This is a genomic window from Thermohalobaculum sediminis (assembly GCF_023487995.1).
Taxonomy (GTDB): domain Bacteria; phylum Pseudomonadota; class Alphaproteobacteria; order Rhodobacterales; family Rhodobacteraceae; genus Thermohalobaculum; species Thermohalobaculum sediminis.
Genome location: NZ_JAMFKN010000008.1, coordinates 169,566 through 214,819 on the forward strand (window position 1 = coordinate 169,566; position 45,254 = coordinate 214,819).

44 protein-coding genes and 2 tRNA genes (1 of these 46 only partly in view) are annotated in these 45,254 nt (G+C 70.2%); 15 read left to right on the top strand and 31 right to left on the bottom strand.

Translation table 11 applies throughout. The features are described 5' to 3' along the window. From M1105_RS16010 to M1105_RS16035, 6 genes are all read right to left on the bottom strand, one after another. A protein-coding gene (locus M1105_RS16010) for a branched-chain amino acid ABC transporter substrate-binding protein (RefSeq protein WP_249581382.1) crosses the window boundary here: on the bottom strand, positions 1–325 show its start. 776 nt of this gene lie to the left of the window's left edge; only the first 325 of its 1,101 coding nucleotides appear in the window; its start codon is at positions 323–325; its stop codon lies off the left edge, out of view. An 84-nt stretch (positions 326–409) separates the two neighbouring features. Beyond that, positions 410–751, bottom strand: coding sequence for a DUF6867 family protein (locus M1105_RS16015; protein ID WP_249581383.1), 342 nt, complete (start codon positions 749–751; stop codon positions 410–412). 1 nt (position 752) lies between these two features. Continuing rightward, positions 753–1,481, bottom strand: coding sequence for an ABC transporter ATP-binding protein (locus tag M1105_RS16020; RefSeq protein ID WP_249581384.1), 729 nt, complete (start codon positions 1,479–1,481; stop codon positions 753–755). Then, positions 1,478–2,347 carry an ABC transporter ATP-binding protein gene (locus tag M1105_RS16025; protein ID WP_249581385.1) on the bottom strand — a complete coding sequence of 290 codons (870 nt, stop codon included), beginning with the start codon at positions 2,345–2,347 and terminating at the stop codon, positions 1,478–1,480. Before M1105_RS16025 ends, M1105_RS16020 begins: the two co-directional genes overlap by 4 nt. Position 2,348: 1 nt before the next feature. After that, entirely contained in the window at positions 2,349–3,671 is a 1,323-nt protein-coding gene (livM, locus tag M1105_RS16030; RefSeq protein ID WP_249581386.1) for a high-affinity branched-chain amino acid ABC transporter permease LivM, read from the bottom strand. Next, positions 3,671–4,606 (bottom strand): ABC transporter permease subunit, encoded by a 936-nt coding sequence (locus tag M1105_RS16035; protein ID WP_249581387.1) that lies wholly within the window; start codon positions 4,604–4,606, stop codon positions 3,671–3,673. Before M1105_RS16035 ends, livM begins: the two co-directional genes overlap by 1 nt. Positions 4,607–4,797: 191 nt before the next feature. Between M1105_RS16035 and M1105_RS16040 the strand changes: the two genes are divergently transcribed. The 8 genes from M1105_RS16040 to M1105_RS16075 all read left to right on the top strand — a co-directional run bounded on the left by M1105_RS16040 (position 4,798) and on the right by M1105_RS16075 (position 12,951). Continuing rightward, positions 4,798–6,735: an acyl CoA:acetate/3-ketoacid CoA transferase gene (locus M1105_RS16040; RefSeq protein WP_249581388.1), complete on the top strand. Its 1,938-nt coding sequence runs from the start codon at positions 4,798–4,800 to the stop codon at positions 6,733–6,735. Positions 6,736–6,794: 59 nt separating this feature from the next. Then, on the top strand, positions 6,795–7,376 hold the full coding sequence (locus M1105_RS16045) for a peptidylprolyl isomerase (protein ID WP_249581389.1): 582 nt from the start codon (positions 6,795–6,797) through the stop codon (positions 7,374–7,376). A gap of 219 nt (positions 7,377–7,595) precedes the next feature. Further along, positions 7,596–8,657 carry a tRNA preQ1(34) S-adenosylmethionine ribosyltransferase-isomerase QueA gene (gene queA, locus M1105_RS16050; RefSeq protein ID WP_249581390.1) on the top strand — a complete coding sequence of 354 codons (1,062 nt, stop codon included), beginning with the start codon at positions 7,596–7,598 and terminating at the stop codon, positions 8,655–8,657. A gap of 103 nt (positions 8,658–8,760) precedes the next feature. After that, positions 8,761–10,047, top strand: a complete 1,287-nt coding sequence (locus M1105_RS16055) for an MFS transporter (RefSeq protein WP_249581391.1) — start codon at positions 8,761–8,763, stop codon at positions 10,045–10,047. Further along, the gene (locus M1105_RS16060; RefSeq protein ID WP_249581392.1) at positions 10,044–10,610 is read left to right on the top strand and encodes a DUF924 family protein; all 567 of its coding nucleotides are present in this window, start codon (positions 10,044–10,046) and stop codon (positions 10,608–10,610) included. The genes M1105_RS16055 and M1105_RS16060 overlap by 4 nt, the downstream gene beginning before the upstream one ends. 254 nt (positions 10,611–10,864) lie before the next feature. Further along, a complete protein-coding gene (gene lpdA / locus M1105_RS16065) occupies positions 10,865–12,256 on the top strand; it encodes a dihydrolipoyl dehydrogenase (RefSeq protein WP_249581393.1) in 1,392 nt (463 codons plus the stop codon). 174 nt (positions 12,257–12,430) lie between these two features. After that, positions 12,431–12,589, top strand: a complete 159-nt coding sequence (locus M1105_RS16070; protein WP_249581394.1) for a hypothetical protein — start codon at positions 12,431–12,433, stop codon at positions 12,587–12,589. Between the two features lie 173 nt (positions 12,590–12,762). Next, entirely contained in the window at positions 12,763–12,951 is a 189-nt protein-coding gene (locus M1105_RS16075; protein ID WP_249581395.1) for a hypothetical protein, read from the top strand. A gap of 283 nt (positions 12,952–13,234) precedes the next feature. On the opposite strand, the gene ftsH is transcribed toward M1105_RS16075, so the two are convergent. The 13 genes from ftsH to ruvC form a co-directional block, all read right to left on the bottom strand. Then, complete coding sequence (gene ftsH / locus M1105_RS16080) at positions 13,235–15,157, bottom strand: ATP-dependent zinc metalloprotease FtsH (RefSeq protein WP_249581396.1); 1,923 nt, start codon at positions 15,155–15,157, stop codon at positions 13,235–13,237. A 115-nt stretch (positions 15,158–15,272) separates the two neighbouring features. After that, positions 15,273–16,598, bottom strand: coding sequence for a tRNA lysidine(34) synthetase TilS (gene tilS, locus M1105_RS16085; RefSeq protein WP_249581397.1), 1,326 nt, complete (start codon positions 16,596–16,598; stop codon positions 15,273–15,275). A 46-nt stretch (positions 16,599–16,644) separates the two neighbouring features. Beyond that, entirely contained in the window at positions 16,645–17,526 is an 882-nt protein-coding gene (gene ybgF, locus M1105_RS16090) for a tol-pal system protein YbgF (protein ID WP_249581398.1), read from the bottom strand. A gap of 65 nt (positions 17,527–17,591) precedes the next feature. Further along, a complete protein-coding gene (gene pal, locus M1105_RS16095) occupies positions 17,592–18,086 on the bottom strand; it encodes a peptidoglycan-associated lipoprotein Pal (protein WP_249581399.1) in 495 nt (164 codons plus the stop codon). A gap of 118 nt (positions 18,087–18,204) precedes the next feature. Then, on the bottom strand, positions 18,205–19,500 hold the full coding sequence (tolB, locus tag M1105_RS16100; RefSeq protein WP_249581432.1) for a Tol-Pal system beta propeller repeat protein TolB: 1,296 nt from the start codon (positions 19,498–19,500) through the stop codon (positions 18,205–18,207). A gap of 77 nt (positions 19,501–19,577) precedes the next feature. After that, positions 19,578–20,729: a hypothetical protein gene (locus tag M1105_RS16105; RefSeq protein ID WP_249581435.1), complete on the bottom strand. Its 1,152-nt coding sequence runs from the start codon at positions 20,727–20,729 to the stop codon at positions 19,578–19,580. Between the two features lie 39 nt (positions 20,730–20,768). Then, positions 20,769–21,221: a protein TolR gene (gene tolR / locus M1105_RS16110; RefSeq protein ID WP_249581400.1), complete on the bottom strand. Its 453-nt coding sequence runs from the start codon at positions 21,219–21,221 to the stop codon at positions 20,769–20,771. Between the two features lies 1 nt (position 21,222). Beyond that, positions 21,223–21,906 carry a protein TolQ gene (gene tolQ / locus M1105_RS16115; protein ID WP_249581433.1) on the bottom strand — a complete coding sequence of 228 codons (684 nt, stop codon included), beginning with the start codon at positions 21,904–21,906 and terminating at the stop codon, positions 21,223–21,225. 307 nt (positions 21,907–22,213) lie between these two features. Next, positions 22,214–22,609 carry a tol-pal system-associated acyl-CoA thioesterase gene (gene ybgC / locus M1105_RS16120; protein ID WP_249581401.1) on the bottom strand — a complete coding sequence of 132 codons (396 nt, stop codon included), beginning with the start codon at positions 22,607–22,609 and terminating at the stop codon, positions 22,214–22,216. Then, complete coding sequence (locus M1105_RS16125) at positions 22,602–23,267, bottom strand: hypothetical protein (RefSeq protein ID WP_249581402.1); 666 nt, start codon at positions 23,265–23,267, stop codon at positions 22,602–22,604. Before M1105_RS16125 ends, ybgC begins: the two co-directional genes overlap by 8 nt. Then, on the bottom strand, positions 23,260–24,306 hold the full coding sequence (gene ruvB, locus M1105_RS16130; protein ID WP_249581403.1) for a Holliday junction branch migration DNA helicase RuvB: 1,047 nt from the start codon (positions 24,304–24,306) through the stop codon (positions 23,260–23,262). The genes M1105_RS16125 and ruvB overlap by 8 nt, the downstream gene beginning before the upstream one ends. A gap of 10 nt (positions 24,307–24,316) precedes the next feature. Beyond that, the gene (gene ruvA / locus M1105_RS16135) at positions 24,317–25,000 is read right to left on the bottom strand and encodes a Holliday junction branch migration protein RuvA (RefSeq protein ID WP_249581404.1); all 684 of its coding nucleotides are present in this window, start codon (positions 24,998–25,000) and stop codon (positions 24,317–24,319) included. Next, on the bottom strand, positions 24,997–25,500 hold the full coding sequence (gene ruvC / locus M1105_RS16140; RefSeq protein WP_249581405.1) for a crossover junction endodeoxyribonuclease RuvC: 504 nt from the start codon (positions 25,498–25,500) through the stop codon (positions 24,997–24,999). Before ruvC ends, ruvA begins: the two co-directional genes overlap by 4 nt. A gap of 245 nt (positions 25,501–25,745) precedes the next feature. Between ruvC and M1105_RS16145 the strand changes: the two genes are divergently transcribed. Beyond that, positions 25,746–25,964 carry a DUF1127 domain-containing protein gene (locus M1105_RS16145; RefSeq protein WP_249581406.1) on the top strand — a complete coding sequence of 73 codons (219 nt, stop codon included), beginning with the start codon at positions 25,746–25,748 and terminating at the stop codon, positions 25,962–25,964. A 100-nt stretch (positions 25,965–26,064) separates the two neighbouring features. On the opposite strand, the gene M1105_RS16150 is transcribed toward M1105_RS16145, so the two are convergent. Together M1105_RS16150 and msrA are read right to left on the bottom strand one after the other, a co-directional pair. After that, positions 26,065–26,937 carry a 50S ribosomal protein L11 methyltransferase gene (locus M1105_RS16150; protein WP_249581407.1) on the bottom strand — a complete coding sequence of 291 codons (873 nt, stop codon included), beginning with the start codon at positions 26,935–26,937 and terminating at the stop codon, positions 26,065–26,067. 109 nt (positions 26,938–27,046) lie between these two features. Next, positions 27,047–27,667, bottom strand: a complete 621-nt coding sequence (gene msrA, locus M1105_RS16155) for a peptide-methionine (S)-S-oxide reductase MsrA (RefSeq protein ID WP_406600631.1) — start codon at positions 27,665–27,667, stop codon at positions 27,047–27,049. 260 nt (positions 27,668–27,927) lie between these two features. Between msrA and M1105_RS16160 the strand changes: the two genes are divergently transcribed. From M1105_RS16160 to M1105_RS16170, 3 genes are all read left to right on the top strand, one after another. Then, positions 27,928–30,330 carry an ATP-dependent helicase gene (locus M1105_RS16160; RefSeq protein ID WP_406600632.1) on the top strand — a complete coding sequence of 801 codons (2,403 nt, stop codon included), beginning with the start codon at positions 27,928–27,930 and terminating at the stop codon, positions 30,328–30,330. A 51-nt stretch (positions 30,331–30,381) separates the two neighbouring features. Continuing rightward, entirely contained in the window at positions 30,382–31,830 is a 1,449-nt protein-coding gene (locus tag M1105_RS16165) for a TrkH family potassium uptake protein (RefSeq protein WP_249581409.1), read from the top strand. 80 nt (positions 31,831–31,910) lie between these two features. Beyond that, positions 31,911–32,675 carry a sterol desaturase family protein gene (locus M1105_RS16170; RefSeq protein WP_249581410.1) on the top strand — a complete coding sequence of 255 codons (765 nt, stop codon included), beginning with the start codon at positions 31,911–31,913 and terminating at the stop codon, positions 32,673–32,675. A gap of 66 nt (positions 32,676–32,741) precedes the next feature. Here M1105_RS16170 and M1105_RS16175 read toward each other — a convergent pair. The 7 genes from M1105_RS16175 to M1105_RS16205 all read right to left on the bottom strand — a co-directional run bounded on the left by M1105_RS16175 (position 32,742) and on the right by M1105_RS16205 (position 38,883). Further along, positions 32,742–32,817, bottom strand: a tRNA-Glu gene (locus M1105_RS16175). 52 nt (positions 32,818–32,869) lie between these two features. Next, positions 32,870–32,945 (bottom strand) — tRNA-Glu (locus M1105_RS16180). Between the two features lie 65 nt (positions 32,946–33,010). After that, positions 33,011–34,780, bottom strand: coding sequence for a single-stranded-DNA-specific exonuclease RecJ (recJ, locus tag M1105_RS16185; protein ID WP_249581411.1), 1,770 nt, complete (start codon positions 34,778–34,780; stop codon positions 33,011–33,013). A 47-nt stretch (positions 34,781–34,827) separates the two neighbouring features. After that, positions 34,828–35,799: a class II fructose-bisphosphatase gene (gene glpX, locus M1105_RS16190; RefSeq protein ID WP_249581412.1), complete on the bottom strand. Its 972-nt coding sequence runs from the start codon at positions 35,797–35,799 to the stop codon at positions 34,828–34,830. 116 nt (positions 35,800–35,915) lie between these two features. Continuing rightward, positions 35,916–37,202, bottom strand: coding sequence for a homoserine dehydrogenase (locus M1105_RS16195; RefSeq protein ID WP_249581413.1), 1,287 nt, complete (start codon positions 37,200–37,202; stop codon positions 35,916–35,918). After that, positions 37,199–38,437 (bottom strand): LL-diaminopimelate aminotransferase, encoded by a 1,239-nt coding sequence (locus tag M1105_RS16200; protein WP_249581414.1) that lies wholly within the window; start codon positions 38,435–38,437, stop codon positions 37,199–37,201. The genes M1105_RS16195 and M1105_RS16200 overlap by 4 nt, the downstream gene beginning before the upstream one ends. Before the next feature lie 92 nt (positions 38,438–38,529). Continuing rightward, positions 38,530–38,883 (bottom strand): hypothetical protein, encoded by a 354-nt coding sequence (locus tag M1105_RS16205; RefSeq protein ID WP_249581415.1) that lies wholly within the window; start codon positions 38,881–38,883, stop codon positions 38,530–38,532. Positions 38,884–39,039: 156 nt separating this feature from the next. On the opposite strand from M1105_RS16205, the gene M1105_RS16210 reads away from it, so the two are divergent. The 3 genes from M1105_RS16210 (at position 39,040) to M1105_RS16220 (ending at position 42,727) form a co-directional block, all read left to right on the top strand. Beyond that, positions 39,040–40,851 carry a PHA/PHB synthase family protein gene (locus M1105_RS16210; protein WP_249581416.1) on the top strand — a complete coding sequence of 604 codons (1,812 nt, stop codon included), beginning with the start codon at positions 39,040–39,042 and terminating at the stop codon, positions 40,849–40,851. Between the two features lie 101 nt (positions 40,852–40,952). Next, positions 40,953–41,936 carry a PHB depolymerase family esterase gene (locus M1105_RS16215; RefSeq protein ID WP_249581417.1) on the top strand — a complete coding sequence of 328 codons (984 nt, stop codon included), beginning with the start codon at positions 40,953–40,955 and terminating at the stop codon, positions 41,934–41,936. A 29-nt stretch (positions 41,937–41,965) separates the two neighbouring features. After that, positions 41,966–42,727: a glucose 1-dehydrogenase gene (locus M1105_RS16220; RefSeq protein ID WP_249581418.1), complete on the top strand. Its 762-nt coding sequence runs from the start codon at positions 41,966–41,968 to the stop codon at positions 42,725–42,727. 18 nt (positions 42,728–42,745) lie between these two features. Here M1105_RS16220 and M1105_RS16225 read toward each other — a convergent pair whose 3' ends face one another. The 3 genes from M1105_RS16225 to M1105_RS16235 form a co-directional block, all read right to left on the bottom strand. Next, positions 42,746–43,663 (bottom strand): LysR family transcriptional regulator, encoded by a 918-nt coding sequence (locus M1105_RS16225; RefSeq protein WP_249581419.1) that lies wholly within the window; start codon positions 43,661–43,663, stop codon positions 42,746–42,748. Positions 43,664–43,958: 295 nt separating this feature from the next. Continuing rightward, positions 43,959–44,594, bottom strand: coding sequence for a GTP cyclohydrolase I FolE (gene folE / locus M1105_RS16230; protein ID WP_249581420.1), 636 nt, complete (start codon positions 44,592–44,594; stop codon positions 43,959–43,961). Between the two features lie 157 nt (positions 44,595–44,751). Beyond that, positions 44,752–44,985, bottom strand: coding sequence for a helix-turn-helix domain-containing protein (locus tag M1105_RS16235; RefSeq protein ID WP_249581421.1), 234 nt, complete (start codon positions 44,983–44,985; stop codon positions 44,752–44,754). Positions 44,986–45,254 lie beyond the last annotated feature (269 nt).

The window sequence follows — 45,254 nt, forward strand, 5'->3', positions numbered from 1 at the left end:
AGGCCGGGATCGACGAGCCCGAGCAGAAATGCCCGGCCATGAAGACCACGCCCTTCGAGGCCATCTGGTTCGCGACCGCCACGGCCTGCTTGGGGTCGCAGGCATCGTCGCCGATGTTCAGCACCAGCTGCTCGCCGTTGACGCCGCCGGCGGCGTTGATGTCCTCGACGGCCTGCTCGGCGCCGGCCTTCATCTGGGCGCCGAAGCTCGCATACTGGCCGGTCATCGGGCCGGCGGTGGCGATCTGGATCTCGGCAAGCGCCGCGCCCTGGCCGAGCATCAGCCCGAGCGAGAGCGCGGTCCCCATCAGAAGAATCTTTTTCATTTCAGTTCCTCTCCCTGTGTTGCGAGATGCCGTGGCGGCGTGCTTGCCGCCGGGGCGGTCTCAAGTCGTCAACCCGTGCGTGCCTCAGCCCTTCTCGCGCCACGAGAAGGGGCCGGCGCGGTCGTAGAGCCAGGCGTACTGCGTGACCATCTGGCTCACCCGCTTGAGGCGGAAGCCGACGAGGGCGAGCAGGATCACCGCAGCCGAGTCGGCCAGATAGTATTGAAGCGACAGCAGCGTTCCACCGAAAAGCGCGAAGTGGAAGAAACGGATCGCCGCCGCCAGCAGCAGCATGTAGAACACCAGCCGCCAGACCGGCTGCCATGTCGAGGCGAGCGCGCGCCCCGACATGAAGGCGGCGCCCCCGCCGATCGCGAGCGTCACGAAGAAGAAGGTGACGAAGTCGGTCTCCCAGATCACGCCCATGTCAGTGCGCGCCCCCTTCGAGATAGGCGGCGCGGATCTCCTCGCGCGCCAGAAGCTCGGTGCCGGTGCCGCTCATGGTGATCTTGCCGTTGACCATCACATAGCCGCGATGCGCCAGCTTGAGCGCGTGATAGGCGTTCTGCTCGACCAGGAAGACCGTGAGCCCGTCGGTCTGGTTGAGCTCGCGGATCGCACCGAAGATCTGCTTGACCACCAGTGGCGCAAGCCCCAGCGAAGGCTCGTCAAGCAGCAGCAGCCGGGGGCGGGCCATCAGCGCGCGCGCGATCGCCAGCATCTGCTGCTCGCCGCCCGACAGCGTGCCGCCGCGCTGCTCGCGCCGGTCCTTCAGCCGCGGGAACAGCGTGAAGGCGCGCTCGATATCGGCGTCGAAGTGCCCGGGATCGGCGACCGAGGCGCCGATCATCAGGTTCTCCATCACCGTCATGCGCCCGAAGATCCGCCGCCCCTCGGGCGACTGGGCGATCCCCATGTGCATGATCTGGTGCGTCGGCAGGGCAGTGATGTCCTGCCCATCATAGACGATCCGTCCCGTCCGCGCCTGTGGCGAGCCGCAGATCGTCATCATCAGCGTCGACTTGCCGGCGCCGTTCGCCCCGATCAGCGTGACGATCTCGCCCTGCCGCACCTCCATCGAGACGCCGCGCAGCGCCTGGATCCGGCCATAGAAGGTCTCGACATCCGAGACCGCGAGAAGCGGCTGCGCGTTCATGCCGTCCCCTCCCCGCCGGCTGCCGCGGCGGTTTCCTCGATCTCGTGCTCGACCTCCTCGACCTCCTCGTCCTCGACGCCCAGATAGGCGGCGATGACTTTCGGATCGTTGCGGATCTGTTCGGGCGTGCCGTCGGCGATCTTGGCGCCGTAGTCCAGAACCACGATGTGGTCGGAAATTCCCATCACGACGCTCATGTCGTGCTCGATCAGCAGGATGCCCACGTCCCGTTCCTTGCGGATGAACAGCAGCAGCCGGTTCAGTTCCTCGGACTCGCGAGGGTTGAGGCCCGCCGCGGGCTCGTCGAGGCACAGGAGCTTCGGTCCCGTGCACATCGCCCGCGCGATCTCGAGCCGGCGCTGGTCGCCATAGGGCAGGTCGCCCGCTGCGTCGTCGGCGCGCGCCATCAGCCCGGCCTTGTCGAGCCAGTACTCTGCAAGCTCCACGGCCTCGCGTTCCGCCGCGCGGTAGCCGCCGATCCCCAGCACGCCCCCGAAGGTGAAGCCCGAGGCCCGCATCAGCGGGTTGTGCTGCGCGACCATCAGGTTTTCCAGCACCGTCATGCCGCCGAACAGGCGGATGTTCTGGAAGGTGCGCGCAACCTTGGCCTCGCGCGGGATCTGGAAGTCCGGCATGCGCTCGAGCAGGAAGGTGTCGCCGGTCTCGTGGTGCATCGTGATGCGCCCGACGGTCGGCTTGTAGAACCCGGTGAGGCAGTTGAACACGGTGGTCTTGCCCGCGCCGTTCGGCCCGATCAGCGCGGTGATCTCGCCGCGCCGCGCGACGAAGGAGAGGTCGTCGACCGCGGTGAGACCGCCGAAGCGCATGGTGAGGTGCTCGACCTCGAGCAGTGCATCGCCGGCCATGTCAGTGTCCCTCGCCCTGTGCGACCAGAGCGCCCGAAACCGATTTCTTCTCCCGCAGGAAGATCGAGGGCTCGCGCGTCGCGATCAGCCCGCGCGGACGCCAGATCATGATCAGCACCATGGCCACGCCGAAGATCAGCATGCGGAAGTCCTCGGCCTCGCGGAACACCTCGAAGCCGCCGATCAGCGCGACCGAGGCGATCACCACGCCGATCTGCGAGCCCATGCCGCCCAGCACGACGATGGCAAGGATCAGGGCCGATTCGATGAAGGTGAAGCTCTCGGGCGAGATGAAGCCCTGGCGCGTCGCGAAGAAGGCGCCGGCGAAGCCACCGAACATCGCCCCAGTGGCGAAGGCCGTGAGCTTGACCGAGGTCGTGTTGAGCCCCAGCGAGCGGCAGGCGATCTCGTCCTCGCGCAGCGCCTCCCAGGCGCGGCCGATCGGCAGGCGGCGAAGGCGCATGGTCACGAAGTTCGTCAGAAGCGCGAGCGCAAGGATCAGGAAGTAGAGGAAGATGATCCGGTGCATCGACGAGAAGTCGAGCCCGAACGTGTCCGCGAACCCGCCTTCGCCGCGATCGAAGGGAATGCCGAAGAAGCTGGGCCGCGGAATCCCCGAGATGCCGTCCGGCCCGCCGGTGAACCAGTACCAGTTCAGCAGCACGATGCGGATGATCTCGCCGAAGGCCAGCGTCACGATCGCGAGGTAGTCGCCCCTGAGCCGCAGGACCGGAAAGCCCAGGATGATGCCCCAGAACGCCGCGAGGATCCCCGCCAGCGGCAGGCAGAGCCAGAACGACCAGCCGAAATGCATGGCGAGAAGCGCGTAGGAATAGGCCCCCACGGCGTAGAAGGCGACGTAGCCCAGATCGAGCAGCCCGGCGAGGCCGACCACGATGTTGAGCCCCCAGCCCAGCATCACGTAGGTCAGCACGAGGATCGACAGGTCGAGGATGTAGCGGTCGGTGAAGGGCAGGAACGGCAGCAGCAGCGCGAAGACGAGGAGCGCGGGGCCGAACACCTTGCCCGTGCCCGTCGCGGCCTGCTCGACCCGCGCCCGAACGCCCATGGGCAACAGTGGCGGCGCCCCCTCGGGCCGGCTCCAGACGGTGAGATGAAGGACCAGCCGGCCGACCACCGCGACAGCAGCAAGCGCCAGCGCGCTGGTCCACTGCGGCTGGAGTTCGAGCCCGCCGGGGATCGTCTCGGTCCTGAGGCCCACCATGGTGCCGAAGATGGCGAGCGACAGGAGGGCGGTGACGCCGAGATCGGCGGCGAGCTTGGCGGGCCGGCGCGCGGACGCCGGGGATGCTGCGGATGCCATCAGACCTTCTCGACCTCGGGCTTGCCGAGGAGGCCCTGCGGCAGGAAGATCAGCACGAGCGCAAGCATCGCGAAGGCCGCGACATCCTTGTACTCGATCGAGAAATAGGCCGACCAGAAGGTCTCGATCAGGCCGATCACCATGCCGCCCAGCATCGCGCCGGGCAGCGAGCCGATGCCGCCCAGCACGGCCGCGGTGAACGCCTTCACGCCGGCGACGAAGCCGATGAAGAAGTCGATGACACCGTAGTAGAGCAGGAACATCAGCCCCGCGACCGCCGCCAGCGCCGCGCCCATCACGAAGGTGAGCGAGATCGTGCGATCGACGTTGATGCCCGAGAGCGCGGCCATCTTGCGGTCCTGCTCGCAGGCGCGCTGGGCGCGGCCCAGCGGGGTCCTCGCGATGATCAGCGAGAAGACCACCATCAGCAGGGTCGTCAGCACGATGATGAAGATCTGCATGTTCGAGATCTGCACGAGGAACTCGCCCTGATCGTCCACCCGGCGCATGATGGTGTAGCCATCCTGGATGATCGGCTGCAGCGGCTTGACGCGCGCGCCCTGGGCGATCTGCACGAAGTTCTGCAGAACGATCGACATGCCGATCGCGGTGATCAGCGGCGCGAGCCGGAACGAGCCGCGCAGCGGCCGGTAGGCGATGCGCTCGACCGTCCAGCCATAGACCGAGGCGATCAGCATGGCGAAGATCAGCACGAGGATCAGCGCGAGGATCGTCAGCCCCAGCCCCGTCGAGGCCGTCAGCCCCAGCGCCGTGATCGCGATCAGCGAGACGAACGAGCCCACCATGAAGATGTCGCCATGGGCGAAGTTGATCATGCCGACGATGCCGTAGACCATCGTGTAGCCGATCGCGATCAGACCGTAGATCGAACCGAGAGTGATCCCGTTGATCAGCTGCTGAACGAAATATTCCATACGTCTCCCTCACGTCCGCGGCGGTGCGGCCGGCACCATGCGCAGCGCCGCGTCCTGCACTCCGCGCGGCCTCTTGAGGTAAGGCAAAGCCGCGCGCGGATACAACACAAATTGCGCGGGCGGACGCCGCCAGACCCGTTGCCCGGCCCCCACCGGCCGAGGCATGGTCGGACCCTGGGAGGACGCTCGCGATGCGTAACAAGATCATTCCGGCCGAGCAGGCCGCGCGGCTGGTCCGCGACGGCGACTGGCTCACGACCTCGGGTTTCGTCGGCATCGGCGTGCCGGACGAGCTGCTCGCGGCGATCGAGGCGCGCTTTCTCGAGACCGGCGAGCCGAGGGGGCTGGGCCTCATGTTCGCGGCGGGACAGGGCGACGGCAGGACGCGCGGGCTCAACCGCCTTGGCCATGACGGCCTGCTCGCGCGCGTCATCGGCGGCCACTGGGGCCTGATCCCCAAGGTCGGCGCTCTGGCGCTGGCGGGCCGGATCGAGGGCTGGAACCTGCCGCAGGGGGTGATCAGCCAGCTCTACCGCGACATCGCCGCGGGGCGTCCCGGCGCGATCTCGAAGATCGGGCTCGAGACCTTCGTCGATCCGCGCAAGGGCGGCGGGCGCATCAACGACCGCTCGACCGACGAGGTGGTGCGCCTGATCGAGATCGCGGGCGAGGAGTGGCTGTTCTACCGCCGACAGCGCCTCGACGTGGCCCTGTTGCGCGGCACCACCGCCGACGAGGCCGGCAACATCACCATGGAGCGCGAGGCGCTCATCCTCGACAACCTCGCCCAGGCGATGGCGGTGCGCAACTCGGGCGGCCTCGTCATCGTGCAGGTCGAGCGCATCGCCGCCCCGCACACGCTGAACCCGCGCGAGGTGGTGATCCCCGCGGCGCTGGTCGATGCCGTCGTGGTCGCCCGGCCCGAGAACCATCTGCAGACCTATGCCACCGCCTATTCGCACCACTACTCGGGCCGCTTCCGCGCGCCGGAGGGCGCGAGCCGGCCGATGGCGCTCGACGCGCGCAAGGTGATTGCCCGGCGTTGCGCCTTCGAGCTGCCGGTGAACGGCGTCGTCAATCTCGGCATCGGCATGCCCGAGGGGGTCGCCGCGGTCGCGGGCGAGGAAGGACTCACGCACCACCTGACGCTGACCGCCGAGCCCGGAGTGGTCGGCGGACAGCCGGCGTCGGGGCTCGACTTCGGCGCCGCGATCAACACCGACGCGATCATCGCCCAGAACGCGCAGTTCGACTTCTACGACGGCGGCGGGCTCGACATGGCCTGCCTCGGGCTGGCCGAGGCGGATGCGACGGGCAACGTGAACGTCTCGCGCTTCGGACCCAAGCTCGCGGGCGCGGGCGGCTTCATCAACATCTCGCAATCCGCGAAACGCGTCGTGTTCGCGGGCACCTTCACCGCCGGCGGCCTCGACGTCGCGGTGGCCGGCGGCGGGATCGAGATCCGCGCCGAGGGCCGCGCCCGCAAGTTCCGCGAGACGGTCGAGCAGGTGACCTTCTCGGGCGCGCGCGCCGCGCGGCTCGGCCAGCCCGTGCTCTATGTCACCGAGCGATGCGTCTTCGAGCTCGCGCCCGAGGGGCTGCGGCTCACCGAGGTCGCGCCCGGCATCGAACTCGAGCGCGACATCCTCGCGCAGATGGCGTTCCGCCCCCTGATCGGCGAGTTGGCCGAGATGGACCCACGCATCTTCCACGACACCCCGATGGGCCTGAAGACCGACCTCCTCCATCTCGACCTCGCGGACCGCATCGTCCTCGACCCGTCGACCGGGCAACTCTTCGTCAACTTCGAGAAGCTGCGGGTGCGCAGCCTCGACGACATCGAGCGGATCCGCCGGCGCGTGGCCGAGGTCTGCGCGCCGCTCGGCCACAGGGTCGACGTGGTGGTCAACTACGATGGCGCGCGCATCGAGGAGGAGGTGGCCGACGCCTATGCCGCGATGGTGGCCGACGTGACCGAGCGCTTCTACGCGCGGGTGAGCCGCTTCTCCGGCTCGGCCTTCATGCGGCTCAAGCTCGGCCATGCCCTGTCGCAGCGCGCGCTGGCGCCGCACATCTTCGAGACCGCGGCCGAGGCGCGCGCGTTCCTCGACGCCGGCGACGGCATTTGACCCGTGTCGCCGGGCGGGCTAGGCATGGGCCCCGACGACAACCCCGAGCGGAGGATTTCATGCTCAGGAAGCTCTGCCTTCTGGCCGCCCTGCTCCTCACATTCGCGACACCGGAGGCACGCGCCGTGGACATCAAAGACCCCGAGAACACGCTGATCATCGAGCTGAAATCCGGCCGTGTGGTCATCGAGATGCTGCCTGACGTGGCTCCTGGCCATGTCGAGCGGATCAAGACGCTGGCCCGCGCCGGCGAGTACGACAACGTCGCGTTCCACCGCGTGATCGAGGGCTTCATGGCCCAGACCGGCGACGTGCAGTTCGGCGACATGGCGAGCGGCTACAACCCCTCGCGCACCGGCACCGGCGGCTCGGACCTGCCGGATCTCAAGGCCGAGTTCTCGTCGCTGCCCTTCGACCGCGGCGTCGTCGGCATGGCGCGCGCGCAGAACCCGAACTCGGGCAACTCGCAGTTCTTCATCATGTTCGAGGACGGCCACTTCCTGAACAACCAGTACACCGTCTGGGGCCGCGTGATCGACGGCATGGAGCATGTCGACAACATCAAGCGCGGCGCCCCGGGCTCGGGCGCGGTGACCGACCCCGACCGCATGGTCAAGGTGACCGTCGCGGCGGACAACTGAGCCCCGCAGACGATCCCGCAGAACCGCTGCGCGGGGCACTCCCCCGCGCGGCGTCCCTCGGGGGCCGGGCGGAGACCTCTCCGGATCGGCCGCGGCGGTCCGCTGTCCCAGGCTTGATCCGGGACCTTGGCGCAGCGGGTGCCACGCGGCGCAGCCGCGCCTCCTGCCCCCGCGGAATTGCCCTTTACCCGCCTCGCCCGCTCGCCTATCTGCGCGGCCATGCAGCTCTCGGACTTCGACTTCGACCTTCCGGAGGCGCTGATCGCGCTGCGGCCGGTCCGCCCCCGCCCCGCGTCGCGCCTGCTGGTCGCCGCGGGCGGGGCCACGCATGACAGCCATGTGCGCGACCTGCCCGGCTGGCTCCGCCCCGGCGATCTCCTCGTCTTCAACGACACCCGCGTCATCCCCGCGCGCCTGTTCGGCGAGCGGCGGCGCGAGACGCGCGACGGCGCGGGCGTCGCGCGGATCGAGGTCACGCTGATCCGTCGCGACGGCTCGGACCTGTGGTCGGCGCTGGTGCGGCCGGCGCGCCGCCTTGCGCCCGGCGACGTGATCCGTTTCGCGGACGGGCTTGCCGCCGAGGTTGTCGCGCCTCCCGCCGAGGGCGAGACCAGGCTTCGCTTCGACCGCGGCGGCGAGGCCCTCGACGCGGCGATCGGCCGGACCGGCGTCATGCCGCTGCCGCCCTACATCGCGCAGAAGCGCCCGGCCGACGCGCAGGACGCCGAGGACTACCAGACGATCTTCGCGCGCCGCCCCGGCTCGGTCGCGGCCCCGACCGCCTCGCTGCATTTCGACGAGGCGCTGGTCGGGCGGCTGGCCGAAGCCGGCGTCCTGTCGGCGCGGGTGACGCTGCATGTGGGCGCCGGCACCTTCCTGCCGGTCAAGACCGAAGCCATCGCCGAGCACCGGATGCATGCCGAGTGGGGCGAGATCGCCCCCGAGACGGCCGAGGCGATCAATGCCGCGCGCGCCGCCGGCGGGCGCATCATCCCCGTCGGCACCACGGCGCTGAGGCTGATCGAGAGCGCCGCCGACGCGGGCGGGCGCCTCGCACCATGGACGGGCGAGACCGACATCTTCATCACGCCGGGCTACCGCTTCCGCATCGCCGACGGTCTGATGACGAATTTCCACCTGCCGAAATCGACGCTGTTCATGCTGGTCTCGGCGCTGATGGGGCTTCCGCGGATGCAGGCGCTCTATGCCCACGCGATCCGCGAGCGGTATCGCTTCTTCTCCTACGGCGACAGCTCGCTGCTGATCCCGGATCGCGGCTGAGCGCCCGATCCGCGACACGTTCTGCCGCCTTCGGGGTGGCACGCGCGGGCGAATGCCCGCAGGATGGCCCGACCCGACCCGACGCCGAGACGAAGGACCCGCGATGCGCGCCGTGCTCAAGACGTCCTGGCCGCTGCTGATCGGCATGTTCCTGCTGATGATCGGCAACGGCATGCAGGGCACCGTGCTGGGCGTGCGCGGCGGCCTCGAGGGCTTCGACGCGACGACCATGGGCCTCGTGATGTCGGGCTATTTCCTCGGCTTCCTGGGCGGCGCCAAGCTCACGCCGGTGATGCTGCGCCGGGTCGGGCATGTCCGGGTGTTCGCGGCGCTCGGCTCGATGATCTCGGCGGCGCTGATCATCTATGGCGCGATCGTCGATCCCCTCGCCTGGACCCTGATGCGCGTGATCGTGGGCTTCTGCTACTCGGGTGTCTATGTCGTGGCCGAGAGCTGGCTCAACAACCAGGCCACGAACGAGACACGCGGGCGCGCCCTCTCGGCCTATCTCATCGTGCAGATGCTGGGGATCATCGCGGCGCAGGGACTGCTGAACGCGGCCAACCCGGCGGGCTATGACCTCTTCGTCATCATGTCGGTGGCGGTGTCGATCTCGTTCGCGCCGATGCTGCTGTCGGCCGGTCCGACGCCAGTGTTCGAGACGACGCGCACCATGTCGCTGGGGCGGCTCTACCGCACCTCGCCGCTCGGCTGCGTCGGCACGTTCCTCCTGGGCGCGATCTTTGCCTGCCAGTTCGGCATGGCGCCGGTCTACGCGACCCTGCGCGGCATGACGACGGCCGAGATCTCGATCTTCATCGGCGCCTTCTATGTCGGCGGGCTGGTGCTGCAATACCCGATCGGGTGGCTGTCGGACCGGATGGACCGCCGCCGGCTGATCGCCATCGTGACCGCGGTGGGCGCGGCTGCGGCCTTCCTTGCGCTGGCGGCGGGCGGCAGCTTCGTCTGGCTGGTGCTGGCGGCGACATTGATCGGGGGCACGTCGAACCCGCTCTATTCGCTGCTGATCGCCCATACCAACGATTTCCTCGCGCCCGAGGACATGGCGGCCGCCTCGGGCGGGCTGATCGTGCTCAATGGCGTCGGCGCCGCCGGAACGCCGATCCTGGTCGGCTACCTGATGCGCGACTACGGCGCGGCGGCCTTCCCGCTGTTCCTGGGGGTGGTGATGGCGACGATGACGGCCTATGCGCTCTACCGCATGACGCGCCGGCGGGCCAAGTCGGCGGCCGAGACCGTGCCGATGCCGCCGATCACGATGGGCGCGACCCCCGTCGCCGGCGAGATGGCGCAGGAGGCCGTGGTCGAACTGATCGAGGCCGCCGAAGCGACCGGCGAGGGATCGCCGCAACCCGCTGGTGCACCATGATCCCCGACCGGACCCGCGCCACGGCCGAGATCCTCGACTTCTGGCTTGGCGAGATCGGCCCCGGGAAGTGGTATGTTGCCGACCCCGGGCTCGACGCCGCGATCGCACGCCGCTTCGCCTCGCTCTGGCACGAGGCGCTGCGCGACCCGCCGGAAAGCTGGCTCTGCACCGCGCGCGGCGCGCTTGCGCATCTCGTGCTGCTCGACCAGTTCCCGCGCAACATGTTCGGCGGGACGGCAAGGGCCTATGCCTCGGACCAGCGCGCCCGCGCCAGGGCCAAGCGCGCGATCGACCTTGGCCGCGACCTCAGCATGCCCGAGCCCGAGCGCCAGTTCTTCTACCTGCCGCTGATGCATTCCGAGTCGCTGAGCGATCAGGAGCTGTGCATCGCGCTCCTGCGCCAGCGGATGCCACTTACCGGGGCCAACAATCTGGGCCACGCGGTCAGGCATCGCGACGTCATCCGCCGCTTCGGCCGCTTCCCCAGCCGCAACGCAGCCCTGGGGCGGCGCGACACCGAGCGCGAGATCGCCTATCGCGCGGGCGGCGGCTACATGTCCTGACCGCCCGACCGCGACCATGTGATTCGGCCGGCGCCCCGCCGGCGCAGCCGAACCCCGGCCCGCGCGGGTGGCCGAACGGGGGAAACCCGGCCCCGCGCCCCACGCCGCGCGAAACGGAGCTGGCCTGCACCATGCGCGCCCGCGAAGAAAGTTTCCGGCGCATTCTGCCGCAACCCCGATCGGCACCAAGACATTTGCCCTGCGCGTCGCCCCTGCCGTAGGGTTTCACACCATTCGCGTGAGGGAGGACCCAGATGTCCAGAAGCTTCGATGTCGTCGTGATCGGCGCAGGCCCCGGCGGCTATGTCGCCGCGATCCGGGCCGCGCAGCTTGGGCTGAAAGTCGCGATCGTCGAGCGCGAGCATCTGGGCGGCATCTGCCTCAACTGGGGCTGCATCCCCACCAAGGCCCTCCTGCGCTCGGCCGAGGTCTATCACCTGATGCACCGCGCGAAGGACTTTGGGCTGAAGGCGGACGCCATCGGCTACGATCTCGACGCGGTGGTCAAGCGCTCGCGCGGCGTCGCCAAGCAGCTCAACTCGGGCGTCGGCCACCTGCTCAAGAAGAACAAGGTCGAGACCATCATGGGCGAGGCCGCGATCCCCGCGAAGGGCAAGGTCGCGGTCAAGACCGACAAGGGTAGCGAGGAGCTGGCCGCCAAGGCGATCATCGTCGCGACCGGCGCGCGGGCGCGCGAGCTGCCGGGGCTCGAGGCCGATGGCGACCTCGTGTGGACCTACAAGCACGCGCTGGTGCCGCCGCGCATGCCCAAGAAGTTGCTGGTGATCGGCTCGGGCGCCATCGGTATCGAGTTCGCGAGCTTCTTCAACACGCTCGGCGCCGACACCACCGTCGTCGAGGTGATGGACCGCATCCTGCCAGTCGAGGATGCCGAGATCTCGGCCTTCGCGAAGAAGGTGTTCGAGAAGCAGGGGATGAAGATCCTCGAGAAAGCGACCGTGAAGAAGCTCGACCGCGCCAAGGGCAAGGTCACCGCCCATGTCGAGCGCGCAGGCAAGACCGAAACGATGGAGTTCGATACCGTGATCTCGGCTGTCGGCATCGTCGGCAACACCGAGGGGCTGGGGCTCGAGGCACTCGGCGTCAAGATCGACCGCACCCACGTGGTGACCGACGAATATTGCCGCACCGGGGTCGAGGGGATCTACGCCATCGGCGATATCGCCGGGGCACCGTGGCTCGCGCACAAGGCCAGCCACGAGGGCGTGATGGTGGCCGAGCTCATCGCCGGACGGCATGTCCACCCGATCAAGCCCGGCTCGATCGCCGGCTGCACCTATTGCCACCCGCAGGTTGCGTCGGTGGGCATGACCGAGGCGAAGGCCAAGGAAGCAGGTCACAGCGTCAAGGTCGGCCGCTTCCCCTTCATCGGCAACGGCAAGGCGATCGCGCTGGGCGAGCCCGAGGGGTTGGTCAAGACCGTGTTCGACGCGAAGACCGGCGAGCTTCTGGGCGCCCACATGATCGGCGCCGAGGTGACCGAGCTGATCCAGGGCTATGTCGTTGGCCGCGCCCTCGAGACCACCGAGGAGGACCTCATGCACACGGTCTTCCCGCATCCGACGCTCAGCGAGATGATGCACGAGAGCGTGCTCGACGCCTATGGCCGGGCGATCCATTTCTGAGCGAACCGGCCGGGAACCTTCGCCGGGCGTGCGAGTTGAATGGAGGCCGGCGACCCGACCGGCACGATCCTCGTTTCTTGCGGGCCCGACCGGCGTCGGGTCCGCCTCTTTTGGCGGGCCGGCGACGCGACGCATGCGCGGGACGCCCGACAGGAGTGACGCACGACGCGTGTGGTGCTGATCGCCCTCCTCGCCTCGCCCCTGCTGTCCGGTTGCGTGGCGGTTGTCGCCGGAACGGCGGGCGGGCTGATCGTGGACGAGGGCATGGTCGAGAACGACGGCCGCTTCGATCCCTTCGAGAACACCGAGATCGGGCGCAAGATCTACGAGTGAGCCGGCGCTCGCCCGCCGCTGTGCGGCCGGAAACCCGGGGCGGTCTGCCCCCGTCCGGGACGCGCGCGTCGACAACCCTGCGCTGAAGAATCGGAACGCGGCACCGCCTCGAGGCGTTGTTTCCGTGACCGCGGCGCTTTCGGCGCGCCGCACAGGCAGGAACGGAGAGACATATGACCGGCTCGACCCGCCCGCGCCCCGCCCTTGCTGCCGCGCTGCTTCTGTGCACGCTGCTTGGCGCATGTGGCGCCGTTGCCGCCGGCACCGCCGGGGGGCTGATCGTCGACGAGGGCATCAACGAGAACGATGGCACCTTCGATCCCGGCGAGAACACCGAAATCGGAGAGAAGATCTACGACTGATGCCGCCTTGCGCCGATCCGGATGCACGCGGTCGAGGCCAGGCTGCGCGCGGCGCTCTTGACCCGGCCCCCCTGGCTTCGGTGATCGCGTCGAAGCCCCGGCTCGCGGGCCGGGGCAGCGGCGCCTCCTCCGATGGGCGCCAATCAGTCCAAGCTGCGATGACCTGATCCCCGCGCACGGATCCCTTTCCCCAAGGCATACGGGCATCGCGCAACGGCGAACGCCCACCGGTTTCCCGGCGGGCGTGCCTTTTTCTTGGTGACTAAGTGCCTCGGCGCCGCGCTCAGTTCGGTTGAGGCTCCATGCCGCCGTCGCCGAGGCCGCCACCGCGCTTCGGCTTGCCGGCCTTCGGGACGGCGGCGCGACCGCCGTCGCCATGGGCGGCAGGCGGCATGCCGGAGTCGTCCGAGCGGTCGAGCTTCTCGCCGGCGATCACCTTGCGGATCTCGTCGCCGGTGAGGGTCTCGTACTCCAGCAGGCCCTCGGCGAGCCGCACGAACTCGTCATGCTTCTCGGTGAGGATGCGCTTTGCGGTCTGGTAGCCCTCGTCGATCAGGGCCTTGACCTCCTCCTCGATCGCACGCTGGGTGTCGGTCGAGATCGAGACCTGGCCGTTATACGCCCCCAGGAAGCTGTCGCGCTGGTCGGCGTAGTCGACATTGCCGAGCTTGTCCGACATGCCGAACTGCGTGACCATCGCGCGGGCGATGCGGCTGACCTGCTGGATGTCCGAGGTCGCGCCCGAGGTCACATTCTCCGGCCCGAAGGTCAGTTCCTCGGCCACCTTGCCGCCCATTGCCATCGCGATCTTCGACTTATACTTGCGGAAGCTGACCGAGAGGTGGTCCCGCTCGGGCAGGCTGAGCACAAGGCCGAGCGCCCGGCCGCGCGGGATGATCGTGGCCTTGTGGATCGGGTCGTGGTCGGGGACGTTCAGGCCCACGATCGCGTGGCCCGCCTCGTGGTAGGCCGTGAGCTTCTTCTCGTCCTCGGTCATGATCAGCGAGCGCCGCTCGGCACCCATCATCACCTTGTCCTTGGCGCGCTCGAAATCCTCCATGGTCACGAGGCGCTTGTCCGCGCGCGCGGCGGTCAGCGCGGCCTCGTTCACCAGGTTCGCAAGATCGGCGCCCGAGAAGCCCGGCGTGCCGCGCGCAATCACCTTGAGGTCCACATTCGGTGCCAGCGGCACCCGGCGGGCGTGAACGGCAAGGATCTTCTCGCGCCCGCCCACGTCGGGATTGGGCACGGTCACCTGCCGGTCGAAGCGGCCGGGACGCAGCAGCGCCGGGTCGAGCACGTCGGGGCGGTTGGTTGCGGCGATCAGGATCACGCCCTCGTTCGCCTCGAAGCCGTCCATCTCGACCAGAAGCTGGTTCAGCGTCTGCTCGCGCTCGTCATTGCCGCCGCCATAGCCCACGCCGCGGTGACGGCCCACGGCGTCGATCTCGTCGATGAAGACGATGCAGGGCGCGTTCTTCTTGGCCTGCTCGAACATGTCGCGCACGCGGCTCGCGCCCACGCCCACGAACATCTCGACGAAATCCGAGCCCGAGATGGTGAAGAACGGCACGCCCGCCTCGCCCGCGATGGCGCGCGCGAGCAGCGTCTTGCCGGTGCCCGGGGGGCCGACCAGCAGCGCGCCCTTGGGGATCTTGCCGCCGAGTCGGGAATATTTCTGCGGGTCGCGCAGGAATTCGACGATCTCCTCGAGCTCCTCCTTCGCCTCGTCGATGCCCGCGACATCGTCGAAGGTCACCTTGCCCGACCGCTCGGTCAGGAGCTTGGCCTTCGACTTGCCGAAGCCCATCGCGCCGCGCCCGCCGCCCTGCATCCGGTTGAGGAAGAAGATCCAGATCCCGAAGATGATCAGCATCGGCAGCCAGAAGCCCAGCGTCGAGAGCAAGCCCCCGCGTTCCTGCGGCTCGACGCGCACATCGACGCCCGACCGGCGCAGCGTCTCCATCAGGTTGCCGTCATTGGGCTGGATGGTCTGGAAGCGCTCGCCGTTGCTCGCGCGGCCGCTGACCGTCTCGCCGTCGATCACGACGCTCGAGACCTCGCCCTGCTCGACGCGGTCGAGAAACTGCGTGTAGGACATCGACGTGCCGCCGCCCGCCGGGGATCCGTCCTGGAACACGCTGAACAGCGTGACGAGAAGAAGGATCAGGATCGCCCAGAAGGCGAGGTTCTTGGCATTTCCCACAGAAGCGATCTCCCGCAAGTTGGTCACTGGGGCCGCAGAGTGCACGGCTGGCCTTAACATAGGGCGCGACGGCCCGAGGTTAAGTGCCGCTCTCGCTTCCCGCCGCAGTCTCCACTTAGCCCCGGTCGGGTGCGCAGGGCAACCGCTCGCGCACGAGGTCCTCGGCGCGCGCCAGCGCGATGGCGTCGCGGGTTGGCGGCATGGCGCCGCGCGAAAGCGGGATCGCGACGAGAGCGTCCCCCCGGCGGATCGCGGGCAGGGTCAGACGCACCACATGCGGCATCGCATCCCATCCCTCCGGGCGCAGCACGACCGGGAGAGCGCGCGTCCCCACCTCGCCCAGCGCGCCCAGCGTGAGCCCCTCGCCCACGGGCCCGATGCGCCAGCGGGCGTCCCAGACCGCGCCGGCGGGACCGATGGCGACGGGCGGCGCGGCGGCCGCGGGCTCGCGGCACATGAGGATGCGCCCGCCCCGTGACGGCCGCGCGATCACGCCCCCCAGCGTGGCGCCATGCGGGACAGGGGCGCCGAGCCCCGCGACCACTGCGGCGAGCGGCTCGCCCCGCGGCGCATACGGCGCCCCCGTGATCGCGCGGATGCACGACGCCACCAGCCGGCCGGCAATCTCGGGGTCGGCGGCGGCCAGCGCCGCGCGGTCGATCAGGATCTCGCCCGCCGCCCCGACCCCGAGGGCCTGTGCCGCCAGCACGGCGGTCGCGCGGTCGAGCGCCCGGCGCTGCGCCGCGAGGCGCCGCGCGCTGGCCGCGATCGCCTCGGCGGGGATGCCGGCCCCCTCGAGCGCCGCGACGAGCCCCCGCAGGCGCACGCGCAGATGTGCCGGGTCCTCGTTCGTCGGGTCGTCCACCCAGGCCGCTCCACGGGCCGCAAGCCAGTCGCGCAGCGCGGCCCGCCGGAGGCCCAGCAACGGGCGCAGCCACAGCGTGCCGAGCAGGCGGCTCGCCTCGGCCATGCCGGCAAGGCCATCGGCACCCGACCCGCGGCCCAGCCGCATCAGCACCGTCTCGGCCTGATCATCAAGCGTGTGGCCCAGCAAGATGGCCGAAAGCCCCCGCTCGCGCGCCCAGCCGGAGAGAAGGCTCAACCGGGCCTCGCGAGCACCCGCATTGATGTTGCCCGATGGCAGGCGCCCTGCCTCGAGCGTGCGATGCGGCACGCCCAGTGCGGCGGCCTGCCGAGCGACCCCGGCCGCCTCGGCCGCGGAGCCGGGCCGCAGGCCATGGTCGACCGTCGCAACCTCGATCGACCGTCCCCGCGCCGCTGCCCATTGCTGCGCGGCGAGCAGGAGGGCGACCGAATCGCCGCCTCCCGACACGGCAATGCCCAGAGGTCCGTCGGGTGCGAGGCGGTCGAGTGCCGCGGCGACCATGGCCGTCAGATCGGGCTTTGCCCCCGCCGCCTCGCGACCCATCGGGTCGTCCATGCCGTCCGGGCGCCCGCCGCCAGCGCACCGGGCGCGGCGCGACATCTCAGCCGCAGCCGAGCCGCTGCGCCTCGGCCTCGGCCTCGCCGACCGCGCGGCTGTCGCCGGCGAACTGGTTGGCCACCTCGCGCAACGTCAGGCAGGCCTCGCGCTGCTGCCCGAGGCGGCCGAGCGTGACGCCCAGCTTCACCAGGTTGCGCGCGGCGAGCGGACCGCCGCGATCGGTCTCGTAGCCGTCGAGATAGCTGCGCGCGGCCTCCTGGAAGGCGCCCCGCACGAATTGGCTCTCGCCCATCCAGAAGCGCGCCTCGCCTTCCAGCGGGCTGCGCGGATAGTCGTTCAGGAAGCGCCGCAGACGGTCCTCGGCCTGGTCGAACCGGCCCTGCTGCACGTCACGGATGGCGCGGTCGAGGTCGCTGCGCTCGCTGACGGACACCTCGGGCCCGGCCGAGGCGACCGGCGTGCCGCCCCCGCCCGCAGCCGCCGGCGCGCCGCCGCCGACCGGCGGCGTCTGGCCAAGCGCCGAGATGTCGCCGCCCTCGAGCTCGGTCAGCCGGAACTCGATGTCGCCGAACCGCCGCGTGGCGTCGGCGGCGACCTGTTCGATGCGGAAGCGCAGCTCCTCGACCTGACCGGTGAGGCGGCTCATCTCGGCCTCGAGCCGCTGCACGCGCACGAGGGCGTCGCCGCTCACGGGCGCCCCGCCGCCACCGGGCGCGGCCGTTCCGCCGATCTGCGCCTTGAGCTGCTGCACCTCGGCATCGATCACGCTCAGGCGATAGCGCAGGTCGTCGGCGGTCGGTTGCGGTGCCGACCAAGTCTGCGCCAGCGCCGCCCAGCCCATCGACAGCACAAGCGCCGCGGCGGCCGTTCCCCCGGCTAGGCGGGAGGTGAGGCGCGCGGGTCGGGCGGGCACAGTCGGACGCATTCTGTCGTCTCCCCAAGGATCGTCCGGGCGGGGCCATCCGCTCCGCCCGGACAGTCAGGCCGGCATCAGCTGGTCGGCGCGCCGACGACAACGCTCACGGCGCGACGGTTCTGCGACCAGCAGCTCTCGTCCGAGCACAGCGCCACCGGGCGCTCCTTGCCATAGCTGACGGTGCGCAGGCGGTCAGAGGATACGCCCTGCGAGAGCAGGAACGCCCGCGCCGCGTTGGCGCGGCGCGCGCCCAGCGCCAGGTTGTAGTCGCGCGTGCCGCGCTCGTCGGCATGGCCCTCGATGGTCGCGGTGGCCGCGGGGTTGTTGCGGAACCACTGCGCCTGCTGGGCCAGCGTCGACTGCGCCTGCGCGTCGAGCTCGGAGCTGTCGAACGCGAAGAACACGCGGTCGCCCACGACCTGGTTGAAATAGGCGATCGTGCTCGGGTCGGGCTGGCCGGCGATGCCGCCACCCGCGCCGGCACCCGCCGAGGCATCAACCGAATCGTCGCCCGCACAGGCCGCGAGCAGGGCCACCAGGCCGAGGGCCGCGACTGCTTTGATCTTCATCTGGCTCTTCTCCTTTTCGAAGCCGGATCTGCGCCGTGGCAACCACACCCCGGCGCGCACTATCGCCCGCGCAACCCGCTCTCGCAACCCGGAGGCGAGACTGCGCAGCCATATTCCCCTATCGCCGCAAGGGCGACCACGCCGGGTCCGACGCCGCGTTCGGCGTCGGGACGATACGCAGGTTCCTGCCCGTGATGTCGATCGACATCAGCTGGGCGCGCCCGGCCTGCCCCGGGCTCTCGCGGAAGAACATCAGCACCCGGCCATTGGGCGACCAGGTCGGCCCTTCGTCCAGAAAACTCGACGTGAGCAGCCGCTCGTCCGAGCCGTCGGTCCGCATCACGCCAATGTGGAAGCGCCCGCCGAGGATCTTGGTGAAGGCGATGAGATCCCCCCGCGGCGACCACACCGGCGTGCCGTAGGAGCCGCGGCCGAAGCTGATGCGCCGCGGCTCGCCGCCCGCGCTCGACATGATGTAGAGTTGCTGGCTGCCGCCGCGGTCCGACTCGAACACGATCTGCGTGCCATCGGGCGAGAACGAGGGTCCCGTGTCGATGCCCGGATGCGAGGTGAGCCGCCGCATCTGCCGGCCCGCCAGCGTCATCGCGTAGATGTCGGTGTTGCCGTCCTGCGCGAGCGACAGAACGACCTGACCGCCATCGGGCGAGAAGCGCGGCGCGAAGGTCATGCCGGGGAAGTTGCCCAGCCGCTCGCGCCGCCCGCCGTCGAGGCTCATGAGATACACCTGCGGCTCGCCGGTGTCGTAGGAGATGTAGAGGATCGCGGCGCCCGAGGGCGCGAAGCGCGGCGTCAGCACCAGGCCGTCGGCCGGCAGGTAGCTCAGGTTGGCGCCGTCCTGGTCCATGATGGCGATGCGCTTGCGGCGGTCGCCCTTCGGCCCGGTCTCGTCCACGAAGACGACGCGGCTGTCGAAATAGGGGCCTTCGCCGGTCAGGCGTGCATAGATCCCGTCCGAGACCTTGTGCGCGACGCGCCGCCAGTCGTCGGGCGCAGCCAGAAGCTGGAGCCCCTCGACCTGCTCCTCGCCCTGGGTGTCGAAGACGCGGAACTGCACCCTGATCCGCCCGTCCTCGGCCCGCGCGAGCAAGCCGGTCACCAGCGCGTCGGCGTTGATCACGCGCCAGTCGGCAAAGACCGGCAGGCTGTCGAAGGGCACCGCGCGGCTCACATGCGCCTCGCGCGGGATGATGCGGAACAGGCCCGAGCGCTCGAGATTGTCCGAGACGACCTGCACGATGTCCGCCGCGACCGCGGCGAGCGAGGGATCCGCGCTCTGGAACGGCTGGATGGCGATCGGCAGCGGCTCGAACTCGGCGCCCGCCACGGTGATCTCGAGCGGCGTTCCCTGCGCGCGCACCTGCGGCACGCCGAGTGTCGCCGCCGCGAGCAGCATCGCGGCCAGCGCGATCAGGCGCGCGGCGCCGTTGAGCGGGAGCAGCCGGTGCTGCGTGTCAGGCGCAACCGTCGAGATCATGAGGAAAACCCGATTTCTTCCGGTGTGAAGGTGACGTGGATGAGCTGCCAGGCCTCGTACTTGTCGGCCGGCAGCTTGCCGAACTCGCCCGCGTTCATCGCCCGCAGCAGCGCCCGGCGCCCCGCCTGGTAGAGCGCGGTCTGCGTCGCATCGTCTCCGCCCTGCGCCCGTAGCAACTCGGGGCCCGAGGTGATCTGCCCGGAGGCGTCGAGCCCGATCGCCAGGGTCACGCGCAGGCTGCGGTCGGCGCGGTTTCCGTTGTAGGTGAAGTACTTGCGAAGGGCGAGCGAGAGCGCGTCCTTCTCGCCCTGGCTGAAGGTCGCGGCAAAGCGCGCGTTCGAGCCGCCCGCGGGCTTCGGCTCGGCGGCGGCGGGCTTTTCGGCGGCCTGGGCTGGCGGGGCCGGGTCGGCGGGCTTGGGCTTCTCCGCGACCTTCTCGGCCGGCGCCTCGGCGGGCCCCGTGGCGGGCGCGGCACGCGCGACATCGGCCGGCCGCGCGACCGGGAGACGCGCCTCGCGCGGCGCGGGCGCAATCGGCGCGTCGGGTTGCGCGGCCTCGGCAGTCGCGGCCGGGTCGGGCTCCTGGTCAGGCTTCTTCTCGGCCGCGTCGGGCGAGGGTTCGGGCGTCACCGGGCGGGGCGCGACGGGCGCGGGCGCCAGCGCCTGCGACGGCGCCGAGGCGAGCGCCGACAAGGGCTCGGTCGAGGGCTTGCTCTCGGGCTCGCGCGCCTGCGGGATGGGCAGCGAGTCGGGCACCGGGATGTCCGCGATGGTCATCCGCGGCGCCTCGGAGGGCACCACCCGCACGCGCGGCGGAGGCGTGATCTGCGGCCGCTCGGCCGCACCCTCGGGCACATCGGTCTTGCTGGTGAGCGTGGGCGTCGCGGGCGGCGCGATCGCGAGGTCCTGCTTCTCGGCCTCGACCTCGGCGGCGCGGTCGGCCTCGGGCTGGTTCAGGTCGTCGGGCGTCTCGCTCGGCCGGTTCGGCTCGGTCGAGAGCATCGCGTCGAACGTCGCCATGTCGATCACCTCGACATCGGCCATGACCAGCGTCACCGGATCGCGCTGCGGAAACAGGTCAGCACCGAAGATCAGGAGCAGCAATGCCCCTGCGTGAAGCGTCCCCGAAATGGCCGTACCCGTGCGCATCCCGTTCACCGCGGCCGCCCTGGGCGGCCAACGCTCCCCTTACCGATCGCTGCGCTCGGCCTGGTCGGTGACCAGCGCGACGCGCGCGAAGCCACCGGCAGACAGGGCGCCCATCACCTGCATGACCCGGCCGTAGTCCAGCGACCTGTCCGCCCGCAGGTAGATCTTGTCCGAGGTCCGCTCGGCCTGGATCGCCGCGAGGCGGACGATCAGCTCCTCGGGCGGCACCTCGGTCTTCTGGATGTAAACGCGCCCCTCGGCATCAAGGTTCACCGTGAGCGGCGGCTCGTTCTCCGACGGCAGGCTCTGCGCCTGGCTCTTGGGCAGGTCGAGCGGCACGCCGACCGTCAGCAGGGGCGCGGCCACCATGAAGATGATCAGCAGCACCAGCATGACGTCGACGAAGGGCGTCACGTTGATCTCGGACATGGGCGCGGCGCGCGCGCGCCCGCGCCGCCCCGCCCGCATCCCCTTCTGCACCGAGGCGCCCATCTCAGCCCTCCCCGCCCGCGTTCTGCCGGTCGAGCTGCCGGCCAAGGATCGTCGAGAACTCGTCGGCGAAATTCTCCAGCCCGCCGGCCAGGCGGTCGGCATCCGCCTGCAGGCGGTTGTAGGCCACCACCGCCGGGATTGCCGCGAGCAGCCCCAACGCCGTGGCGAACAGCGCCTCGGCGATGCCGGGGGCCACGACGGCGAGGTTGGTCGACTGTTGCATGGCGATCGACTCGAAGCTGTGCTTGATGCCCCAGACCGTGCCGAACAGCCCGACGAAGGGCGAGACCGAGCCCACCGTCGCGAGGAACGGCAGACGCTTCATGATCTCCTCGGACTCGCGGGCGATCGCCACGTCCATCGCGCGCTCCACGCGCTGCTGGGTTCCCGGCATCATCCCGCCGACCTTGCGGACCGAGCGGTTCCATTCCGTCATGCCCGCCACGAAGACCCGCTCGATCGGCGAGCGCGCCCTCTGCCCGATGCGGTCGAACAGCTCCTCCAGCGGCTGGCCTGACCAGAAATCGCCCTCGAAATGGGCCATCATCCGGCGCAGGCGGCCGAACTGGATGGCCTTGTCGAAGATGATCGCCCAGGACCAGAACGAGACCACGACCAGCAGAACCATCACGATCTGAACGACGAAGGTGGCGCGCAGGAACAGTCCCCACGCCGAGAAATCCATTCCACCCGCCGCGGGCAGACCCAACGGCGCCTCGGTGGCCGCCGACTGCACCAGGCCGATGGCCGCGGTGCTGAGGCCAATCACATCCATCACTGTCTCTGCCCTGCTCTCATCCCCGATTGCACGGGGTGCCTTGGTTCCAGTGTGCCCCGCCACGAGGACAGCGGCCACGCCACCTTTTCTTGTCTCGCGTCTTTATGCGCGAATCTCGCCCGAATTTCGAGGGATTTAGGGCCCACCCCCGACGATTGGCAAGGGGCGGGATCGACGACCCGCTCATGTCCCGCGTCGTCGTGTTCCCCGACCGTCAGACGGATCCGGCAAGCGCCGCTCTGACCACCCCCGGCAAACGTCTCGGACGCCCTTCGGTTCCCATGCAGGCGATCGTGACCCGGGCGCGGAACAGTATCTCCGGTCCGCGCAGAACCTCCTGCGCCATCACGACGGTCGCGCCCGTGAGCGCCTCGACGCGGGTCAGGACGTTGAGCAGATCGTCGAAGCGGGCGGGGAGGAGGTAGTCGGCTTCGATCCGCCGCACCACGAAGACGGCGCCCTCCTCGGCCTTGAGCCGCCCCTGGTCGATGCCGGCGGCCCGCAGCGCCTCGGTCCGGCCGCGCTCGATGAAGCGCAGGTAGTTGGCGTAGTAGACCACGCCCGCGAGGTCGGTGTCCTCGTAATAGACCCGGATGTCCATCTCATGCATGGCCGGCCTCCTCCGCCAGCTGCACCCGCGCCGCGATGCGCAGCGCCAGCGCGGCGTCCCGTCCGGCGGCCGGCAAGGCCGGGTCATAGGCCGCGCGCAGCACGCGCCGCAACCAGGGCTTCAGGACGACGCCCGCCCGGTCGCCGACCGACACGATCGGGCTCTCGCCCGCGAAGGCCCGGTCCGACCACAGCAGCAGACCCTGCAACGCCTGGCTCAGCGCGAGCGTTCCGGCCGGAACCTGCTGCAACGCGGCGTCATAGCGGATCAGGCTGATGCAGGCACGGATCGCGCCATCCTCGTCGAAGCCGAACAGCCGGTACTGGTTCGCGCGCGCCGCCGCGAGACGGTGCGCGAGCGCGTCGAGGCCTGGGATCAATTGGCCCAGCGCCGGCAGCTCGCCCAGCTCGGCCCAGTCGCGGCAGAAGAAGACAAGGAAGTTCGCGCCAAGCTCGGGATCCGTGGCGGCAAGCTCCATCCCCGCAAGCCGCGCGACCGAGCCGAGCGCCTCCTCGAAGATGCGGACCCCCGCGTCGTCGGTGCCATAGACCATCGGCGCGGGCCGGCGGCCCCACCGCGCGAAGCGGAACGTGCCGTCGCCATGGGTGAACAGCGCCGCCACCGCCGCCGCGGCGTCGGGCGGGTCTGCCTCAGCCATCGCCATCGCCGAACAGCGCCGCCTGCTCGCTCCCACGCGGCGGTGTCAGCCCCAGGTGCCGCCAGGCGCCGCGCGTGAGCATCCTGCCCCGCGGGGTGCGGGCGACGAGGCCCGCCTGCATCAGGAACGGCTCAATCACCTCCTCGATGGCGTCCCGCGCCTCCGAGAGCGCTGCCGCCATGGTCTCGACCCCCACCGGACCGCCGCCGTAATGCTCGGCGATCGTCGTCAGATACCTCCGGTCGGCGCCGTCGAGGCCCAGGTGATCGACCCCCAGCCGCTCCAACGCCCGGTCGGCGAGCGCGCGCGTGAGCCGCCCTTCGGTCTCGACCAGCGCGAAATCGGCCACCCGGCGCAGCAGCCGCCCGGCGATGCGCGGCGTGCCGCGGGCCCGCCGCGCGATCTCGGCCACGCCATCGGCCTCGGCCTGCAGGCCCATCAGCCGCGCCGCACGCCCCACGATCAGCGCAAGCTCGTCATGGGTGTAGAACTCCAGCCGCGTGGGGATGCCGAAGCGGTCGCGCAGCGGCGTGGTCAGCAGGCCCAGCCGGGTCGTCGCGCCGATCAGCGTGAATGGCGCGAGGTCGATGCGCACCGTCCGCGCCGCAGGCCCCTCGCCGATCACGAGGTCGAGCTCGAAATCCTCCATCGCCGGATACAGGATCTCCTCGACCACCGGGCTCAGGCGGTGGATCTCGTCGATGAACAGCACGTCGCGCGGCTCGAGGTTGGTCAGCACGGCGGCGAGATCGCCCGCCTTGGCGATCACCGGCCCCGAGGTCATGCGGAAATTCACCCCCAGCTCGCGCGCCACGATCTGTGCGAGCGTGGTCTTTCCCAGACCCGGAGGGCCATAGAGCAGCAGATGGTCCATCGACTGCCCCCGCCGCCGGGCGGCCTCGATGAACACGCGCAGGTTCGCCCGCGCCTCGGCCTGGCCGGTGAAATCGTCCAGCGTCTGCGGACGCAGCGCGCGCTCCTCGGCCTCGGCATCGCCGGGCTGAGGGGCGGGGCGCAGGATCGGGTCGGGGTTTGCCATCGGGCCGAGCCTAGGTCGCCGGGGCAAGGCGCTTCAAGGCCGACTTGATCAGCCCGGCCGCGTCCGCCCCGCCATCGCCCGACGCCTCCGCCACCGCGCGCGCCGCCTCGCCCCGGTCGTAACCCAGGTTGACCAGCGCCGAGAGCGCGTCCGCCACCGCGTCCGCCGCCATCGCCGCGGCTGGTGCGGTGCCCCCGGCCGCGCCCGCGGCCGCGGCCACGGCGAGCGGGGGCGCCTCGCCCCCCGAGACGGGGCCGGCCCTGCCCCGGACCCCCGCGCCCAGCGCCATGATCGAGGGCGCCTTGTCCTTCAGCTCGTTCACCACCCGCGCCGCCAGCTTCGGCCCGACCCCCGGCGCGCGCTTGATGGCCATCGCATCGCCCAGCGCCAGCGCTCGGCTCACGCCGTCCGGGCCCAGCGCGCCGAGGATCGCGAGCGAAACCTTCGCCCCCACCCCCTGCACCGAGGTGAGCAGCCGGTGCCATTCCCGCTCGGTCACCGAGCGGAAGCCATAGAGCTGCATCAGGTCCTCGCGGACCACCAGTTCGGTGTAGAGCGCCGCGACCTCGCCCGGCGCGGGCAGGGACGCGAGCGTCGCCGGCGCGCAATGGATGATGTAGCCTACCCCCGCCGCCTCGATCAGCGCGTGGTCCTCGGCCACGTAGTCGACCCGGCCGGTGATCTTGCCGATCATGCGCGCGCCTCCAGCGCCGCGGCCAGGCGCGCGCCGCTGCCCGCGTTCCAGGCATGGCAGATCGCGATGGCAAGGGCATCGGCCGCGTCCGGGCTCTCGAAGCTCACGCCCGGCAGCAGCATCCGCACCATGTGCTGGACCTGCGCCTTCTCGGCATGGCCCACGCCAACCACGGCCTTCTTGACGGCATTCGGGGCGTATTCGGCGACCGGGATCCCCCTCTGCGCCGGGACCAGAAGCGAGATCGCCCGCGCCTGCCCCAGCTTGAGGGTCCCGGCGGCGTCCTTGTTGACGAAGGTGTGCTCGACCGCCGCGCAGTCAGGCGCAAAACGCCCGACCACGCCCTCGATCCCCGCATGGAGCGCCGCCAGACGCACCGCGAGATCGCCGTCACCCGAAAGGCAGGCGCCGTTCGCCACGTGGGTGAGCCGGCTGCCATGCACGTCGACGACGCCCCAGCCGGTACGCCGGAGGCCCGGATCGAAGCCGATCACCCGCATCGAATTCCCCTCGCCGCGACAGTTCCGCAACGCCTAGCACGAAAGGGGAACGCCCGCCAGCGCGCAGATACCGGAAAACGACTTTTGCAGGTGCGAAACGGTCGCTTTTGTGCGCCGCACAAGACCCGGCAAAACCGCAACTCAGCCATGCGTTTATCACAATTGTTGAAATGCCGGGCACGCCCTATCTGCCGGCAATCAACGGGCAAGGCCCAGTGCAAGTTTCCGATCGAGGAGGCGCCGCCATGGCGATCACCACCAACACCCAGACCACGCTGCCGCTCGGCGCGATCACCCTCTACCGTGTCGTGTCGGGCCTGTCCGAGGCCATTTCCCGCGTCCAGGCGTGGCGCGATGCGCGCCGGACCGCGCAGATCCTGAGCGGGCTGAGCACCCGGCAGCTCGAGGATATCGGCCTCACCCGCGCGGACATCGAGACGCTGGTCACCACCGGCCGTTTCTGACATCCGGCCCGGGCCTTGCGCCCGGGACGATGACGCCGATGCAGGCCGCCCGCCCGGGCGGCCTTTCGCGTTCTGGGCCGTGCGCCCGGTCGCCGCGCGCTCAGCCGCGGCGCATCAGCAGGGTCGACCAGGCATCCAGCCGCAGCCGCTTCTCGGGCGTGAAGCCGTGGCCGCGGAACACCGCCTCGACGCCCGCCACCTGCGCGTGCAGCAGCCCCGACAGCACCGCGCGCCCGCCCGGCGCCAGGTGCCGCGCGATCTGCGGCGCCAGCCGCTTCAGCGGCGCGGCGAGGATGTTCGCGAAAACGAGGTCATAGGGCGCGAGCGCCGGCGCGAGACCGCCGCGGAACCCCGCTGCGGTCCCCGTCCGCACCCAGGGGTGCAGCCGGTTCGCCACGGCATTGGCCTGCGCCGTCGCGGCCGCCACGGGGTCGATGTCGGTGCAGACCACGGGCACCCGCCAGACCCGCGCCGCCGCCATCCCCAGAACGCCCGTGCCGCAGCCGATATCCGCGACCCGGCGCGCCTTCAGGCCGTGGCGCAGCAGGTGATCGAGCATCATCAGGCAACCCTGCGTGGTGCCGTGATGCCCGGTGCCGAAGGCCATCGCCGCCTCGATCATCAGCCCCGGCCGGTTCGGTGGCACGCTCGCCGCATCGTGCGGGCCGAAGACCACGAAGCGCCCGGCCTCGATCGGGTGCAGCTCGCGCCGCACCTGCGCCACCCAGTCGCGATCCTCGACCCGGCTGACGGCGAAGGGCTTCGCGCCATGCATGGCCGCCAGCACCGCCAGCGCCCCCTCGTCCGGCCGTTCGAGAAAATACCCCCCTACCTCCCAGCGCCCAGTGCCGTCCTCGATCTCGAAGACGCCGAGGCCCGTGGGCGCGGGGTGCAGCAGCTCCTCCATCGCGGCACCCAGCGCGGACGCCGCGGGCTCGCCCGCGATGGTGGTCAGTGCGGTCCAGGTGGCCATGCCGGCGACTCGCTCCGTGCTCGTTCCGAGCCGCAGGGCATACGCCGGATTGCAGCGGGCGAAAAGGGGGGCCTCCGGTGCGCCGCAGCCGCGGCCGCCGGCGCTGCGCTCAGGCCCCCGTGCCCACCGGGAAGCTCACGCCAACGCCGCCCACGCCGCAATAGCCGCCGGGGTTCTTGGCGAGATACTGCTGGTGATAGTCCTCGGCGAAATAGAAGCCGTCGGCGGGCCTGATCTCGGTCGTGATCCGGCCGAAGCCCGCAGCGGTCAGCCGCTCCTGATAGACCGCCCTCGACGCCTCGGCCGCTGTCGCCTGCGACTCCGTGTAGGTGTAGATCCCGGATCGATATTGCGTGCCCACGTCGTTGCCCTGCCGCATCCCCTGCGTCGGATCGTGCCCTTCCCAGAAGGCCCGGAGCAGGTCCTCGTATCCGACCCTCGCAGGGTCGTAGACCACGCGCACGACCTCGTTGTGCCCGGTCTGGCCCGAGCACACCTCCTGATAGGTCGCATTCGGCGTGTAGCCCGCGGCATAACCCACCATCGTCACCCAGACGCCGGGGATCTTCCAGAAGATCCGCTCGACGCCCCAGAAGCAGCCCATGCCGAACATCGCCATCTCGGACCCCTCGGGATAGGGGCCGGCCAGCGGTCGGCCGTTGATGAAATGGCTCGTCGCCGTGGCAAGCGGCTCGGCCCGGCCCGGCAGCGCCTGATCGGCCTGGGGCATGACCGTCTTTCTTGTGCCGAAGATCCCGAACATGTCGGCTGGTTCCTCTTGCAGGTTTCGGCCTTCAACTATGGCGCGGCCCGCCCCCGCGGCAAGGCCGTGAACGCCGACGTGAACGAGGGACCTGCGCGGTCGTCCGCCAGGAACGCCCCGCCGGGCGGCTCCGGCGGCGCGCGGCGCGGCGCGACAGGTCCGCAAGACAGGGGAAACCGGGCGAACATGTAGCGAACACACCCTTTCCCGAAGCACATCCGGGCGCTATGCTCCCGCCCATGTCCGAGATGGAGCAAAGCGAGATCGACGCCTTCGAGGGGTGGGAGAGCGCCCCCCTCTCGCAGCGCGCGCGTCCCGCGCCGCCCTATCTGGCGGGCCTCAACCCCGACCAGCGCGCGGCGGTCGAGGCGCTCGACGGCCCGGTCCTCGTGCTTGCGGGCGCGGGCACCGGCAAGACACGGGCGCTGACGACGCGGCTTGCCCATCTGATCCACGAGCGCCGGGCCTTCCCCAGCCAGATCCTCGCCGTCACCTTCACCAACAAGGCCGCGCGCGAGATGAAGGAGCGGATCGGCGCCCTCCTCGGCAGCGCCGTCGAGGGGATGCCCTGGCTTGGCACCTTCCATTCGGTCTGCGTCAGGATCCTGCGCCGCCACGCGGAACTTGCAGGCCTCAAGCAGAACTTCACCATCCTCGACACCGACGACCAGCTCCGCCTGATCCGACAGATCCTCGACGCCGAGGGGATCGACGACAAGCGCTGGCCGGCGCGGCTGTTCGCGTCGCTCATCGACCGCTGGAAGAACCGCGCCCTCGGCCCCGACCAGCTCCCGGCCGAGGAGACGTGCTTCGCCGGCGGTCATGCTGCGGCGCTCTACCGGATGTACCAGGAGCGCCTGCGCACGCTGAACGCGGTCGATTTCGGCGACCTGCTTTTGCATGTCGTCGCGATCTTCCAGCACCATCCGGACGTGCTGGCCGACTACCAGCGGCGGTTTCGCTACATCCTCGTGGACGAGTATCAGGACACCAACGTCGCCCAGTACCTTTGGCTGAGGCTTCTCGCCGCGCAGCACCGCAACATCTGCTGCGTGGGCGACGACGACCAGTCGATCTATGGCTGGCGCGGGGCCGAGGTCGGCAACATCCTGCGCTTCGAGCGCGACTTCCCCGGCGCGCGGGTGATCCGGCTCGAGCAGAACTACCGCTCGACGCCCGACATCCTCGCGGCCGCCTCGGGCGTCATCGCGGCGAACCGCGAGCGACTGGGCAAGACGCTCTGGACCGACGCGAGCGGTGGCGAGCGGGTGCGCCTGATCGGCCACTGGGACGGCGAGGAGGAAGCCCGCTGGATCGGCGAGGAGATCGAGGCGCTGGCGCGCGGTACCCGCGGGCACGAGCCGGTCTCGCTCGACGAGACCGCCATCCTGGTGCGCGCCTCCTTCCAGATGCGCGCCTTCGAGGACCGGTTCCTGACCATCGGCCTGCCCTACCGCGTGATCGGTGGCCCCCGCTTCTACGAGCGGATGGAGATCCGCGACGCCATGGCCTATTTCCGCGTCGCCGTCAGCCCCGATGACGGCCTCGCCTTCGAGCGGATCGTGAACACGCCCAAGCGCGGCCTCGGCGACAAGGCGATCCAGCGGCTCAACGTGATCGCGCGCGAGCGGGGCATCAACCTCGTCGAGGCCGCGCGCCTCGCGGCAGGCGGCGGCGAGGGCATCACGAAGAAGGCGGCCGGCGCGCTGGGCCAGCTGGTCGCGCAGATCGACCGCTGGGGCGAGATGCTGCGCGGCACCGAGGTCGGCCATGTCGAGCTGGCCGAGATCATCCTCGACGAGTCGGGCTACACCGCGATGTGGCAGGCCGATCGCGGCCCCGAGGCGCCGGGCAGGCTCGAGAACCTCAAGGAACTGGTGCAGGCACTCGAAGAGTTCGAGAACCTGCAGGGCTTCCTCGAGCATGTGAGCCTGGTGATGGACAACGAGCGCGACGATGGCGGCGCGAAGGTCTCGATCATGACGCTGCACGGCGCCAAGGGCCTCGAATTCCCGGCTGTCTTCCTGCCGGGGTGGGAGGACGGCCTCTTTCCCTCGCAGCGCTCGATGGACGAGAATGGCATCAAGGGGCTCGAGGAGGAGCGCCGCCTCGCCTATGTCGGCCTCACCCGCGCCCGCCGCCACCTGACCGTGAGCTTCGCCGCGAACCGCCACGTCTATGGTCGCTGGCAGTCGGCCCTGCCCTCACGCTTCATCGACGAGCTGCCGCCCGAAACGGTCGAGGTCCTGACACCGCCCGGCCTCTATGGCGGCGGCTTTGGCGCGGCGGCGGCGCAGGGGGCGCAAGGAACGCCGGGATCGCGGCTCGAGCGCGCCGCCGCCGAGGCCTCGACCTACAACTCGCCGGGCTGGAAGCGCATGGCGGACCGCCGCGGCAGCCCCGACGCCGCCCGCGTGCGCACCGCCCGCCCCACCGTGACCGAGGCCACGGCCACGCATCTCGACGCCGGGACGCGCGTCTTCCACCAGAAATTCGGCTACGGCCGAATCACGGGCGTCGACGGCGACAAGCTCACCGTCGAGTTCGAGAAGGCGGGCGAGAAGAAAGTCGTTGCCTCCTACGTCGCACCGGCGGAAAAACAGGACGGCAGCGACGACATCCCCTTCTGATCCCACAGGGCGCCGCCCACCTGCCTGCGCGCGCCGAGGCTCCCCGCACCGATGCACGACTTCCGACCTGTAGGGCGACTGATCGGGCAACTGGGCGTGGTGCTGGCGATCAGCATGCTCGTGCCCGCGGGGCTCGACGCCTGGGACCGGCACGACAACTGGCGGGGCTTCCTTCTCGCGGCCTTCGTCACCGCGGCGGGCGGGTTGTCGCTGGCGGTGGTCACGCGCGGCAGCGACCTCCGCGGCCTCAACCGGCGGCAGGCCTTCCTCGTGACGGTGCTCGTCTGGGCGATCCTGCCAGTCTGCGGCGCGCTGCCCTTCGTGTTCGGCGCCCCGGGCTCGTCCTTCACCGACGGCTATTTCGAGGCGATGTCCGCCCTCACCACGACGGGGGCCACGGTGTTTGCGGGGCTCGACACGGCGCCGCGCGGGATGTTGCTGTGGCGCGGCATGATGCAATGGTTCGGCGGCGTCGGCATCATCGTCGTGGCGATCGTGTTTCTGCCGGCGCTCAGGATCGGCGGCATGCAGTTCTTCCGCTCGGAGAGCTTCGACCTCTCGGGCGACATCGTGCCCCGCGCGACCGAGATCGCGGGCTCGCTCGCCTGGATCTATGTGGGTCTGACGGCGGCCTGTGGCATAGGCTACTCGCTGGCCGGCATGTCGGGCTTCGACGCCGTGGTGCACGCAATGACAACGCTGTCCACCGGGGGGATGGGAAACTACGACTCGGGCTTCGAGCATTTCTCGGAGGCCGCGCATTACAACGGCGTGCTGTTCATGGTTCTCGCCGCCCTGCCGTTCGTGCGCTTCATCCAGCTTGCCCGCGGCTCGGCACAGCCACTCTGGCGTGACAGCCAGGTGCGCGCCTTCGTCGCCATCCTCGGCGCGGGCATCCTGCTCGTCGCGGCCTGGCTGGTCTGGCACGACCACCACGGACCGCGCGACGCGCTGCGCGAGGCGGCCTTCAACCTCACCTCGGTGATGACCGGCACGGGATATGCCTCGGACGCCTATGACCGGTGGGGCGGCTTCGCCGTCGCCATCTTCTTCATCTGGGCGCTGATCGGCGGATGCTCGGGATCGACATCCTGCTCGGGCAAGGTCTTCCGCTACCAGATCCTCTATGCGGCGCTCGTGGTCCAGATCAAGCGCGTGCACAGCCCGAACGGCGTCTTCCCACTGCGCTACCAGGGGCGGCCCGTGGACCCCGAGATCGTCTCGTCGATCATGGGATTTTTCTTCGTCTTCGTGGTCTGCCTGTCGATCTGGTCGATCCTGCTCTCCCTGATGGGGTATGACACGCTCACCGCGATGTCGGGATCGGTCGCGACGCTGGCGAATGTCGGGCCGGGGCTTGGCCCGGTGATCGGCCCGTCGGGGAACTTCATGCCGCTCACCGACACCGCGAAATGGCTGCTCAGCTTCGGGATGCTGTTGGGCCGGCTCGAGTTTCTCAGCGTGCTGGTGCTGTTCACGCCGCTTTTCTGGCGCAGGTGATTGACCTCGGCGCCTGCGCCTGCATTGTCTGGCAGGCGAGCGCCGCGACGCAGACGGGAATTCATGGACCGATAATGGGGATGCCTCTCGCCGAGTTCGCCGTGATCTGGGCCGCCGTCACCGCGGCCAGCATCGGCCTGTTCCTTGCCCTCGGCCTCGCCCTCGAGGCGCTGAACCGCCGCCACCCGGAGCGCAGGATCCAGTCGCGCGAGCCCAGCAGCGAGCGCGTCCGCGACATGCTGGCCTCGATCCGCCAGCTTCTGGTGACCTGCACCTGCATCGCGCTCGGCATCGCCCTGCAGCGCGCGGGCTGGGGCGTGGGTCCGCTCGCGGCGACATGGTGGTCGGTGCCGCTGATGGCCGCCGTGGGCATCGTGCTGCTCGATGCCTGGTTCTATTTCGTGCACCGGCTGCTGCACACGCGGCCGCTCTACCGCTTCCACCGGCCGCACCACCTCAACGTCACACCAACGGTCTGGAGCAACGACTCGGGTCACGCGGTCGACACCGCGATGACCCACAGCTTCTACGTCCTACTGCCGCTGCTGCTGCCGGTGCCCGTGCTCTCGGTCGTGCTCGTCCGCCTGTTCGACCAGGTGACGGCGATCATCGGCCATTCGGGATACGAGCACTTCGCGGGCGCGACCATGCGGTGGCCCTGGCTCGGCATCTGCACGGTCTATCACGACCAGCACCACTCGGCCTTCCGCTACAACTACGCGAACTTCTTCTCGTTGTGGGACCGCGTGTTCGGCACGATCCATCCCCGCTACGACGAGGAGGTCGCGAGCTGGGAAGCGCGCTACCAGACCACCGCGGAGGCGCGGGCGAACCCGGCCGAGTGAGCGCGCTCCCACCGCCGCGCAAGGCGGATGCCTGCCCGGGCTATGGCCGGTGATGATGGGGGAGAGTGGTACGCCCTACGGGACTCGAACCCGTGTTTTCGCCGTGAGAGGGCGATGTCCTAGACCGCTAGACGAAGGGCGCTCAGCGAGACGCGCATATGGACCTTTTGGACCCGCCCGTCAAGCCCCGCCGGTGGTACACCCTACGGGACTCGAACCCGTGTTTTCGCCGTGAAAGGGCGACGTCCTAGACCGCTAGACGAAGGGTGCAGACCGGTCAGGTGGTGGGTGGATAGCGAAAAGGCCCCGGCCGATCAAGGCCGAATCGCGCGGCCTCAGGCGCCGGGCGCGGCATCCTCGATCCGCAGTTTCGCCCGCCGCGTGCCGCCCCAGTCGTCGATCTCGAGCCGCCCGGCGACATGCACCGGCGCCCGCACCGAGGCGCGCGCTTCGAAGAGCCCGGCGATGCCGCTCTCGCAGGCGCCGAAGGCGATCGCCGCAAGAGCGCCGCCTGCCGCCGGCGCCGCCAGCCGCACCTGGCAATGCCCCTGGCCCACGATCCGCACGCCCGAGGGGATGACCCCGCCAAAGGCAAGGCGCGGCGCCGGGTTCGCCTGCCCGAAGGGGCCCGCCGCCTCGAGCCGGGCCACCAGCTCGGGCGTAGCCCCCCCGGGCGCGAGGGTTCCGTCGATCCTGAGGTCCCGCGGCCCCTCCGCCCCCGCGCCCTGACGGGCGAGGCGCTCGGCCAGCGCCGCCATGGCGTCCTCGAGCCGGTCCTCCTCGACCGTCAAGCCTGCGGCCATCCGGTGCCCGCCGCCCTTCAGCAGCAGCCCCTCGCGCGCCAGCGCCCCCACCGCCGAGCCGAGATCGACCCCGGCCACCGAGCGGCCGGACCCCTTGCCCTCGGCCCCATCGACGCCGATCACGACGGCGGGCCGGTTGAAGCGCTCCTTGAGCCGGGCGGCGACGATGCCGACGACGCCCGGATGCCAGCCATGGCCCGCAGCCCAGATCAGCGGCGCCTGAGGGTCGCGGGCCTCGACCTGCCGGATGGCGGCATCGAGCACCTCGGCCTCGATGCGCCGGCGCTCCTCGTTCAGCAGGTCGAGCTCTGCCGCCAGCCGCGCCGCATGGGCGGGGTCCGCCGTCGTCAGCAGCTCGACCCCCAACCCGGCCCGGCCGACGCGCCCGCCGGCATTGATGCGCGGCCCCAGCACGAAGCCCAGATCTCGCGAGCCCGGCGGCGCGCGCAGCCGTGCCACGTCCGCCAGCGCGGCAAGGCCCGGCCGCCCGCGCCGCGCCAGCACCGCCAGCCCCTGCCGGACGAAGGCCCGGTTGAGCCCGACCAGCGGCGCCACGTCGGCAACCGTCGCCACCGCGACGAGGTCCAGCATGTCGATCAGCCCGACCTCGCGCCCGCCCGCCCGGCGGATCAGCCGGTTGGCGGCGACAAGCAGCAGGAACACCACCCCGGCCGCGCAGAGCGCCCCGAGCCCCGACGTGTCGTCGTGCCGGTTAGGGTTCACCACGGCCAGCGCGGGCGGCAGCGTCTCGCCGGGCAGGTGATGGTCGGCCACCATCACATCGGCCCCGGCGGCGCGGGCGGCGGCGACCGGCTCGTGGCTCAGCGTGCCGCAATCGACGCAGACGATCAGGTCATGGGTCGCGCCCAGCGCCTGCATCGCCGGGACGTTCGGGCCATACCCCTCGTCGATCCGGTCGGGGATGTAGACCGTGGCCTCGATGCCCTGCGCCGCCAGCCACAGCCGCAAAAGGGCCGCCGAGGCCGCCCCGTCCACGTCATAGTCGCCGAAGATCGCAACGCTCTCTCGCGCGCGCACCGCGCGGACCAGGCGCTCGGCCGCGGCATCCATGTCGCCGAGCGTCGACGGGTCCGGCATCAGGTCGCGGAGCTTCGGGTCGAGATATCCCGCCGCCTCCTCGGGCAGGACGCCGCGCGCGGCCAGCACTCGTCCCACGATTTCGGGCACCTCGGCGGCCTGGGCGATTGCGAGGCCCATCCGCTCGACGGCCGCATCCGGCCCGACCCAGCGGCGGCCGGTGACCGAGGCGGTGACGCCGAAGACTGCCGGAAGATCGGGCATCCGGGATCTATGGACCACGCCGCACGGCCGCGCCAGCCCCGGCCCGCTCAGAAGTTGCGCGTGCGATACTGCAGGCGGCGGACCGAGCCCGTGCGCGAGCGCATCAGGATCGTGTCGGTCTGCAGATAGGGTCCGTCGCGATGCGCGCCCTCGAGGATCGACCCGTCGGTGACGCCGGTCGCCGCGAAGATCACGTCGGCGCGGATCATGTCGTCGCGCGTGTATACCCGGTCGAGGTCCTTGATCCCGGCCTTCCGGGCGCGGGCGATCTCGTCCTCGTTGCGGAACAGCAGGCGGCCCAGGATCTGCCCGCCCATACATTTGAGAGCGGCCGCCGCCAGCACCCCCTCCGGCGCGCCGCCCGAGCCCATGTACATGTCGATGCCGGTCTGGTCGGGCTCGGCGCAATGGATCACGCCCGCGACATCGCCGTCGGTGATGAGGCGGATCGAGGCCCCGGTCTCGCGCACCCCTGCAATCAGCTCGGCATGGCGCGGACGCTCGAGGATGCAGACGGTGATGTCGGCGGGCGGGCAGCCCTTGGCGCGCGCGAGCGCCTCGACCCGCTCGCGCGGGCTCATCTCGAGGCTTACGATGCCGTCCGCGAAGCCCGGGCCGATCGCCAGCTTGTCCATGTAGACGTCGGGCGCGTGCAGCATCGAGCCGCGCGGCCCCATCGCGATCACGGTGAGCGCGTTCGGCATCGCCTTGGCGGTGAGCGTCGTCCCCTCGAGCGGATCGAGCGCGATGTCCACCTCGGGGCCCGTGCCGGTGCCGACTTCCTCGCCGATATAGAGCATCGGCGCCTCGTCGCGCTCGCCCTCGCCGATCACCACGGTGCCGCGGATCTCGAGCTTGTTGAGTTCCGACCGCATCGCCGCCACCGCTGCGGCGTCGGCGGCCTTCTCGTCGCCGCGCCCGATCAGCCGGGCCGAGGCGATCGCCGCTGCCTCCGACACGCGGGCGAGGCCCAGCGATAGCATCCGGTCCTGGAAGGTGACGACGGTATCGGCACTCATGGGGTTCTCCCTCCCTCGCGGGACCTCGCGCCGGGTGGCGCGCGCCCTCTTCTCCTCGATCCGTGTCTAGGCGCGCGCCGGGGGTGCTGGCAAGCGGGCGCCCTGTCGCGTCGGTCTCAGACTTCCTCGATCCGGATCGCGACCGGGGCCTCGGCGCTCACCGGAAGCGCGCCGATCTCGGCCAGCGCCGCGTCGATCGCGTCGCGCCGCGCATCATGCGTCACGATCACCACTGGCACCGGGTCGCCCTTGCCGTACTGCCGCATCCGGTGGATCGAGACCCCCTGCCGGCCCAGCGCCGAGGCCACCTGCGCCAGCGCCCCCGGCCGGTCGGCCAGTGTGAAGCGCAGGTAATAGGGCGAGTGCTCGTCGCCATGCGCGAGCCGCGCCGCGGCCTCGAGACGCGCGGCCGGCCGGCCGAACAGCGGGCGCACGGCCCCGCGAGCGATGTCAATGACGTCCGCCATGATCGCCGAGGCCGTCGGTCCCTCACCCGCGCCGGGACCCGAGAAGGCGCACTGGCCCACGAAATCCCCCTCGGCCACCACGGCGTTGGTGACGCCGGGCAGCGCGCCAATGAGACTCCGCTCGTCCACCATGCAGGGCCTGACCCGCTGCTCGAGCCCCGCCTCGTGCATCCGCGCGAGCCCCAGCAGCCGGATCGAGAAGCCCATGTCGCGCGCCGTTTCGATGTCCGACAGCGTCACCCGCTCGATCCCCTCCGTCACCACGCCCTCGAAATCGACGTGCGTGCCGAAGGCCAGCGCTGCGAGGATCGCGAGCTTGTGGGCGGCGTCGATGCCACCCACGTCGAAGGTCGGGTCTGCCTCGGCGTATCCCAGCCGCTGCGCGTCGGCCAGAACCGCCTCGTAGGGCGCCTTTCGCGCCTCCATCTCGTTCAGGATGTAGTTGCAGGTGCCGTTCAGTACGCCGAAGACACGGGTGATGCGGTTCGCAGCCAAGCCCTCGCCCAGCGCCTTGAGCGCCGGGATGCCGCCCGCCACCGCGGCCTCCGCCGCCAGCCCCACGCCCGCGCCTTCCGCCATCTCGGCCAGCAATTGGCCATGGCGGGCCAGCAGCGCCTTGTTCGCGGTCACGACATGCTTCCCGGCCACCAGCGCCGCCTCGACCAGCGCCTTGGCGGGGCCGTCAGCGCCGCCCATCACCTCGATCACGCAATCGAGATCCGCACGGCGCGCCAACGCGACGGGATCATCCTCCCAGGCGAAGGCGCTCAGGTCCACGCCCCGGTCGCGGCGCCGGTCGCGCGCCGAAACGGCGACGATTTCTACAGGCCGTCCGGCACGCTCGGCCAGCATCTCGCTGTGCGCGTGGCAAAGGCGCACGACGCCCCGCCCGACGGTGCCGAGCCCCGCAAGGCCGAGGCGGAAGGGGGTGCTCATGCCGGGTTCTCCCTGAATTGACCGTAGCGGGCGAGGATCTCGTCCGCGTTCTGCAGGACCCGCTTCACCCCGCGCGCCGCCTGCCGGATGCGGTGCTCGTTCTCGACGAGGCCAAGCCGCACGAAACCCTCGCCATACTCGCCGAAGCCCACGCCGGGGGCGACGGCGACCTCGGCCTCGGCCAGCAGGATCTTGGCAAATTCCATCGAGCCCAGCGCGGCGAAGGGCGCGGGGATCGGCGCCCAGGCGAACATGGTCGCGGGCGGCGGCGGGATGTCCCAGCCCGCGCGTTTCATCGCGTCGATCAGCACGTCGCGCCGCGCGCGATAGATGCCGCGGATCTCCTCGACGCAGTCCTGCGGGCCGTTCAGCGCCGAGGCGGCGGCCACCTGAACCGGCGTGAAGGCGCCGTAGTCCAGGTAGCTCTTGATCCGCGTCAACGCCGCGATCAGCCGCTCGTTGCCGACGGCAAATCCCATGCGCCAGCCCGGCATGGAATAGGTCTTGGAGAGTGACGTGAACTCGACCGTGCACTCCATCGCGCCGGGGATCTGCAGCACCGAGGGCGGCGGGTTCCCGTCGAAATAGATCTCGGCGTATGCAAGGTCGGACAGGATCCAGACGCCATACTTGCGCGCCAGCGCCACCAGATCGCGGTAGAAGTCGAGATCGCAGACCTGAGCGGTGGGGTTCGACGGAAAGCTCACGATCAGGGCCACAGGCTTCGGCACCGAATGGTGGATCGCCCGGTCCAGCGCGCGCAGGTAAGCCTCCGGGTTGAAGCGCCCGTCGTCCAGCGCCGGGATGTGCCTGAGCGTCCCGCCCGCGATCATGAAGCCGTAGGGGTGGATCGGGTAGCTTGGGTTCGGGCTCAGGATCACGTCGCCCGGCGCGGTGATCGCCATGGCAAGGTTGGCGAGCCCCTCCTTCGAGCCGAGCGTGGCGATCACCTGCCGCTCGGGGTCGAGGGTCACGCCGAAGCGCCGCGCGTAGTAGCCCGCCTGCGCGCGCCTGAGGCCGGGAATGCCCTTCGAGGCCGAATATCGGTGGGTGCGCGGCTTCTTCACCGTCTCGACCAGCTTCTCGACGATGTGGGCGGGCGTGTCCATGTCGGGATTGCCCATGCCGAAGTCGATGATGTCGCGCCCGGCCGCGCGCATCTCGGCCTTCATGCGGTTCACCTCGGCAAAGACGTAAGGCGGCAGGCGCTTGATGCGGTAGAATTCTTCGGCCATGGGCGGCGGTCCCGGACCCGGTTCGGATGGGTTGCCTTCTCTAGCAGCTTCGCCCCGAAAATAAAGTGTCAATGGGGGCGCCGCGCCGGGGCTCAGCGTCCCAGCCGCCTCAGCCCCTGCTCGGAAATCACCGGCTGGCCCAGCGCCGAGGCCCGCTCGGCCGAGCGGTCGGCGACGCCCGAGAGGTCGCTCACCACGGCCACGCCCTCGGCCGGGTCGGGATATCCCGGCCCGAACGTGCCGGGCGGGGGCGGGATCCGCGTGTCGGCAAGCCGCGGCCAGGGCGCGTTCGCGACCTCGGGCGATTCCGGCAGGTCGTAGGTGCCGAACAGCTCGCTCGTGCCGCAGCCCGCTAGGGCGCCGAGCGCCAGCGCCGCCGCGGCCGCACGCGCCGCGCGCGTCCGTCTCGCCCGCCGCGCGAAAGCCCGTCCCCGATCCGCCGTCATGAGCGACCTTCTGCCCGATTGCCTGCCGCCGCCCGGCGCAACACCTTGCGGCCGCGTCACCATAGCGGCCGGTGCATGCCGGCGCCAGACGTGTATATGATGGGGGCGAGGCCGGCAGCCCCAGCCACGACCGGTCGCCAGGGAAGGACGACGCCGATGACCCAGGACCCGCGCAAACCCACGCCCGCCGAGATCGAGGAGGCCAAGGAACTGGCCGACCGCATCCAGAAGCTCGTGGGCCGCAGCCAGAAGGTCTGGGCGCAGTCGCTCGAGCGCTCGCTCCACGACATGACCACGCTGAAGCCCGACCCGCTCAACACCGCGCCGGCGATGGCGCGCCTCGCCTACGACTACATCGACAAGCCGCAGAAGTTCATCGAATCCTCGATGCGGTTCTGGGCCGGGCAGGCCGACCTGTGGGCGCGCACCTGGGCAAGGGCGCTGGGCGAGGAGAAGGTGCCTCCCGTCGTGCAGCCCGCCCGCAGCGACAAGCGCTTCAAGGACGAGATCTGGGAGCAGAACCCCTTCTTCGACCATCTCAAGCAGTCCTACCTCCTGACCGCAGGCTGGCTGAAGGACAGCCTCGAGAAGGCCGAGGGGCTGACGCCGCACGACCGCAAGAAGCTCGACCTCGTGGTGCGCAACTTCATCGAGGCGCATTCGCCCTCGAACTACCCGGCGCTGAACCCCGAGGTGCTGAAGGCCACCGTCGACCAGAAGGGCGAGAACCTCCTGCGCGGCCTCGAGCACCTGATCCGCGACATGGAGCGGGGCAAGGGCGTGCTGATGATCCGCCAGACCGACATGGAGGCCTTCGAGGTCGGCAAGAACATGGCGACCACGCCCGGCAAGGTGGTCTTCCAGAACGACGTGATGCAGCTGATCCAGTATGCGCCGGCGACCGACAGCGTCCACAAGCGCCCGCTGCTGTTCGTGCCGCCCTGGATCAACAAGTTCTACATCCTCGACCTCAACGAGAAGAAGTCGATGATCCGCTGGCTGGTGGCGCAGGGGCACACGGTGTTCGTGATCTCGTGGATCAACCCCGACGGGCGGCAGAAGGACGAGACCTGGGCCAGCTACATGGCCAAGGGCCCGCTCACCGCCATCGGCAAGGCGCTGGAGGAGACCGGCGCCGACAAGGTCAACATGGTCGGCTACTGCATCGGCGGGACCATGCTGGGCACGACGCTCGCGTACATGGCCCAAACCGGCGACGACCGCGTGGCCTCAGCCACATTCTTCACCGCGCAGCTCGACTTCACCGACGCGGGCGAGCTTCAGGCGTTCGTCGATGACGAGGTGATCGACACCATCGAGGGCGCGGTCGGCGATCGCGGATATCTGGCCGCCGAGAACATGTTCGGCGCCTTCAACTCGTTGCGCTCGACCGACCTGATATGGAGCTTCGTGATCAACAACTATTTCCTCGGCAAGGAGAATTTCCCCTTCGACCTGCTCTACTGGAACTCGGATTCCACCGCGATGCCGGGCCGCGTCCACGTCTTCTACCTCGACCAGTTCTACAACCGGAACGCGCTGGCGAAGGGTGCGATGGAACTCGACGGCGTGAAGCTCGACCTCGGGAAGGTCAAGGTGCCCTGCTACCACGTCGCGACGATCGAGGATCACATCGCGCCCGCGCCTTCGGCCTATCGCGGCGCGCGCCTGCTCGGCAGCCGGTCGCAGACCTTCGTGCTGACGGGCTCGGGCCACATCGCGGGCGTGGTGAACCCGCCCGAGCCGCAGAAATACCAGTACTGGACGAGGACGGGGATGAAGGAGCCGAGCCTCGAGGCGTGGCGCGAGGGCACGACCGAGACGCCGGGATCGTGGTGGCACCACTGGGATGCCTGGCTCGGCAAGCATGGGGGCGGCAAGGTTCCGGCGCGCGAGCCGGGTGCTGTGCTCGGCGTCGTCGAGGACGCGCCGGGCTCGTTCGTCCGGATCCGCGCCGATCAGCGCTGAGCGGCCTCGCGACGCGCCGGACGCCTGCGGCCTTGATCCCGTTGGGGCAGGGCGCCAAGCTTGCCGGCACAGGATGTGGCAAGCGGCACGAGGGCGGTCGCGTGACGAAGCGGCAGGCACGGGGGAACATTCGGCGACTGGCGGCCGGACTGGCCGCGCTGCTGGCGGCCGGGCTCGCCTTTGGCGCCGCCCCGGCGCGGGCTGACCGCTTCTGCAACCCGGCCGACAGCCGCGCCCCCTGCTTCCTGGCTGAGGGCAGCTACCATGTGCGCGCGCCCGAGGGCGCGGGCCCCTTCCCCGCGGTCGTCATGCTGCACACGGCGGGCGAGACCGGGGCCGATATCGTCAACGACCCGTTCCTCGTCGCGATGGTGCTGGGCCGGGGCTTCGCGCTGGTCGCGCCGACCGGCCGGCCGCAGCGCTATGCCAACGGCTCGACCGAGACCGGCTGGCATATCCGCCAGACCTCGACGGGCGGCCGCGACGATGCGGCCTTCATCGCAGCCGCGATCGAGGTAGCCGCCCAGGGCTTCCAGATCGACCGCAAACGCGTGCTGCTGACCGGCTGGGGCAACGGCGCCTCGCTGGTCTGGGAGATCGCCTGCCTCGCCCCCTCGACCGCCTCGGCCTATGCGCCAGTGAATGGCGGCTTCTACCAGAAATTGCCCGACCGCTGCCGCGCCCCGGTGCGGCTGATGCAGGTGCATGGCCGCGGCAACGGCTTCTGGCCGCTCGACGCAAGCGAGGTCGAGACGCGCCGCGGCGTGGCGACCCCGGTGCCGACGCAGGAGCATGTCTTCCTCGCGCGGCGCCTCAATGGCTGCGGCGAGGCCCGCCCGCGCGGCGGCGATACGCCACCCGGCACCGAGATCCGCGACTGGGAGGGCTGCCACGCCGGGGCCGGCCTCTCGCTGATCCTGCACGACCATGGCAACGCGATGTCGCCCGCGCTGTTCGACGCGATCCTCGACTGGTTCGCGCCCCCCGAGCCGGCCCGCCGCGTCGCGCCGCCGGGGGTGGGCTCGATCTTCCGCCGCCCTGGCGAGGGCACCGGCGCCTTCGGCAAGCGCCCGCCGGGACAATGAGCATCGGCCGCGAGAGGGAGGCTGCGGGCATGAGACTGGAAGGCAAGACCGCGCTGGTCACGGGCGCGGGCTCGGGCTTCGGCGAGGGCATCGCGCGGCGCTTCGCCGAGGAGGGCGCACGGGTCCTCGTGATCGACATCGACGCAGGCCGCGCCGCGAGCGTCGCCGCCGCGATCGAGGCCGCGCGACAAGGCGCGGCGCGGGCGCACGCGGCGGACGTGGCGGACGCAGCACAGGCCGAGGCAATGGTGCGGGCGGCCGTCGACAGCTTCGGGCGGCTCGACATCGTCGTGAACAATGCCGGCGTCACGCATCGCAATCGGCCGATGCTCGAGGTGAGCGAGGCCGAGTTCGACCGGATCTACGCGGTCAACGTGAAGTCGATCTTCCTCGCCGCGAAAGCGGCCGTGCCGGTCATGCGCGCGCAGGGCGGCGGCGTGATCCTCAACATCGCATCGACCGCCGGCGTCCGGCCGCGGCCGGGGCTGACATGGTACAACGGCTCGAAGGGGGCCGCGATCACCCTCACCCGCTCGATGGCGGCCGAGCTTGCCCCCGACCGGATCCGCGTGAACGCCATCAACCCGGTGATGGGCGAGACGGGACTGCTCGAGGATTTCATGGGCATGCCCGACACGCCGCAGAACCGCGCCCGCTTCATCGCGGGCATCCCGCTGGGCCGCCTGTCGCGGCCCGAGGACATCGCGAATGCCGCGCTCTTCCTCTGCTCGGACGAGGCTGAGTTCGTCACGGGCGTCGCCATGGAGGTCGATGGCGGACGCTGCATCTGACACAGCGCCGCGGCGCCGTCAGCGGTCGAGCGCTGCCTCCCAGGAGGGGCGCGGTCCGATCCGCGCCCGCAGGAAGTCGATGAAGGTCCGGGCCTTGGCCGAGAGGTGCCGGGTCTGCGGGTAGACCGCGTAGATGGCGATGTCGTGCCAGGCGTGATCGTCCAGCACGGTCTCGAGCTGCCCCTGCCGGACAGCCTCGCACAGGATGAAGCTCGGCTGCAGGACGACGCCCAGCCCGGCCGCCGCGGCGTCGCGCAGGACCGTGCCGTTGTTGGCGCGCATCCGCACCGGAAGCTGCACCGATCCGTCGCTGCCATCGGGCCGGCGGAACCGCCAGATGTCCGCGCGCTCGCTGCCGACATAGGCGAGCGCCGGCCAGTCGCGCATGTCCTCGGGCCGCGCGGGACGGCCATGGCGGTCGAGGAAGGATGGCGCCGCCGCCGCTGCCACGCGCACGTCGCAGATCTTGCGCGCGACCAGCGTGCTGTCCCTGAGCGCGCCGATGCGGACGGCCAGGTCGAACCCCTCGCCCACCAGATCGACGATCCGATCCGAGAGGTCGAGGTCGACCGAAAGCTCGGGATGGGCGGTCACGAAATCGGTGATGACCGGCGTCAGATGCGCGACCCCGAAGGTGAGCGGCGCCGCGATCCGCAGCTGGCCGGCCAGCGTCCGCGAACTGTCCGAGACCTCAGACTCGGCCTCATCGACATCGGCAAGGATGCGCCGCGCGCGCTCGGAGAAGATCTGGCCCGCCTCGGTCAGGCTCATGCGGCGCGTCGTGCGGGCCATCAGCTGAACGCCGAGCCGAAGCTCGAGCTCCTTGAGCCGGCGGCTCACCGCGGACGGTGCGATCCCCATCGCCTCGGCGGCGCGCGTCACGCTGCCCTGGTCGGCCACATGCACGAAGCATCGCATGTCTTCGAATCGATCCATGAACAGAAGTCTCCGGCAATTTCTCCGGCCCTAGATGCGGGATGTTTCAGTTCATACAAGAAGCAACATTTTCGTGATCGGGCAAAATTTCACGCAGGGGCCGTGGCGTCGGGGCGGGAACGTGCCGAAACATGGCAGAATTCATTCGGGGACGATGACCTGTCCCCGCCCGGGTTCCGGAATCGACCGGCCTCGGGCGGCTGCGCAGGGAACGATCGCCCTTCCAGTCACGTCCGGCTGAAACCGGGGCCGGCGCAGTCCGAACGCCACGCCGCTCCCCATCGCACGGGGGCGCTCACCGCATCCGGTTGGTCGGATTGCCGATGATGTCCATGAACTCCTTGCGGGTCCGGGGATCGTCCCGGAACTCGCCCAGCATGGTCGAGGTGACCATCGACACGCCCGGCTTGTGCACGCCGCGGGTCGACATGCAGTGGTGCTCGCCTTCGACCACGACCGCGACGCCGCGCGGTCGCAGGACCTCGCTTAGGGTGTTGGCGATCTGGGCGGTCATCTTCTCCTGCACCTGGAGGCGCTTGGCGAAGGCGTCCACCAGGCGCGCGAGCTTCGAGATGCCCACGACCCGGTCGGTCGGGATGTAGCCGACATGCGCGACGCCGATGATCGGTGCCAGGTGGTGCTCGCAATAGCTCTCGAAGCGGATGTCGCGCAACACGACCATCTCGTCATAGCCCTCGACCTCCTCGAAGGTCCGGGCCAGCATCTCGGCCGGGTCCTCGCCATAGCCGCGGAACCAGTCGCGATAGGCGCGCGCAACACGGGACGGCGTGTCCAGAAGCCCCTCGCGGTCGGGATCGTCACCCGCCCAGCGCAACAGCGTCCGCACCGCGGCCTCGGCCTCCTCACGCGTCGGGTGCGCCACGGACTTGGCCTCGCGCGCCATGTCGGCCTGCGGATGGATCTTGTTCATGGCGCTCTTCCCCTGTCGCGTCGATCGGGCCGCGGCGGCCCGCTCCGGTGCCCACGCCCATATAGTCTGCGCAGTCACCACGACAAACCATGATGGTTTACGAATGGTAAATGCGCATGGTATGGTTAGCACGCTGTTTATAAGAATATTTCCACCTTTAGCGCACGCATCTTTCCGCCATCCTTACCCCCGCGCCGCCACCATTCGCCGCAATGAACACCACGCCCGCGCCTTCCAGCGCCGCGCGGATCTTGTCAACCGTCTGCGGCTTGAGGGTTTCGCCTCGCATGAAGCGGGCAACCGTGTTCGCGCCGACGCCCGACAACGCGGCGAGGTCGCGCACGCCCATCCTCAGCGCGGCAAGCGCCATCCGGCACTGCGAAGGCTCCATGGCACCCTGTTACTTTTTTTGTTGCCTACGGTTGATAACCTCTGAGTGGCAACAGCGCTACCGTATCACCAATCGGGGGCTATCAGCGATGGTGTAACCACAACCAAGCGTCCTCGCCAAGTCGCACGCATTGACGCAATTCTCTCCACGGTGCCTGCCAGGCACATATTCGCAGACGCCGCCGCCGCCGTGCTGGCACTCAGCAACGATCCGCCCGTGGCGGCCAAGATCCACGGGCCGGCCGGCGATGGGCTTGGGCCCAACGATAG

What these genes read in the sequence shown, in the direction of transcription:
- M1105_RS16040 (WP_249581388.1), top strand. Translation starts at nt 4,798, where the DNA reads ATGCGTAACAAGATCATTCCGGCCGAGCAGGCCGCGCGGCTGGTCCGC.
- M1105_RS16015 (WP_249581383.1), bottom strand. Translation starts at nt 751, where the DNA reads ATGGGCGTGATCTGGGAGACCGACTTCGTCACCTTCTTCTTCGTGACG.
- M1105_RS16105 (WP_249581435.1), bottom strand. Translation starts at nt 20,729, where the DNA reads ATGCGCACGGGTACGGCCATTTCGGGGACGCTTCACGCAGGGGCATTG.
- ybgF (WP_249581398.1), bottom strand. Translation starts at nt 17,526, where the DNA reads ATGCGTCCGACTGTGCCCGCCCGACCCGCGCGCCTCACCTCCCGCCTA.
- M1105_RS16210 (WP_249581416.1), top strand. Translation starts at nt 39,040, where the DNA reads ATGACCCAGGACCCGCGCAAACCCACGCCCGCCGAGATCGAGGAGGCC.
- M1105_RS16205 (WP_249581415.1), bottom strand. Translation starts at nt 38,883, where the DNA reads ATGACGGCGGATCGGGGACGGGCTTTCGCGCGGCGGGCGAGACGGACG.
- M1105_RS16055 (WP_249581391.1), top strand. Translation starts at nt 8,761, where the DNA reads ATGCGCGCCGTGCTCAAGACGTCCTGGCCGCTGCTGATCGGCATGTTC.
- ruvA (WP_249581404.1), bottom strand. Translation starts at nt 25,000, where the DNA reads ATGATCGGCAAGATCACCGGCCGGGTCGACTACGTGGCCGAGGACCAC.
- queA (WP_249581390.1), top strand. Translation starts at nt 7,596, where the DNA reads ATGCAGCTCTCGGACTTCGACTTCGACCTTCCGGAGGCGCTGATCGCG.
- M1105_RS16025 (WP_249581385.1), bottom strand. Translation starts at nt 2,347, where the DNA reads ATGGCCGGCGATGCACTGCTCGAGGTCGAGCACCTCACCATGCGCTTC.
- M1105_RS16170 (WP_249581410.1), top strand. Translation starts at nt 31,911, where the DNA reads ATGCCTCTCGCCGAGTTCGCCGTGATCTGGGCCGCCGTCACCGCGGCC.
- tolQ (WP_249581433.1), bottom strand. Translation starts at nt 21,906, where the DNA reads ATGGATTTCTCGGCGTGGGGACTGTTCCTGCGCGCCACCTTCGTCGTT.
- pal (WP_249581399.1), bottom strand. Translation starts at nt 18,086, where the DNA reads ATGAAGATCAAAGCAGTCGCGGCCCTCGGCCTGGTGGCCCTGCTCGCG.
- M1105_RS16020 (WP_249581384.1), bottom strand. Translation starts at nt 1,481, where the DNA reads ATGAACGCGCAGCCGCTTCTCGCGGTCTCGGATGTCGAGACCTTCTAT.
- lpdA (WP_249581393.1), top strand. Translation starts at nt 10,865, where the DNA reads ATGTCCAGAAGCTTCGATGTCGTCGTGATCGGCGCAGGCCCCGGCGGC.
- M1105_RS16160 (WP_406600632.1), top strand. Translation starts at nt 27,928, where the DNA reads ATGCTCCCGCCCATGTCCGAGATGGAGCAAAGCGAGATCGACGCCTTC.
- ruvC (WP_249581405.1), bottom strand. Translation starts at nt 25,500, where the DNA reads ATGCGGGTGATCGGCTTCGATCCGGGCCTCCGGCGTACCGGCTGGGGC.
- ybgC (WP_249581401.1), bottom strand. Translation starts at nt 22,609, where the DNA reads ATGCATGAGATGGACATCCGGGTCTATTACGAGGACACCGACCTCGCG.
- M1105_RS16225 (WP_249581419.1), bottom strand. Translation starts at nt 43,663, where the DNA reads ATGGATCGATTCGAAGACATGCGATGCTTCGTGCATGTGGCCGACCAG.
- M1105_RS16145 (WP_249581406.1), top strand. Translation starts at nt 25,746, where the DNA reads ATGGCGATCACCACCAACACCCAGACCACGCTGCCGCTCGGCGCGATC.
- M1105_RS16220 (WP_249581418.1), top strand. Translation starts at nt 41,966, where the DNA reads ATGAGACTGGAAGGCAAGACCGCGCTGGTCACGGGCGCGGGCTCGGGC.
- M1105_RS16075 (WP_249581395.1), top strand. Translation starts at nt 12,763, where the DNA reads ATGACCGGCTCGACCCGCCCGCGCCCCGCCCTTGCTGCCGCGCTGCTT.
- M1105_RS16200 (WP_249581414.1), bottom strand. Translation starts at nt 38,437, where the DNA reads ATGGCCGAAGAATTCTACCGCATCAAGCGCCTGCCGCCTTACGTCTTT.
- folE (WP_249581420.1), bottom strand. Translation starts at nt 44,594, where the DNA reads ATGAACAAGATCCATCCGCAGGCCGACATGGCGCGCGAGGCCAAGTCC.
- M1105_RS16035 (WP_249581387.1), bottom strand. Translation starts at nt 4,606, where the DNA reads ATGGAATATTTCGTTCAGCAGCTGATCAACGGGATCACTCTCGGTTCG.
- msrA (WP_406600631.1), bottom strand. Translation starts at nt 27,667, where the DNA reads ATGCCCCAGGCCGATCAGGCGCTGCCGGGCCGGGCCGAGCCGCTTGCC.
- M1105_RS16195 (WP_249581413.1), bottom strand. Translation starts at nt 37,202, where the DNA reads ATGAGCACCCCCTTCCGCCTCGGCCTTGCGGGGCTCGGCACCGTCGGG.
- M1105_RS16235 (WP_249581421.1), bottom strand. Translation starts at nt 44,985, where the DNA reads ATGGAGCCTTCGCAGTGCCGGATGGCGCTTGCCGCGCTGAGGATGGGC.
- livM (WP_249581386.1), bottom strand. Translation starts at nt 3,671, where the DNA reads ATGGCATCCGCAGCATCCCCGGCGTCCGCGCGCCGGCCCGCCAAGCTC.
- tolB (WP_249581432.1), bottom strand. Translation starts at nt 19,500, where the DNA reads ATGCTGCTCGCGGCGGCGACACTCGGCGTGCCGCAGGTGCGCGCGCAG.
- M1105_RS16060 (WP_249581392.1), top strand. Translation starts at nt 10,044, where the DNA reads ATGATCCCCGACCGGACCCGCGCCACGGCCGAGATCCTCGACTTCTGG.
- ruvB (WP_249581403.1), bottom strand. Translation starts at nt 24,306, where the DNA reads ATGGCAAACCCCGACCCGATCCTGCGCCCCGCCCCTCAGCCCGGCGAT.
- M1105_RS16165 (WP_249581409.1), top strand. Translation starts at nt 30,382, where the DNA reads ATGCACGACTTCCGACCTGTAGGGCGACTGATCGGGCAACTGGGCGTG.
- M1105_RS16150 (WP_249581407.1), bottom strand. Translation starts at nt 26,937, where the DNA reads ATGGCCACCTGGACCGCACTGACCACCATCGCGGGCGAGCCCGCGGCG.
- recJ (WP_249581411.1), bottom strand. Translation starts at nt 34,780, where the DNA reads ATGCCCGATCTTCCGGCAGTCTTCGGCGTCACCGCCTCGGTCACCGGC.
- tilS (WP_249581397.1), bottom strand. Translation starts at nt 16,598, where the DNA reads ATGGACGACCCGATGGGTCGCGAGGCGGCGGGGGCAAAGCCCGATCTG.
- glpX (WP_249581412.1), bottom strand. Translation starts at nt 35,799, where the DNA reads ATGAGTGCCGATACCGTCGTCACCTTCCAGGACCGGATGCTATCGCTG.
- M1105_RS16045 (WP_249581389.1), top strand. Translation starts at nt 6,795, where the DNA reads ATGCTCAGGAAGCTCTGCCTTCTGGCCGCCCTGCTCCTCACATTCGCG.
- tolR (WP_249581400.1), bottom strand. Translation starts at nt 21,221, where the DNA reads ATGGGCGCCTCGGTGCAGAAGGGGATGCGGGCGGGGCGGCGCGGGCGC.
- M1105_RS16125 (WP_249581402.1), bottom strand. Translation starts at nt 23,267, where the DNA reads ATGGCTGAGGCAGACCCGCCCGACGCCGCGGCGGCGGTGGCGGCGCTG.